44 protein-coding genes (1 of these 44 running past the window's edge) are annotated in these 57,671 nt (G+C 46.8%); 33 read left to right on the forward strand and 11 right to left on the reverse strand.

Annotation, left to right across the window (positions count from 1 at the left end; all coding sequences use genetic code 11):
• The first annotated feature begins 517 nt into the window (after window positions 1-517).
• Window positions 518-1,318, forward strand: a complete 801-nt coding sequence (locus DMN77_RS22185) for a response regulator transcription factor (RefSeq protein WP_068778504.1) — start codon at window positions 518-520, stop codon at window positions 1,316-1,318.
• A 99-nt stretch (window positions 1,319-1,417) separates the two neighbouring features.
• On the opposite strand, the gene DMN77_RS24060 is transcribed toward DMN77_RS22185, so the two are convergent.
• A complete protein-coding gene (locus tag DMN77_RS24060; RefSeq protein WP_256872537.1) occupies window positions 1,418-1,735 on the reverse strand; it encodes a hypothetical protein in 318 nt (105 codons plus the stop codon).
• 73 nt (window positions 1,736-1,808) lie between these two features.
• On the opposite strand from DMN77_RS24060, the gene DMN77_RS22190 reads away from it, so the two are divergent.
• The 11 genes from DMN77_RS22190 (at window position 1,809) to DMN77_RS22240 (ending at window position 14,128) form a co-directional block, all read left to right on the forward strand.
• A complete protein-coding gene (locus DMN77_RS22190) occupies window positions 1,809-3,005 on the forward strand; it encodes an ABC transporter substrate-binding protein (protein WP_229520784.1) in 1,197 nt (398 codons plus the stop codon).
• A gap of 64 nt (window positions 3,006-3,069) precedes the next feature.
• A complete protein-coding gene (locus tag DMN77_RS22195; RefSeq protein ID WP_068778485.1) occupies window positions 3,070-4,041 on the forward strand; it encodes a carbohydrate ABC transporter permease in 972 nt (323 codons plus the stop codon).
• A 3-nt stretch (window positions 4,042-4,044) separates the two neighbouring features.
• The gene (locus tag DMN77_RS22200) at window positions 4,045-4,899 is read left to right on the forward strand and encodes a carbohydrate ABC transporter permease (protein WP_068778484.1); all 855 of its coding nucleotides are present in this window, start codon (window positions 4,045-4,047) and stop codon (window positions 4,897-4,899) included.
• 361 nt (window positions 4,900-5,260) lie between these two features.
• Window positions 5,261-6,829, forward strand: coding sequence for a Vga family ABC-F type ribosomal protection protein (locus DMN77_RS22205; RefSeq protein ID WP_179016325.1), 1,569 nt, complete (start codon window positions 5,261-5,263; stop codon window positions 6,827-6,829).
• Window positions 6,830-7,191: 362 nt separating this feature from the next.
• Window positions 7,192-8,256: an ABC transporter ATP-binding protein gene (locus DMN77_RS22210; protein ID WP_068778503.1), complete on the forward strand. Its 1,065-nt coding sequence runs from the start codon at window positions 7,192-7,194 to the stop codon at window positions 8,254-8,256.
• A 65-nt stretch (window positions 8,257-8,321) separates the two neighbouring features.
• The gene (locus tag DMN77_RS22215) at window positions 8,322-8,780 is read left to right on the forward strand and encodes a flavodoxin (protein ID WP_179016326.1); all 459 of its coding nucleotides are present in this window, start codon (window positions 8,322-8,324) and stop codon (window positions 8,778-8,780) included.
• Window positions 8,777-9,481 (forward strand): hypothetical protein, encoded by a 705-nt coding sequence (locus DMN77_RS22220; protein WP_068778482.1) that lies wholly within the window; start codon window positions 8,777-8,779, stop codon window positions 9,479-9,481. Before DMN77_RS22215 ends, DMN77_RS22220 begins: the two co-directional genes overlap by 4 nt.
• 180 nt (window positions 9,482-9,661) lie before the next feature.
• A complete protein-coding gene (locus DMN77_RS22225; RefSeq protein ID WP_068778481.1) occupies window positions 9,662-10,354 on the forward strand; it encodes a response regulator transcription factor in 693 nt (230 codons plus the stop codon).
• Window positions 10,351-11,334: a sensor histidine kinase gene (locus tag DMN77_RS22230; RefSeq protein ID WP_069188278.1), complete on the forward strand. Its 984-nt coding sequence runs from the start codon at window positions 10,351-10,353 to the stop codon at window positions 11,332-11,334. Before DMN77_RS22225 ends, DMN77_RS22230 begins: the two co-directional genes overlap by 4 nt.
• Window positions 11,335-11,469: 135 nt before the next feature.
• A complete protein-coding gene (locus DMN77_RS22235; RefSeq protein ID WP_068778480.1) occupies window positions 11,470-12,234 on the forward strand; it encodes an ABC transporter ATP-binding protein in 765 nt (254 codons plus the stop codon).
• Window positions 12,221-14,128 (forward strand): ABC transporter permease, encoded by a 1,908-nt coding sequence (locus tag DMN77_RS22240; protein WP_068778479.1) that lies wholly within the window; start codon window positions 12,221-12,223, stop codon window positions 14,126-14,128. Before DMN77_RS22235 ends, DMN77_RS22240 begins: the two co-directional genes overlap by 14 nt.
• A gap of 112 nt (window positions 14,129-14,240) precedes the next feature.
• Here DMN77_RS22240 and DMN77_RS22245 read toward each other — a convergent pair whose 3' ends face one another.
• Window positions 14,241-15,545: a Gfo/Idh/MocA family protein gene (locus DMN77_RS22245; RefSeq protein WP_068778478.1), complete on the reverse strand. Its 1,305-nt coding sequence runs from the start codon at window positions 15,543-15,545 to the stop codon at window positions 14,241-14,243.
• A 160-nt stretch (window positions 15,546-15,705) separates the two neighbouring features.
• On the opposite strand from DMN77_RS22245, the gene DMN77_RS22250 reads away from it, so the two are divergent.
• Window positions 15,706-16,530: a helix-turn-helix transcriptional regulator gene (locus tag DMN77_RS22250; protein WP_148466502.1), complete on the forward strand. Its 825-nt coding sequence runs from the start codon at window positions 15,706-15,708 to the stop codon at window positions 16,528-16,530.
• A 1,405-nt stretch (window positions 16,531-17,935) separates the two neighbouring features.
• On the opposite strand, the gene DMN77_RS22255 is transcribed toward DMN77_RS22250, so the two are convergent.
• The gene (locus tag DMN77_RS22255) at window positions 17,936-19,696 is read right to left on the reverse strand and encodes a sensor histidine kinase (RefSeq protein WP_179016327.1); all 1,761 of its coding nucleotides are present in this window, start codon (window positions 19,694-19,696) and stop codon (window positions 17,936-17,938) included.
• Window positions 19,693-20,457: a response regulator transcription factor gene (locus tag DMN77_RS22260; RefSeq protein ID WP_256872538.1), complete on the reverse strand. Its 765-nt coding sequence runs from the start codon at window positions 20,455-20,457 to the stop codon at window positions 19,693-19,695. Before DMN77_RS22260 ends, DMN77_RS22255 begins: the two co-directional genes overlap by 4 nt.
• Window positions 20,458-20,786: 329 nt before the next feature.
• Here DMN77_RS22260 and DMN77_RS22265 point away from each other — a divergent pair, with 329 nt between their 5' ends.
• From DMN77_RS22265 to DMN77_RS22275, 3 genes are read left to right on the forward strand one after another with little or no spacing between them, the layout of a single operon-like run.
• A complete protein-coding gene (locus DMN77_RS22265) occupies window positions 20,787-22,127 on the forward strand; it encodes an ABC transporter substrate-binding protein (RefSeq protein ID WP_256872539.1) in 1,341 nt (446 codons plus the stop codon).
• A gap of 59 nt (window positions 22,128-22,186) precedes the next feature.
• On the forward strand, window positions 22,187-23,122 hold the full coding sequence (locus DMN77_RS22270; protein WP_179016342.1) for a carbohydrate ABC transporter permease: 936 nt from the start codon (window positions 22,187-22,189) through the stop codon (window positions 23,120-23,122).
• Window positions 23,123-23,971 carry a carbohydrate ABC transporter permease gene (locus tag DMN77_RS22275; RefSeq protein WP_229520782.1) on the forward strand — a complete coding sequence of 283 codons (849 nt, stop codon included), beginning with the start codon at window positions 23,123-23,125 and terminating at the stop codon, window positions 23,969-23,971.
• 31 nt (window positions 23,972-24,002) lie between these two features.
• Here DMN77_RS22275 and DMN77_RS22280 read toward each other — a convergent pair whose 3' ends face one another.
• Entirely contained in the window at window positions 24,003-24,437 is a 435-nt protein-coding gene (locus DMN77_RS22280) for a GNAT family N-acetyltransferase (RefSeq protein ID WP_179016328.1), read from the reverse strand.
• 90 nt (window positions 24,438-24,527) lie between these two features.
• Complete coding sequence (locus tag DMN77_RS22285) at window positions 24,528-25,394, reverse strand: LysR family transcriptional regulator (protein WP_068778472.1); 867 nt, start codon at window positions 25,392-25,394, stop codon at window positions 24,528-24,530.
• 196 nt (window positions 25,395-25,590) lie between these two features.
• Between DMN77_RS22285 and DMN77_RS22290 the strand changes: the two genes are divergently transcribed.
• From DMN77_RS22290 to DMN77_RS22305, 4 genes are read left to right on the forward strand one after another with little or no spacing between them, the layout of a single operon-like run.
• On the forward strand, window positions 25,591-26,607 hold the full coding sequence (locus DMN77_RS22290) for a mannonate dehydratase (RefSeq protein WP_068778471.1): 1,017 nt from the start codon (window positions 25,591-25,593) through the stop codon (window positions 26,605-26,607).
• 47 nt (window positions 26,608-26,654) lie between these two features.
• The gene (locus DMN77_RS22295; RefSeq protein WP_483874240.1) at window positions 26,655-27,992 is read left to right on the forward strand and encodes an MFS transporter; all 1,338 of its coding nucleotides are present in this window, start codon (window positions 26,655-26,657) and stop codon (window positions 27,990-27,992) included.
• Window positions 27,928-28,911, forward strand: a complete 984-nt coding sequence (gene garR / locus DMN77_RS22300; protein ID WP_372776429.1) for a 2-hydroxy-3-oxopropionate reductase — start codon at window positions 27,928-27,930, stop codon at window positions 28,909-28,911. Before DMN77_RS22295 ends, garR begins: the two co-directional genes overlap by 65 nt.
• A 43-nt stretch (window positions 28,912-28,954) precedes the next feature.
• Complete coding sequence (locus DMN77_RS22305) at window positions 28,955-29,857, forward strand: dihydrodipicolinate synthase family protein (RefSeq protein WP_068778469.1); 903 nt, start codon at window positions 28,955-28,957, stop codon at window positions 29,855-29,857.
• A 58-nt stretch (window positions 29,858-29,915) separates the two neighbouring features.
• On the opposite strand, the gene DMN77_RS22310 is transcribed toward DMN77_RS22305, so the two are convergent.
• A complete protein-coding gene (locus tag DMN77_RS22310; RefSeq protein ID WP_179016330.1) occupies window positions 29,916-30,848 on the reverse strand; it encodes an AraC family transcriptional regulator in 933 nt (310 codons plus the stop codon).
• A 199-nt stretch (window positions 30,849-31,047) separates the two neighbouring features.
• Between DMN77_RS22310 and DMN77_RS22315 the strand changes: the two genes are divergently transcribed.
• A complete protein-coding gene (locus DMN77_RS22315; protein WP_306294286.1) occupies window positions 31,048-33,357 on the forward strand; it encodes a glycoside hydrolase family 95 protein in 2,310 nt (769 codons plus the stop codon).
• A gap of 2,060 nt (window positions 33,358-35,417) precedes the next feature.
• Here the strand turns inward: DMN77_RS22315 and DMN77_RS22320 are convergent.
• Window positions 35,418-36,311: a carbohydrate ABC transporter permease gene (locus tag DMN77_RS22320; protein ID WP_068778468.1), complete on the reverse strand. Its 894-nt coding sequence runs from the start codon at window positions 36,309-36,311 to the stop codon at window positions 35,418-35,420.
• Window positions 36,312-36,330: 19 nt separating this feature from the next.
• Window positions 36,331-37,308 carry an ABC transporter permease gene (locus DMN77_RS22325; RefSeq protein ID WP_179016331.1) on the reverse strand — a complete coding sequence of 326 codons (978 nt, stop codon included), beginning with the start codon at window positions 37,306-37,308 and terminating at the stop codon, window positions 36,331-36,333.
• A 178-nt stretch (window positions 37,309-37,486) separates the two neighbouring features.
• Between DMN77_RS22325 and DMN77_RS22330 the strand changes: the two genes are divergently transcribed.
• From DMN77_RS22330 to DMN77_RS22345, 4 genes are all read left to right on the forward strand, one after another.
• Window positions 37,487-39,040: a response regulator transcription factor gene (locus DMN77_RS22330; protein WP_179016332.1), complete on the forward strand. Its 1,554-nt coding sequence runs from the start codon at window positions 37,487-37,489 to the stop codon at window positions 39,038-39,040.
• Window positions 39,018-40,778 (forward strand): cache domain-containing sensor histidine kinase, encoded by a 1,761-nt coding sequence (locus DMN77_RS22335; protein ID WP_179016333.1) that lies wholly within the window; start codon window positions 39,018-39,020, stop codon window positions 40,776-40,778. The genes DMN77_RS22330 and DMN77_RS22335 overlap by 23 nt, the downstream gene beginning before the upstream one ends.
• Window positions 40,779-40,964: 186 nt before the next feature.
• On the forward strand, window positions 40,965-42,581 hold the full coding sequence (locus DMN77_RS22340) for an ABC transporter substrate-binding protein (protein WP_068778464.1): 1,617 nt from the start codon (window positions 40,965-40,967) through the stop codon (window positions 42,579-42,581).
• 4 nt (window positions 42,582-42,585) lie between these two features.
• Window positions 42,586-44,712 (forward strand): alpha-galactosidase, encoded by a 2,127-nt coding sequence (locus tag DMN77_RS22345; RefSeq protein ID WP_256872541.1) that lies wholly within the window; start codon window positions 42,586-42,588, stop codon window positions 44,710-44,712.
• 18 nt (window positions 44,713-44,730) lie between these two features.
• Here the strand turns inward: DMN77_RS22345 and DMN77_RS22350 are convergent, their stop codons facing one another.
• Window positions 44,731-45,624 (reverse strand): AraC family transcriptional regulator, encoded by an 894-nt coding sequence (locus DMN77_RS22350; RefSeq protein WP_179016334.1) that lies wholly within the window; start codon window positions 45,622-45,624, stop codon window positions 44,731-44,733.
• Window positions 45,625-45,789: 165 nt separating this feature from the next.
• Here DMN77_RS22350 and DMN77_RS22355 point away from each other — a divergent pair, with 165 nt between their 5' ends.
• The 4 genes from DMN77_RS22355 (at window position 45,790) to DMN77_RS22370 (ending at window position 54,995) form a co-directional block, all read left to right on the forward strand.
• Complete coding sequence (locus DMN77_RS22355) at window positions 45,790-49,131, forward strand: DUF5107 domain-containing protein (RefSeq protein ID WP_179016346.1); 3,342 nt, start codon at window positions 45,790-45,792, stop codon at window positions 49,129-49,131.
• Window positions 49,132-49,217: 86 nt separating this feature from the next.
• Window positions 49,218-50,171, forward strand: a complete 954-nt coding sequence (locus DMN77_RS22360; protein ID WP_179016335.1) for an aldose epimerase family protein — start codon at window positions 49,218-49,220, stop codon at window positions 50,169-50,171.
• A 163-nt stretch (window positions 50,172-50,334) separates the two neighbouring features.
• Window positions 50,335-52,383: an alpha-galactosidase gene (locus tag DMN77_RS22365; RefSeq protein ID WP_179016336.1), complete on the forward strand. Its 2,049-nt coding sequence runs from the start codon at window positions 50,335-50,337 to the stop codon at window positions 52,381-52,383.
• A 14-nt stretch (window positions 52,384-52,397) separates the two neighbouring features.
• The gene (locus DMN77_RS22370; protein ID WP_179016337.1) at window positions 52,398-54,995 is read left to right on the forward strand and encodes a carbohydrate-binding protein; all 2,598 of its coding nucleotides are present in this window, start codon (window positions 52,398-52,400) and stop codon (window positions 54,993-54,995) included.
• 119 nt (window positions 54,996-55,114) lie between these two features.
• On the opposite strand, the gene DMN77_RS22375 is transcribed toward DMN77_RS22370, so the two are convergent.
• Window positions 55,115-55,726 (reverse strand): flavin reductase family protein, encoded by a 612-nt coding sequence (locus DMN77_RS22375; protein ID WP_179016338.1) that lies wholly within the window; start codon window positions 55,724-55,726, stop codon window positions 55,115-55,117.
• A gap of 560 nt (window positions 55,727-56,286) precedes the next feature.
• On the opposite strand from DMN77_RS22375, the gene DMN77_RS24065 reads away from it, so the two are divergent.
• The 4 genes from DMN77_RS24065 to DMN77_RS22390 form a co-directional block, all read left to right on the forward strand.
• Window positions 56,287-56,418, forward strand: a complete 132-nt coding sequence (locus tag DMN77_RS24065; RefSeq protein WP_256872542.1) for a hypothetical protein — start codon at window positions 56,287-56,289, stop codon at window positions 56,416-56,418.
• 309 nt (window positions 56,419-56,727) lie between these two features.
• Window positions 56,728-57,099 (forward strand): MmcQ/YjbR family DNA-binding protein, encoded by a 372-nt coding sequence (locus DMN77_RS22380; RefSeq protein WP_068778494.1) that lies wholly within the window; start codon window positions 56,728-56,730, stop codon window positions 57,097-57,099.
• Between the two features lie 201 nt (window positions 57,100-57,300).
• On the forward strand, window positions 57,301-57,579 hold the full coding sequence (locus DMN77_RS22385) for a CD3324 family protein (RefSeq protein WP_068778457.1): 279 nt from the start codon (window positions 57,301-57,303) through the stop codon (window positions 57,577-57,579).
• Window positions 57,580-57,661: 82 nt separating this feature from the next.
• On the forward strand, window positions 57,662-57,671 hold the 5' end (the start) of the coding sequence (locus DMN77_RS22390) for an MBL fold metallo-hydrolase (RefSeq protein WP_179016339.1). 728 nt of this gene lie beyond the right edge of the window; only the first 10 of its 738 coding nucleotides appear in the window; the start codon lies at window positions 57,662-57,664; the stop codon falls past the right edge of the window.

The raw sequence follows: 57,671 nt of genomic DNA on the forward strand, positions 1-57,671 counted from the left end.
TAGCTTGAGCGAAGTGAAAGCTAGCGCCTTTAGACGCGAGCCGGTAATAAAGGCTTATAGCCTTAGAGCAAACCACCCGTTAGACGGGTGGTCATGATTTTATCCAGAAGAGCAATGAATTAAGAAAGCAAGAAGGATAGGAGGGGAAGGATTAACGCAAATTTTCAGAAGATTTCCGCACAGGAAATAGTAAAAATTTAAACTTGATCTTGTTTTTGTTCAATGATAAAAAGGAAGTACTTAGTGCAAAAGATACACAATAATGATAGCAACTGGGGGGTGGTCCTAATGGTAAATATCAATAGGCTATCCCTGTTTCTATTTGGAGGCAGGATGTCTGGGATGCCGGGATTAGAGCAGGCAAATATTTATGGGAAGGGGGACCCGGGAGGGATGAGCACAGTTGTCTATCGTAAATTACATATTACCCTTCATAAATAATCGATGCTGCATCGTAAGAATTTTTCAAAGGCAATCAGGGCAAGAGAAATAATTTGTATCCGAGGGGGCGAATGCCATGAGGAGCCGAACGATTCTTATCGTCGATGATGAACCGAGATCTAGAGAGGGAATGAAGAAGATACTCGGGGTATGGGCAGCCGGTCAATATGAAATCCTCACGGCGAGCAATGGGGGAGCCGCACTGCAAATTCTTGAGGAGACTCCGATAGAACTAATGATTACGGATATCCGTATGCCGGAAATCAGCGGTCTTGCACTAGTGAGTCAAATGAGGGCCAAAAGGATTCAACGTCAGCCTTCCGTTATTTTTGTATCAGGTCATGCTCAGTTCGAGTATGCCCAGGAAGCGCTTCGTTTGTCCGTGGTAGACTACTTGCTGAAGCCGGTAGGCCGGGAGAAGCTGATCGCATCCGTAGAGGGCGCTCTGAAAGCAGGGGAGGAGAAGGAACATCTCGTCTTCATGCGAAAGACGGCGGATCCGCAGCTTATGGCTATCAGGGATGAAGAGGCCGTATTAAGCGAAGCTGTCCGTCAGGCGATGCACTATATAGAGACACATATAGATGAAGCGATAAGTCTGCAGGAAGTTGCCGGACATGTGCATCTGAACGGAAGTTATTTCAGTGCACTATTCAAGGAGCAATGCCAGATCAATTTTAGCGAATATGTCACCCGCAGGAAATTGCAAAAAGCGAAGGAATTGCTGCTGAAGACGAATCTGACTATCGCAGAGATCGCTTGCCGCAGCGGTTATCAGAGAGTCAATTATTTTAATAAACTGTTCAAAGAATATGAAGGAATGAGTCCGGGGCGATATCGGTCGATGAGGAACGGAATGGAGGCCCAAATTCAATAGGGACTCAATTAAATATAGAGAATTGTAAAGATGCCATGGGAGAGGCCCATGGTGTTTTTTTTGAATATAAGCGGAGGGGGTTTTGAAAAAAAAGTGAAGTTAAAGGGCCAGTTTTAATGCCAAAACCGGACTTTGTGAACGCGCTTTTATGCAATTGGCCCAAAATCCAAAAATAGTGGAACTTTCCCCAAACACAGGCTCCTTATGCATAGAGAGTATAGGATTTATAATTATGTATGCGGTTACAACAAAACCGAATAATGAGATAAAAAAGGGGAGGCAAAGTATGAAAAAAATGAAACGTGTTTTAGTAGGACTTTCTTTACTGCTCGTAATGTCGTCTGTACTTGCAGCATGTGGCGGAAAATCAAATTCATCGAGCGAGCCGAACTCAAGTCCAGCTCCAACCACTAACAATTCTAGCACTCCACCACCGTCAAATGAGAAGGTTACAGTCAATCTCTGGAGCTTTACTGACGAGATTCCCAACATGACGGAAAAGTATCTTGCAACTCATCCTGACGCCAATGTGGAATTCAAAACTACGATTATTGCAACTACCGATGGCGCTTATCAGCCGGCTCTTGACCAAGCTCTGGCTGCTGGCGGTAAAGATGCTCCAGACATTTATGCAGCTGAAGCAGCTTTCGTGCTTAAGTATACACAAGGCGATGCATCCGATTATGCAGCTAACTATGCTGACTTGGGTCTTGACGACCAAAAGGTTAAGGATGCAGGCATCGCTCAATATTCCGTTGATATCGGCAGTAAAGATGGTGAGCTGAAAGGTCTTGGTTATCAAGCAACTGGCGGGGCCTTCATCTATCGTCGTTCCCTTGCAAAAGACGTATTCGGCACGGATGATCCAGCTACGATCAAGAATGAAATTGGACCGGGCTGGGATAAGTTCTTCGACGCAGCTGCGAAGCTGAAAGCTAAAGGATACGGCATTGTATCTGGTGACGGTGACATCTGGCACCCGATCGAGAACAGTTCTGACAAGGGCTGGATTGTAGATGGAAAGCTTCATATCGATCCGAAGCGTGAAGAGTTCCTTGATCTTTCCAAGAAGCTGAAAGACAACGGTTATCATAACGATACACAAGACTGGACTGAAGCATGGTATGCAGATATGTCCGGAAGTGGCACTCAACCAATCTTCGGGTTCTTTGGTCCAGCATGGCTGATCAACTACGTTATGAATGGTCAAGTCAAAGATACGAATGGCGACTGGGCTGTTACTGAGCCGCCAACCGGCTTCTTCTGGGGCGGTACATGGCTGCTTGCTAACAAGGATGTAACCAAGGACGAAGCTAAGAAGAAAGCAGTAGCTGACTTTATTAACTGGGTTACGCTCGATACTTCGGACACAAGCCTTCAATATTATTGGGCTAACGGTACGATGAAGGATGGCGAGCAAGGTACGAAGGACAGCGTAGCATCCTCTGTGGTTATGTCGAAATCCAACGGCGAAATCGAATTACTTGGCGGACAAAACATGTTCGACGTGTTCGTTCCAGCTAACGCTAACGCTTCCGGTAAGAACTTGACTCAGTTCGACGAGACGATAAACTCACTCTGGCGCGATCAAGTACGCGAATACACCGCAGGCAACAAGGATCGTGATAGTGCGATCGCAACCTTCAAACAGCAAGTCAAAGACCAGCTTGGTATTGATAGCGAATAAGAAGGAGCTGGAGGGGCGGGGGAGTTCCCCCGCCTCTTCCATATCAACTTAGTGAGGTGATAGCATGCGCCGCAAGGTTGTCAACTATTCGAAATACGGTTATTTTTTTACCTTTCCATTCGTACTGGCATTTCTGATCTTCTCGTTGTATCCCATTTTATACACCGCAGTTATCGGATTCACCGATATGAAGGGATTAATACCTAAACCAATCCATATCATGGATAACCCATTTCAGAATTTTAAAGATCTACTCTTTGATAATCCTTCGTTCAGAAAGTCTCTGACCAACACAGCGTTGCTCTGGATTGTCAACTTTATTCCTCAGATCGCTCTTGCGCTATTGCTTACTGCATGGTTCACGAACCGGCGCCTTAACATAAAGGGACAGGGAGCTTTCAAGGTTCTGCTCTATATGCCGAATATTATTACGGCGAGTACGATTGCCGTTCTTTTCAGTTCCATGTTCGCTTACCCGATGGGTCCGATTAATAGTCTGTTTCAGATGCTAGGATGGTCCGACGCTCCGATCTTCTTCCTCCAGGATAAGACGACAGCGCGCGGAATTGTGTCGTTCATTCAGTTCTGGATGTGGTACGGCAACACGATGATTATCCTGATCGCAGGCGTTATGGGCATAAATCCAGCGCTTTTCGAGTCTGCGGCAATTGACGGGGCCAATGGGTTTCAAACCTTCTTCCGTATTACGCTGCCGAGTCTTCGTACGATCTTGCTGTTCACGTTGATTACATCGATGGTCGGCGGTCTGACAATGTTTGATATTCCACAATTGTTCCTTGCCGGTGGGCCAGATGACTCCACGCTTACCGCAACCATGTTCATTTATGGGCAAGCGTTCAAGGGCAGCTATATGTATAATCGCGCTGCCGCGGCGAGTATGATCCTGTTCGTGATTGCAGCGGTGCTGTCTGGATTGCTATTCTATCTCATGCGTGATCGGGATGCGGCCAAATTGAGAAAAGCGGAAAAGCAATATAGAAAATCTGCTTATGCAGCAACTGAGAAGGAGGTGTAACACATGGAAAAGACTCAAAGAAGCGGGGCCTTTGGTCTGAAGCTAAGCAAAACGATTATCTATGTCGTCTGTATCCTGCTGGCGATTCTCAGCATCTTTCCGTTCTGGATCATGTTTGTCAACGCCACGCGCTCTACGGCTGAAATCCAAAGCGGACTTTCGTTGCTTCCTTCTACACACTTTATGGATAACTTACGAGTGCTGCTGGATAAGAGCTTCGATCCGATTCAAGGGTTCCTGAATTCATTCATTATTTCCAGCTCGGCGACAATCTTAACGGTCTACTTCTCGTCTTTGGCGGCCTATGGGCTGGTGACTTATAGCTGGAAACTGCGGAATGCATTCTTTACCTTCATTCTGTGTGTAATGATGATTCCTTCTCAAGCAAGCGCGATCGGTTTCTATCAGTTCATGTATAAGCTGCATTGGACGAATAGCTTCTTTCCGCTGATTCTGCCTGCGATTGCGGCGCCAGCGGTCGTATTCTTCATGCGCCAATATCTGCTGGCAACATTATCGGTTGAAATTGTGGAAGCAGCGCGTGTAGACGGATCGGGCGAATTTAAAACATTTAACCGAATCATTCTGCCGCTGATGATTCCGGCAGTGGCGACGCAAGCCATCTTTGCCTTCGTAGGCAACTGGAACAACCTGTTCATGCCATTGATCCTGTTGACGCAGAAGGAGAAGTATACGATGCCGATCATGGTGAGCTTGCTGCGCGGTGATATCTACAAGACAGAGTTTGGCTCGATCTATATGGGGTTGGCTCTGACCGCATTACCGCTGTTCATCGTGTACTTCCTGTTATCCCGTTATATCATTGCGGGTGTAGCCCTCGGAGGCGTTAAGGAATAACCTGTATAGTTGACATGGCGTGTGAATTGCTATAATCTTGAAGTGCATGTTCTTAAGAGAACCTTTTGAACTGCTTCTATGAAGAACGAAAGGGTGACCCAACTAAAATGAAGTACTAATCCTATTTGTTGAAGAGAACAATTGATGGTGGCTTTAAGCAGATTTATGCTGCTTAATTTTTGGTGCCTTCAATTGTTAATTTTCAGAATAGGATTGGATTTTTATAGTTGGACCTGAAGGAGTAATCCCATAAGCCATAGGGGAATCTCTTTAGGCACACCTATATATATTTATGCCTCCTATTCTGAATGGACATAGGGGGCATTTTTTGTCTCCTGCACAAATGAAGGGAGATGGTTGTATGTTCTTAATGGAAGCACAACATATTAAGTATTACGTACAGGATCGCTTATTGCTGGATATCGATCAGCTACAAGTTTACAAAGATGCCCGGATTGGCTTGGTCGGTCGCAATGGCTGTGGAAAGACAACGCTGCTGCAAATTTTAGCAAATAAGATTGTTCCGGAAGAGGGACATGTGGTTAGGCATGTTCATTGTGAACTGCTGCCGCAGCTCAAACATACCGATACAACGAAAAGCGGCGGGGAAGTTACACAGGAGTACATCCAAAAGGTACTGGTCAGAGACCCAATGCTGTTATTTGCGGATGAGCCAACGACAAATCTGGATACACAGCATATCGAATGGATCGAGAAGAAGCTGCGGGATTGGCAAGGGGCATTTATTGTGGTCTCCCACGACCGGGCGTTTCTTGATGCGCTTTGCACAACGATCTGGGAAATCCACGAAGGCAAGCTGAAGGAGTACATTGGGAATTACAGCGATTACCTCGAGCAGAAGGAAATAGAGCATGACCAGCAACAAGCGGCTTATGAGAAATATGAGAAGAAGAAGGCGCAGCTGGAGGAAGCCTTGAGGCTGAAAGAAAGAAAGGCGGAGAGAGCAACTAAGACGCCCAAGAAGGTAAGTAATTCAGAGGCGCGGATTACAGGAGCGAAGCCTTATTTTGCTAAGAAGCAAAAGAAGCTGCAGCAGACGGCCTCTGCGATTGAAACAAGACTGGAAAAGCTTGAAAAGGTCGAGAAATTCCGGGAGCTGCCGCCTCTAAAAATGAATTTGCCGAATGTAGATACGTTTATAAATCGGATCATTATCCGTATAGAAGATCTCGCTGGCAGGATTGGCAAGCGCATATTATGGAACCGGGCCAGCTTTCAGCTTCGGGGCGGTGATAAATTAGCGATTACAGGCCCTAATGGCTGTGGGAAGACGACGCTAGTGAAGAAGATTATGGGGCAAGAGCCGGGCGTGACCCTCTCTCCCTCGGTGAAGATAGGTTACTTCAGCCAAAACTTAAATATTCTTGATCTGGATAAAACGACTTTGGACAATGTGCAATCGTCTTCGAAGCAGACGGAGACCGTAATACGAACGGTCCTGGCCAGGATGCATTTTTTTAGGGAGGATGTATATAAGCCTGTCTCTGTGTTAAGCGGCGGGGAGCGGGTAAAGGTGGCGCTAACCAAGTTGTTCCTGAGCGATATCAATACGTTAATTCTTGATGAACCGACGAATTTTCTGGATATGGAAGCTGTGGAAGCGTTGGAGTCGCTTCTGAAGGAGTATGAAGGCAGTGTCATCTTCGTCTCTCATGATCGCCGCTTTATTGATCACGTGGCTACACGAATTTTGACGATTCAGGATCAAAAGCTTGAACTATTCGAAGGGACGTACCAGCAGATGAAGCAAGCCCCACCTAAGAGCAGTCGTGATACGCAGAAAGATCAATATCTCTTGCTCGAGACAAAAATTTCAGCGGTGCTGAGCCGTCTAAGCATTGAGCCGTCCCAGGAATTAGAGATGGAGTTCCAGCGTCTGCTCAAAGAAAAAAGAGACATGAATCGATAAAAATCAGCAGGATAGAGTCACGTGACTCTATCCTGTTTTTTAATGCAAAAAAATAGCGGATCAAAGGGGGAAAAGATCGAATAGGTTGCACTGGAAAGGAATGCTCAAGGCAATAAGCAATTGATGTATGGCGACTTTGGAACTTGGAAGTAGATTCCCGATTGAGTCAGGAGACGGCCCATGATATAATCAATAATGATAATCATTATCAATTAAAGGAATTTGGTTATGAATTATCAAATTTTATCTGTTTGAATTTGTCTTTGCAGTTATCATTTACAGGATTTCGAACTACCCGCTGCTGTTTCGCGACGTTTTGCGGACGGTGGCTTTTTATTTTAGTAAGGTGGGGAGCAGATATGATGGACAATTTATTGGAGGTAAAGGACCTGGCGATTTCTTTTAAGACCAGGGAAGGAGAAGTGCAGGCCATTCGCGGCGTCAACTTCCATGTAAAGAAGGGGGAGACACTGGCTATCGTTGGCGAATCAGGCTCGGGCAAAAGTGTGACATCCCAGGCTATAATGCAGCTCGTACCCCAGCCGCATGGAATATATAAGCGGGGGGAGATCTGGTTCGACGGCCAGCAATTGATTGGCAAGACGGAGAAGCAAATGCAGCGGATTCGCGGCAAAGAGATCGGAATGATCTTCCAGGATCCAATGACATCGCTGAATCCGACGATGAAGGTGGGCAAGCAGATCACGGAGGTGCTTCATACCCATGCGAAAATGTCCAGACAAGCAGCGTACCAAAGAGCGGTGGAGCTGTTGGATTTGGTAGGGATTCCGGCACCGGAGCGTCGGTTTCAGCAGTATCCGCATGAGTTTAGCGGCGGAATGCGGCAGCGGGTGGTCATCGCCATTGCACTGGCAGCCAATCCCAAGCTTTTAATTGCCGATGAACCAACCACGGCGCTGGACGTTACGATTCAGGCGCAAATTCTGGAGCTAATGAAGGATTTGCAGCGGAAGATCGGGACGGCGATTATTTTCATCACGCATGACCTGGGCGTAGTGGCTAAAATGGCCGACCGTGTCGCGGTGATGTACGCTGGGCAGATCGTGGAAACCGGGACGGCGGAGGAAATCTTCTATGATCCGCGGCACCCTTATACATGGGGGCTTCTGGCTTCAATGCCAAGCCTTGATGGGCAGGGAGGGAAGCTGGCCTCGATTCCTGGTACGCCACCGGATTTGATTCGTCTGCCGAAGGGGGATGCCTTTGCACTGCGCAGCCAATATGCGATGAAGATCGATTACGAGCAGGAGCCCCCTTTATACCGGGTATCGGAAACCCATTTTGTGAAATCATGGCTGATGCATCCTTATGCTCCGACGGTTACCCCGCCTGAAGCGATAGTCCGTAAACAGCGAACTTTGGAAGGGGTTTATGATCAGCCGGTCTTAGTTGCAGAACCTAATTGACAATGATAATCATTATCAATTATACTCCAATATATCAAGTCACTCTGACGGAGGAGTTGAAGAGATTGAGTAAAATTGTCATTGTCTATGCCAGCTTGACTGGCAATACGGAGGAAATGGCCGAACTAATCGCCGAGGGTATTCGTAGTACCGGGGCGGTCGTGGAATTAAAAATGGTGGAGGACAGCAATGCTGTCCATCTGTTGGAATATGATGCTTACCTGCTGGGAGCCTATACCTGGGGGGACGGGGAGATTCCTGATGAATTCGAGGACTTCTTGGACGAAATGAAGGAACTGGATTTGCAGGGTACACGCAGCGCTGTCTTCGGAAGCGGAGACACCACTTATCGGCTGTACTGCGGAGCTGTCGATGAATTGGAGGAGCGGATTAAGGACTTTGGCGTACAGGTCGTACAGGACGGCTTAAAGGTAGAATACGGGCCAAGCGCGGAAGAGAAGGTGTTATGCCGGGAATTCGGGGCGAATTTCGCCAAAAGCCTGGAGGGATTGCATCAAGTATGATGAGACGAATTGTGGACTATGAGTTGGAAGGGTGGATCCATTCGTACTCAGCGGCGGAGGTAAGCCAGGGAAGCGGAGAACGGAAGGTAACGTGGCGGCAGCGTGTGCAATACGCTGTAGGGCATGCGATTAACGATTACTACACGCTGATGCCTGCGGTACGTCTGCAGACACCGATACAGGTGCTGCTTAACCGGCGTTGGCCGCGCAATCAGGATGAATTTCCCGATCCCCTATTTTATTGGCAGGTATATAATCAGGTCGTGGCTCAGCTGACTTTGATCACGGGAATGCTGATTTATGACTATCCTGTGGCCTTGTATGAGAACTGGTCGATGAAATCAGACGTATTGGGCATGCAGATTTCTATTATTTTTCAGGCGTTATGGCAGGACAGGAGAGATCCGACGCGAATAACTGTGCAGAAGTTTCTTTTGGAGGATAATGTAGAGCTGGTCAAGGCGTTTTCGCATTTAACCAATGTGTTTTGGCATGGTGCTTTTGGCTGCCCTCCCGGCATTATTGAAGTCTACACCTTACTGGACGATCGGAAGCATGACATAATCGGGGAGTCACTGGAATTACAGGCCTCGCTGGATTATGTGAGACTGCTGACCGATGCTTGGGAAACCGAAATACAAGGGACTGGCGGGAAGGATCGGGAGGCAACGATAACATCATCAAGCGCCTGGGCCATATAAGCTTTGAGCATTCAGGAATGGGCCGTCCTTTAAACCGTCCTAATATTACACAAATGTAATTGGTCTGTATGGAGTTTGTATGTTTTACTCTATACAGGCTTTTTATTTGCTCCAAAATATGTAGATAATAGTAAGACAGACAACTTATTAATGACGTGAATTATAGGCTGGGTGATGACTATGTATCGAATATTGCTGGTGGAAGATGATCAATCGCTTGCGGAATTACTGTCCGGACATTTGCACAAATACGATTATGAATGCAAGGTTTGCTCTGATTTTAATGATATCTCAGGGGAGGTTGAGCAGTTTGATCCCCATCTGGTTCTGCTGGATATTAATTTGCCAAAGTATGATGGCTTCTATTGGTGCCGGAAAATCAGACAGTTCTCAACTTGTCCGATTATCATTATCTCGGCACGCAGCAGTGAGATGGAGCAGATCTACGGTATCGAGAATGGGGCAGATGACTATATTACCAAACCCTTCTCGCTAGAAGTGGTGGTTGCTAAGGTGAACGGGCAGATCCGCAGAAATTACGGGGATTATGCCGCCAATCCATCCGAGCGGACTGTGGTTTGCGGCGAGCTGAAGCTGTATCTGGAGAGCTTGATCCTGGAACACCAGGAACAGCAAGTGTTGTTGACCAAGAAGGAAGCGATGCTGGCGGGTATGCTGCTGGAGAATGCTCCAAAGGTGCTGAGCCGGGAGACCCTGCTCTCCAAGCTATGGGATGATGAGAGCTTCGTAGAGGAGAACACGCTCAATGTGAATATCGCTCGGCTCCGCAAGAAGCTGCAAGATGTTGGGGCCGATGCTGCAATTGAAGCCGTACGCGGTGTAGGGTACCGGTTGCTAGAGGAACCGATATGAAGCTGTTTATTAAGGACCATTTGTCCATTGGAATACTATATCTGGTTACTTTTTTCGGCTTATTCCTTCTGTATGACTGGCTGGATGGGTTTGAGGTCGGTGGAAAAGTTTATTTTGTGTTTGTAAGTTTGGTTCTTTTGTTGATCTTTCTTCTTTATCGGTATATCACGCGTCGAAAGGTGTATGAGCAGTTATCCGCAATACCAACCAAGCCAGAGGATATGCTCATTCATAATCCGCATTCGGTTCTGGAGGAAGCTTATGCCCAGAGTATGCGTGCCAATCTACAGCTATATCATTCTCAAATGAACCATTTGAAGAACCGGCAACAAGAGTATCAGACGATGTTGGGTCATTGGGTGCATCAGATTAAAACTCCGGTGTCAGTCATCAGCATGCTCACGCAAATAAACGAAGGTAATGAAGATTTCGCCAAGGTTCAAGCGTCTATTAACAAGATTAATTATAATTTATCACAGCTCCTGACTTATCTTCGCACAGAGGATTTTGCCGCGGATCTTAAAATTGAGCAGGTTCCATTAAGAAACGCCGTGTCCGAAGTAATTAACGATTTGAAGGATTTCTTCATCTCGGGCTCTGTCTATCCAAGCGTCTCTATCGAAGGTAATTTATCGGTCTATACAGATCGAAAGTGGCTAAAAACCATGTTATATCAGGTCATGAATAACGCTATTAAGTACAGCAAGCCAGGCAAGAACGTGCAGATAGCAGCAAAAATAGCAGAGAGTACCGTTGTCCTCAGTATTACGAATGAAGGGGGCGGGATCGAGCCGAGTGATCTGAACCGGGTGTTTGATTTGTTCTTTACCGGTGAGAACGGACGAAGGTTCGGCGAATCTACAGGGATGGGATTGTACCTGGTGAAGAGAATAGCTGATATGCTGCAGCATCAATATAAGCTGGAATCGATGGTTGACGGGGCAACCACATTTTATTTTTATTTTAGAAATCATGATTAGGGTCATGATTTTTTTATTACGAACTTGTAAGGGAACTGAAATGAAGGGGAATTGTCGACGGGTCGTACATCACTTATGATGAAGATGCTTCGGAGGGCAGAAGCTTAGTATACGACAATGAAGTAAGGAGATTTTATGAGTATAAAAATATTACAAGTGCATCAGCTTGAGAAAACATATGTGGGTAAAGTGAACTATACGGCGCTGAATGATGTCTCCTTTGATCTGGAGCAAGGGGATTTTGCGGCGATTATGGGACCTTCCGGAAGCGGCAAGACGACGCTGCTGAATTGTATTTCCACGATTGATATTCCCAGCGGTGGGGAGATTACTGTGAACGGACAGCAGCCCCACTCTTTAAATGATGAAAAGTTGGCCAAGTTCAGGCGGAATGAGCTGGGCTTTGTGTTTCAGGATTTCAACCTTGTTCATACGTTGACGGTTCGGGAGAACATTCTTCTGCCGCTTACTTTGGATAGCGTTTCTGTACCTGAGATGGAGCGACGCTTGGAGCAAGCCTCCTCATTGCTAGGCATCGAGTCGTTACTGCCTAAGCGCACCTTCGAGATCTCCGGAGGACAAGCGCAGCGGGTGGCCGTGGCCAGAGCAATCATCCATCAGCCTTCGCTGCTGCTTGCGGATGAGCCTACAGGAAATCTGGATACGAAATCGGCCAAGGATGTGATGGAGCTGTTCAAGTCTATAAACCGAACCTTGCAGACGACGATTCTTATGGTTACTCATGATCCCTATGTGGCGAGCTTCTGTAACCGTGTGATTTTCATTAAGGACGGCAAGTTGTATAACGAGATCCATCGCGGCAACCTTCAGGGGAACTTCTATCAAAATATTATGGACACCTTGACTTTCCTTGGAGGTGGGCGAAGTGACATTCAATAATATTGTTCTGAACAATATTTTACGGGATAAATGGACGTATATCGCTTATTTCCTAAGCAGTGTATTTTCAATTTTTATCTTTTTCTCGTTCTCAGTGTCGATGTTCCATCCCGATCTATCGGTTATTGCAAATGGTTCATCCCTATCCTTCGCGATGATGGTAGGCACGGTACTGGTGTATTTATTCTCATTTGTGTTCATCTCCTATTCGGTCATGTCATTTATGAGGGTAAGGCAGAGGACGCTGGGGCTATTCGTCATGATGGGGGCTTCCAAGCGCCAGATTAAAAAGATGGTCTTCCGAGAAAATATGTTTATCGGTATCGCGGCGATCATCATGGCGCTTGTATTAGGACTCGTCTTTGCCCCATTGTTTCTGATGGTGACGCGGAAGGTGATGCAGGTGGAAGGCTTTGTGATGTATTTTCCAAGCAGGGCTATCGCTTTGACCTTGGTGATGTTCTTTATGTTGTTCTTGCTCGTCTCCTTCTTCTCTCCGCTATTCATCCGAAAGCAAAAAATCATTCAGTTGCTCAAGTCGGATAAGAGGATGGAAGCAGAGGTCCGCTTCTCTCCTATCGGGTTGACCTTTGCGTTGCTTGCAACGGGAGGAACCCTGTCTATGATAACGATTGGGCATAACGTTGCGTTTGTGCATCAGGTATCGAATAACATTCTGGGGGTATTTTTCTTATTCATTGTCTTTGTGATTGGTTTGTATTTCTTATATTTACAGTTGTGCGTGCTCGTGTTGGAGCTTGTTCAGAAGCAGAAGCGTTATCTTCAGAAGACGAATATGCTCACCCTCTCCGGAATGAAGTCGCATTTACGAAGCAATGTGAAGATGATGTATCTTGTCTCATTGCTCCTTATGGGAACGTTCTTCGCTATTGTTGGATTGTATAGTGCGAATGTGAATGTGGAGCAGAATACGAAGGCGAATTATCCTTATGACTATATGTATGTATCTCAAGCGGATAACCCGCGTCAATCAGAGCATGTGGAGCTGCTGCAACAAAGCCTGCAAAATCAGGCCGGCTATGCTCCTTATAAATATGATGTTCTCTATATTGCTGAGCATCGGAGGCAGGCCATCGTCTCTCTGAGTAGCTACAATGAAGCGATTCAAGGGCTTGGTGGGGAACCCCTATCCTTAGATCAGAATGAGATTTATGCGGTTAACTTCCTGCCTAAGGAGAAGACGGATCTAAATATCTCTGATCCTATGCAGCAGGTCTTTCAACAGACGAATATGAATCCTCAAATGGTCGGAGGGAGCAGTCAGAATATTATGCCTGCCGGTTACTTCAATCGTCTCCTGGTGGTATCGAATCAGGACTATGTGAATATTGAGCGGAGGCAAGGCTTGAATCTGCTGCATGTGTTTGCTTATAACGTTGATAACTGGAAAGAGGACATAGCTACGACACAGGCTCTAATAGATCGCATCGGGTACAGTGATCATGGTGAATTTGGCTTTTTCAGCGCGGGGGATCTGTTTTATGTAGAGAAAAGCTCGAAAAATCTAATGCTCTATGTAGGCTTTATGCTCAGCTTGATATTTATGATCGCAGCGCTCAGCATGATCTATTTCCGACTGATTACGGATTTGGACAAGGAACGCGAGAAATATAAGGGCATTCTGAAGATCGGGCTGTCTCAAAAGGAGCTGTTCTCAATTGTGTCAAAGCAGCTTGCTGTGTTAATATTTGCGCCTTTTGTCGTGGCAAGCTTGTTCTTCTTAATTGGTGTTGCCTACCTGCGCGAGGTCATCGGTGGTTCACTAGGCAGTGTTACAGCAGCCAGCTTTGTTATCTTCCTGGTCATTCAATGCTTGGGTTACCTGGCAGTGAACCACAGATATAGAAGAGCATTAATTAAGAATTTGGTATAAAAAATGGCGCTGGAAACCCATATCGAGTTAGAGCGCTGATAAGCAACAGCCTCCTGGTGATTCCAGGAGGCTGTTGCTGTATATGGAAATTGGGGTCCCTAATTTAACGGTCTTACTTCAAGCTTCCGGCAGGGAACTTGAACAGGTCGTCGACCTTGACCGGTTGGCCGGTCCGAATGGAGCGGTTAGCTGCGATGCCAGTCATGATCGACATAGCTCCGTCGATATGGGAAGCGGCACGGTTGAAGCGATCCTCCTGCTTCTTATCGAAGATATCGCGCAGCATAACGGGGTCGCCACCGCCATGGCCGCCTACCCCTTGCTCAATTTCAACGCGATATGGCGCTGCAAAGTGAGGGTAGATCATGATATCCATGCCTTGCAAAGCGCCTTCATCCGCCTTATCGCCACCGGAATTGACGTAGGATTGCTCGGTGATTCGTACTTCCATACGGCCCTGTGTACCATTAAAAACAATAATGAAGCCTTCCCATGGCAGATAAGCATTTAGCGAATAGTTCATCACGGTCTTGTTCTTGTATTTAACCATCACGCTCATCGTATCTTCTATACTGATATTGTCTCCGAATACGCTCTGATCGCGTTGATATCCATCCTCCTGCTCGGCATCAAGATACATGCTCTTCAAATGCTCATTCTGGTCGAGATGGAGCGCGAACGGATCGTTCTGCGCCGTTTCGCTGCCGTAAGCGCGTTGGTAAAATTCAGTAACGCCGCGCTTCTCAGCGTTCTCCCTGCCATAGAAGCGCAGGTCGCCCATGGCAAATACGGTGTCGGGTTTGGAACCCAGCCAGAAATTCATCAGGTCGAAATGGTGCGTAGATTTGTGTACGAGCAATCCGCCGCTGTTTCTTTTATCGCGATGCCATCTGCGGAAGTAGTCGGCGCCATGCTGCGTGTTGAGCAGCCATTCGAAGTTGACGGACAGTATTTCGCCGATGGTTCCATCCATAATTAATTCACGAATCTTCGTGTTATGCGGCGCATAGCGGTAATTGAACGTTACGCGAAGGTTTCGTCCAGTGCGTTCGATGGCATCGTAGATCTCCTGACATTTCTCTTCGTCTATGGTCATCGGCTTCTCGGAGATGACGTCACAGCCGAGTTCCATCGCGCGGACGATATATTTATGATGCGTGCGATCAATCGAGCATACAAGCACAAAATCCGGCTTGGTATCCTCGATCATTTGATCGAATTTCTCCGATTTGTAAGTAGGGACCTCATGATAATGGTATTTCTCTTGTAACAGTCTATTCGCATAATTCATTCTGGTCTGATTGACATCGCAAATTGCAACCAGCTCTGAAGTTTCCTTGAAAGTAGTTACCAACTCGCTATAGAAAAACTCTGCCCGACCTCCGGTACCTACGATGACGTATTTCTTCTTGGACAAGATGATCACTCCATTTACATTGGTATAAATCTATTTTATAGTATATGAAATGCAAGAATCTAAGCGTTTATTAGTCGTTTTAATAAAAACTATGCATATTTTATCTAAAATGTCATGTTCAAAAAGTTCAGATATCAGGATCGAGAAAGGAAGGAGTTTTGTGAGCACAACACCATATTTTGCCGTGGAGCAGATCAAGCGAACTAAACATTTTAGTATGGATTCTGATCATTTTCATGAAAGTTATGAAATCTATTATTTACTGTCGGGTGAACGGTACTACTATATTAATGATCGGGTTTATGCTCTGCAGGTTGGCGACCTGCTGTTTATTAACAAGAACCATTTACATCGAACGACGAGCAAGGGAAGGTTCTCTCATGAGCGGATATTGGTTAATTTTGATGATCTGTTCATTGAGCCGTTGCTGGGTCTGGGAGTGGGGGAGCTGCCTTTGTATCACGGGGAGAGCTTCTTGCTTCGTCCAGATGTGCATGAGCAGGGACGGTTTGAAGATCTGTTCCACAACATGCTGCGCGAGCAGAAGGAAGCAGGAAGCAGTTCTACAGAATATTTGCTGGCTTTGCTTCTACAGATGCTCATTCTTATTGCCCGTATCCGCGAAGCCAAGCCGGAGCCGATTCCGCCTGAATCGAGCGAGAAGCAGCGCAGGGTATACCGCATCATCGAATATTTAAATATGGAATACAGACAGAAGCTGACTTTGCCGGGGATTGCAGAGCAATTCTATATCAGCGAGACCTATCTCTGCCGTATTTTCAAGCAGACCACAGGTTTTACGGTCATTGAATATTTGAATTATATTCGAATTCGGGAAGCGCAGACCTTGCTGCGAGAGACGGATGATAGGATTACGAGAATCGCTGAGGAGACGGGCTTTGATAGCATTGCTCATTTCGGCCGAGTATTCAAGCAGATTGCGAAGCGTTCCCCGCTGCAATATCGCAAGCAAAATCAGGAGTGAGTCAAACAAGAGGGGGAGAACGCACCAGCGGACCGGCGGACTAACGCAGTGGACTAGTGGACCAATGAACTATCGGATTAACAAACCAGTGAGCTAACGAAAATAAAAAATTAACGGAGTGACTAGCGCACCACCAGACCAGTGAATTAACGATCCAACGAAACGCAACGAATCAGTGAGCAACGTGCCAGCGCACCAGTGGATCGAAGAATTAACAAACGAGTGGTCCAGCAGGCTAGTGAACCAATAAATCACACCGGGCCAGCGAATTAACGAGATAATGAAATTTAACGAATCAGTGAGCAACGTGCCAGCGAACCAGTGGATCGAAGAATTGACAAACGGGTGGTCTATCAGGCTAGCGCAACGAATCAACGACCAACCGTCCCTACGGACCAGTGAACTAGCAAACCGATGAACCATCGGGCCAAAGAGCCACCGAGCAACGAACCAAAGATCGGCGAGCAGCAGGCCAGCAAACTAGCGAACTAGCAAATCAACGAGCCACCGAACCTGCGAATCCAGTAATCCAATAGGCCATCAGATTATCGAACTATGAGCCAGTGAACCAACAAACCGATGAGCCAACTGGCCAGCAAACTTACGAGCCAACGGACCAACGAGTCACCGAACCGACGAACCGAGGAAAACAATAAGCCAGCGAACTACCAAACTATGAGTTAGTGAACTAACGATCCGACATGCCAGCAAATAGCGAACCACCGAGCCAACGACCGACGAATCGAGGAACCAAAGAACTCAGCGACCAACAAATCACCGAATCAACGAACCAGCGACTATTGACCACCAAACCACCAAACCATAAGCGATCCTTCTAACGAAACTCCATAACGCTATTTCCCCGAAAACAAGGGTAATTTAGAACTAACGAAACTACAGATCGTTATTGGCGGGAAATGCGAGCTTTAGAGGGGGAAATAGCCGGAATAGCGATTGTCAGTTTCGTTAAAATATCCGAAGGCCGTTTTTGCCCCCAATAACGCTTCCCAGTTTCGTTAGAACTGTAAAGGCCAAAAAAGTTCGACGGGATTTTCCATGGCCGGTCTTCTTCGATAGGGATGGGAAATCTCTAGCATCGTCCCAAAGCCTTGCTTGCCGCGGATACGCAGGGGGTAGAGCTCGTTATACCTGAGCTTCAACGTTTGTTCCCCTGAGCCACCGATCCTTCTAACGAAACTCCATAACGCTATTTCCCCGAAAACAAGGGTAATTTAGAACTAACGAAACTACAGATCGTTATTGGCGGGAAATGCGAGCTTTAGAGGGGGAAATAGCCGGAATAGCGATTGTCAGTTTCGTTAAAATATCCGAAGGCCGTTTTTGCCCCCAATAACGCTTCCCAGTTTCGTTAGAACTACTGTAAAGGCAAAGAAGATCGACAGGATTAACCATGCCGGTCTTCTTCGATAGGGATGGTGATCTCTACCATCGTCCCAAAGCCTTGCTTGCTGCGGATACGCAGGTGGTATAGCTCATTATACCTGAGCTTCAGGCGTTTGTTCGTATTAAATAGCCCCACATGCTTGGTGCGCTCCTCATCGATATCGAGCCGCCGCATCACTTCGGTCAACGAATGGGGCGGCATACCGATTCCATTATCCGTTACTGTGATACGCAGCCGCTCGAACCTCCTCGCAAGCTTCACCTTAATCAGGCCAGGCCCGTCCTTCTCCTTAATGCCGTGATAGATGCTGTTCTCCAACAGTGGCTGTAGAATCAGCTTCATCGTCGATAATTCGGTAATCTCCTCATCGTACTCATAGATCACATCGAACTTGTCCTTATACCTTTTCTTCTGAATATTGATGTAACTGATCGCATTGGCGATCTCCTCGCCCCAAGTCACTGTCCGGGTTGGATTACTGAAGGAGTAGGAGAGAATATCGGACAGGTCCTCAATCATCTCGCTTGCCTTGTTTGGCTGGCCTGTCAGTGCGACCGACTCCCAATACACGGAATGCAAGGTGTTATAGAGGAAGTGGGGGTTAATCTGCGACTGTAGGGCAAGCAACTCCATAACCTGGAGTCTGTACTTTTTCTCCAGCAGCTGGGTATGGATATAGCGGTGCTCAATAAAATGCGTCATCATATCATGGATAATATATGAATATTGATCTTTGATCTTCGCCGGCGGCTTCAGTGGAACATGGCGATCCTCAGCCGATTTGATCAGCAGCCGGATCATCTTGAGCTGGTTAAAGTTGCGGCGCACAACATAGTAGGTCAGAATGAATCCGCATATGATAGCGATCACGGCAAACAGCAGCGTGTATTTAAAAATTCGCGTCGGCGTCTTATACAGATCCGAATGCGGTATGGCCGAGACATACTTCCACTTATAGCGCTCCGACTCCACTTTGGTCACATTAACCAATCCCTGTGAGGTATTCAGATCGAAGACCGATGCCGGCTGATTCGCAATCCAGTAAATGTCTTTAGCCTGAAGCAACTCGCCCGAATGATTGGAGAAGATCACCTTATTCTCTTCATTTAATACAAATAATTGCTGTCCGTCATAGGTTGTAATGTCGTCGAGCAGATTCTCAATATACTTGGGCCGGATGTTAAGAATAATACCAATTTTCTGCGGTACCAGTACATTATAGAAGGTGACAATAGCCGTTGGGTCATTCTCGAAATCATAGAAGCGGATATTTCTGCGTTCCGTCCACTTTGTTGCTGGTCCGGAGTATTCCATGAACTCGCTATACCAAGCCGTATCATAGAAATGATCCAAGGTCACCAGCCCATCAACAGAGGACAGGAATCGATGATATGGATTGTCTACATACAGATAGAAGGATTGAATATAGGGCTTGGAGCTCGTAAAAGCATTCAGAAAGCTGGAAATAATCGAATTGGCTGTCGAACTCTCATAGGTGTAAGAGGGATTTTTGAGCACAGAAGACAACTCATTGAAAATATTCGTATTATCATACAGAGCCAGATACAACGTATCCAACTCATTCAGAATCATTTCCAGTTGGGTCTGCGATTGCAGCAGCAGGAAGCTGCTGTTCTGATTAATATCTGCCTTAATATCATGCTGTACCGAAATGGTAGAGAGCGAGCCGAGAATAATGATAGGGATGAGCAATGGGATCAGAAAAGTCATCAGCTGCTTAATAAAATATTTCTCTCTCATATAGAGGCTTGTCCACTCCGGTATTCACTAGGCGTTTTCCCATAATAACTTTTAAAAGTCCGAGTGAAATTTTTGGCGTTGCTGTAGCCGACCATCTCGCTGATCTCATAGGTTTTATAATTGAAATCCTGCAGCAGGTGGAGAGCCATCTCCATCTTGGTCTGAATCAGGTAGTCAGAGAAGTTCTGTCCCGTCTTCTGTTTAAAGAAAAAGCTGAGATAGTTGGCGTTCATATAAACCTGCCGAGCCACTTCCTCAAGCGTAGCCTCCTTGTAGTTCTGCTTCACGTATTCCTTCACTTTCTTGATGACCAGGCTCTCGTCACCCTTGCTATAGCTATAATCCGGTGCGGTATCCTCCGATTCTAAAGAAGTTCCTCCCGCCTCCATTTCGTTACGAAGCTTAACGAATACATCCATCAGCACATGATATTTGGCCGGCTTGAGCACATAATTCATGACCCGGTAATGCAGCGCCTGCCTGGCATATTCGAAATCCCGATATCCGCTAAGAAATACAATCTTAATATTTTGCTTATGGTTATATAAATTCTCCGCTAATTCGATTCCGGACATAACGGGCATTTTAATATCAGTAAAAACAATATCTACGCGTTCCTCTCCGTCTATGAATTGGAGGGCTTCCAGTCCGTTATTGACCTGGCCAACAATTTGGAAGCCAATATCATTCCAGGGAAAATAAATGGCTAAGGCTTCACGCGTCTCCGCCTCGTCATCGACAATTAGAAGATTATACATCATTTCACCTCATGTATTTTAAGGAACTCTTTAGCAACTTACAGTAATTATATCAGAGTCACTGTATTTGTAATGTAAGCGATTTTAAAAGATTGCGGAATGCTGTAAAAATGATTCTTTTTACAACAATAAGATACCTGGAACCGATATACAGTGTATAAATGATACCTTTTTCTAAGATGGGCTACCTTAAAAAAAAGGGGAATCGGCCGCATAATTAATGAAACGCTTACAAATAATCAGCGATCCAGATCAACTCTAGCGTTTCACTCTATAGAGACTTACACGGTCTCATCCCAATGGAAAGAAAATGTGGACAAAGGAGACATGAGATGATGAGAGGAAAAAAAGTAGGACTGGCATTTATTGCCACGGTGATGGTTCTTGTCCTTCTTAGTGGTTGTTCCGGGGGGAATAGCAAATCAGAAGATGGAAAAGCGAATGCTGGCCCAGCGGAAGGAGATAAGAAAGTTACCCTGCGTTTCAGCTGGTGGGGGGGAGAGGATAGACACGCGGCTACAATTGCCGCAATCGAGGCTTACAAACAAATAGCCCCGAATGTGACCATCGAAGCAGAATATCAAGGCTTTGACGGGTATGAGCAGAAGATCAAGACCCAGCTGTCCGGTGAGACCTCTGCTGACATCATGCAGCTTGACTTGCCATGGCTGCAGGAGTTGACCAGCAAGGGAGACTTCTTCGTTGATTTGAAGGACTTTTCGAGCTTTGACTTAAGTGGGTTCGATTCGAACTTCCTGAACAACTTTGGTCAATACGACGGTAAGCTGGTAGCTGTGCCTACCGGTGTGAATGCCTATTGCATGATTATTAACAAGACGCTGGCGGACAAGCTGGGCATCGCAGTCGATACGCAATGGGACTGGGATTCTATCTATGAAGCCGGGAAGAAGCTGCATGCGGAGGACAGCTCCAAATATTTGCTGCTCGCCGACCATGCGGCATTGCGCCAGGATATGATCACGATGTTGAAGCAGCGAACGGGCAATCAATGGGTGAACGAGGACTACACCGTAGGCTTCAGTAAAGAGGATGCTACGGCAAGCTTTGAGTGGCTTCATAAGGCGATGGAAGCTGGCGTATACCAGCCGATCGGAGAGAGCGATCTGTTCTTCGGCAAAATCGATCAGAATCCGAAGTGGATTAATCAGGAGATCCCGATGGCTCCGTCCATGAGCAGTACGATGCTGTCGCTCAAGACCGTCCTGCCGGATGATGTAGAGATCGTTACCAGCCTTCCGGTAATCGCCAAAGAAGCCAAAGACTCGGGCGTTCTGGTCAGACCTTCCCAATTGTTCGCCATTAGCAACAAGAGCGAGCATCAGGAGGAAGCGGTTAAATTTTTGAACTGGTTCATGAATGATCCGGATGCGGCTGCGATCCTGGGGGATGTACGATCTGTTCCACCGGTGAAATCGGCTCAAGCGGCAGCAGTTGCGGCAGGCAAGATCGATCCGGCGATTACGAATGCAGTTGAATTAGGCCTTAGCCATGCGGGGATCGTTGACAATAGCATCGCGAACAACTCGGAAGTGCAGAAAGTACTTGAAGATATTATTCAGAAGGTTAGCTATGGAAAATCAACACCGGAACAGGCTGCGGATGAATTGATATCCAGTCTGACATCCAAGCTTGAGGAGATCAAGAACAGATAGTTAAGCAGCGAATCATGTGAGAGCTCGTAGGGTAGGAAGGGAGAGAGTCCGTTATGTCTATGTCTCCAACTGCATGGACCAAGCCACAGAGTCAGACGGGACACAAGATAAAGGCCAAGAAAAACTACCAGTACATCGGACTGTTATACATCGCACCTTGGATTATAGGCTTGCTAATCTTTCAATTTTATCCGTTTCTATCATCCTTTTACTATTCGTTCACGGATTACAATATGGTCAGCACTCCTAAATTTATCGGCCTGGACAACTATATTAAGATCTTTACAGCGGATCCAGAGTTCTATCAATCATTAAAGGTGACAGGGATATATGTGTTGCTCGCTGTTCCCGTGAAGCTGGCTTTTGCGCTGTTCATCGCCGTGCTGCTTAGCGCGAAGCTAAAGGGGATTAACATCTTCAGAACGGTGTACTATTTGCCTTCCATTCTGGGCGGGAGCGTCGCAATCTCTGTATTATGGCGCTTCTTGTTCATGAAGGAAGGGGTTATCAACAATCTGCTGAGCTATTTGCATATCGGTCCGGTTGATTGGCTTGGCAGTCCGGATGTGGCTCTGTATACACTCGGCTTGCTTACCGTATGGCAATTCGGTTCATCCATGGTGTTATTTCTGGCCGGTCTGCAGCAGATCCCTAAGGATTTATATGAAGCCGGGGCGATCGATGGTGCTTCCAAGCCGGGCATGTTCTTTAAGATTACGGTGCCGCTGCTTACGCCTATCGTATTATTCAATCTGGTCATGCAGATGGTTAACGCCTTTCAGGAATTCACCGGAGCGTTTGTCATCACAAACGGCGGACCGATGAAGTCAACCTTCCTTTATGCGTTGAAGCTGTATGAAGAGGCCTTTAGCTTCTTTAAAATGGGTTATGCTTCGGCTCTTTCCTGGATTTTGTTCATGATTATTATGGTCGTTACGGCGATTATCTTCAAGACATCCAACAGCTGGGTATATTATGAGGACGGGAGAGGATAAATGATGAAAGATTCCAGCAGCAGGTCCAGCACGATACTCAATTATTCTTTTCTAATTATTCTTGGCTTCGTAATGGTATACCCGCTCATCTGGCTGTTCGCGTCATCCTTCAAGACGAATGCTGAAATATTTGGCTCCAGCAAGCTGATGCCAACGACCTTGGTGTGGGATTCCTACACATTGGGTTGGCAGGGCACCGGACAATACGGATTTAATGATTTCTTCATTAATACATTGCTCCTGGTTGTGCCAACGGTGCTGTTCACGATTATTTCCAGCGTGATCGTTGCCTACGGCTTCGCCAGATTTGAGTTCCCTATGAAAACAGCGCTGTTCTCAATCATGATCGCTACGCTTATGCTGCCGAATGCTTCTATTATGATTCCACGCTACATTTTGTTTAACAAGATGAAATGGCTGGATACCTACTTGCCATTTATTGTTCCGGCGGCTTTCGCAACGGGGGCCTTCTTCGTATACATGATGATTCAGTTCCTGCGCGGTCTTCCACGTGATTTGGACGAAGCCGCGACGATTGATGGCTGCAACTCCTTTACAGTATTGACGCGGGTGTTGATGCCGCTTTGTAAACCGGCGATCTTCTCCGTGGGCATCTTCCAGTTTATGTGGACATGGAATGACTTCTTTAACTCGATTATCTATATCAGCAGTGTGAAGAGATTTACCGTATCGCTGGGTTTGCGTCTATCCCTGGACGCATCCTCGGCCGTATCCTGGAACCAGGTGCTGGCGATGTCTGTAGTCAGTATTGTTCCTTGCATTCTGCTCTTCTTCTTCGCCCAGAAATACTTCGTGGAAGGCATATCGACAACGGGGTTGAAGGGGTAGGAGATATAGTAAAATCCCGATGATTATGTGATCATCGGGATTTTAATTTTAAATTCAGGATTGGATAGGGGCGGCCCTCGCCATCGGTCGGTTTCTCGCTAACCACGGTAAAGCTGCTTTTTAAATAGAATCGTGTGGCGTTTTCATTGTCTTTATTCACATCCACACTCGTTACTCCATAATCTTCGATCAAAGAGCGGATCATTTGTGTCCCATATCCTTTTCCGGTCAGATCGGGATCTAGAAATAACATTTCGAGATGGGATTGATGAACCCCCGAGAATCCGATCAATTGATCTTCAATATACCACAGCCGGACATCAAGATTGGGAAAATATGAAGGAATCTCTTCCTTTAGCTTAAGCCTATCATCGACCGCCAAAAAATGATGGGTAGCTATAACCGACCTCTCCCATAGCTCCAAAATAAGCTCGTAGTCGTTCTTCGCAGCTTTTCTATTATGCATTTTATACTCCTTTCATAATAACTCTCCACCGAGAAGAGATTCAGAACCAGAATATACGCCAGTTCATGAACGGCAATGCCCAGCTTAAAGTTAATTAGCCTTATTATCCGCAATCATAAAGTTTACGAATTCTTTGACGACGGATAATTCCAGGGAAGACTCCTTGTAGTTGATCCAGCTTTCTGTGTAAAATTCTTCATCCATATCTTCCGTTTGAATTTCTTCGATAAATAAGGGATCATTCTCTTCCAGGCAGAAGGAAGGGACAAATGCCGTGCCTAGCCCGTTCATAACCATATGTTTGCAGGTCTCGACATAATCTGTTCTGATTACGATCTGCGGAACGGAGTGGAATCTGCGCGGCCACCATACATTAAAGACCCTCTCAACAGAGGGAGTTCCAACATAGATCAAAGGCTGCTGCGGCAAATCTTCCAGACGGAATTTATTTTTTGATATCATACATATTTTACTGCGGTCAATCAGGGTTTTCTGCCCGACCCACCGGTGCCCTCCGCTTTCAATCCCAATATATATATCGCCGTTCTCAAGCTCTTTCAGAATCTCTCTTCCTAATCCGGTTTTAAGCATTATTTTTACTTTGGGGAACTTTCGGCTGAATCTTCGAATAATAGGAGGCAGTTTATAGAGAGCAAAATTATTGGACACTCCAATTTTTAGTGTTCCTTGGACTTCATCGCCCATGTTTTGGATATGTTCGATAATGCGATCCCGTTCGGCCAACAGCTCCCTGCTGTGTTCAACCAAATATTCCCCGGCAAGTGTGAATTGAACTCCCTTTTTCTCTCTGATCAGAATATCGGTATTTAATTCCTTCTCTAATTGATGAATTCGATAGGTAATGGCGGGCTGTGAGAGAAAAAGAAGGTCTGCTGTCTTTTTTATGTTTTTTTCTTTATAAAGCTGCTGCAGAATGGCGATATCCCTGAAATCCATAAACTGATCCCCCCATCTAAAGTGATTTGCTATAAAATTTTTTTTCGATTCTCGATAAAAAACCAATATTTTATAGGAAAGCGGATTCAACTTATGATTATACCATAAACAAACGGTTTGTTAGTTTTTTCACAAAAGACGTCTTTTGTAAATGATCAGGAATATTTAGTAGGCCACGGAAGGGAAGAAGACCAGGATGATGAGAATTTCAATTACTTCTTACAAGACGGATTTTACGGACCAGGAATTAAAACAATTAAGCCAGCTTGGGGTGGATTGCATTGATTTTGGCGGCGGCAACGCCTTTCCGGGTGTAAAGGAGCAGGGGTATCCGGATCTCGACGCCATACTGGCCTTAAGAAAAAGGCTCCGTTCATTTGGCTTGGATGTTAATCGAGTGACCTTGCCCGACATTACCAAGAAATTTATGAATAATGAACCAGGCAGTGAAAGGGAAGTCGAAAATTCAATCCAGGCGATAAAAGCATTTGGCGAGGCGGGAATTACCTTAGCGAGGCAAAGGTTTGAAGGCGACACTTTTCCGAACTCAACAATAAAGTATCGCGCTCTGCAAAGAGGGGGAGCTATTGCCCGCGGAGAGAGTATTTCTTTTACAGAAGAAAAGCTTCCATACACTACGCTGGAGAACTATGAGAAAATGCTGGACCGTTTCTGTGACGCCTACAAGCAACTGGTTCCTGCAGCCGAGGCCAGCAACGTCTTGCTGGGCATGCATCCTTCCGATGTTCCGCACCCGGGAACACTTTTTGGCGGGCTTGGCTATCACAGAATTATTGACCTGTTCCCAAGCAAAAATGTCGGTTATGTCTACTGCGTAGGGACTAGGGCAGAGGAAGGCGGCAGCTCGCTAGTGCTGGATGAAGTTAGTAACTACGGAAGGAAAGGCAAGATATTTCTTGTGCATTTAAGAAATGTAAGAGGAAGTCTGGCAACCACGCGAGCCTTTGAAGAAACCTTATTGGACGACGGGGATATCAATATATTCAAGCTGTTGCTCGAACTGGACAAAGTGGGATACGACGGCTGCCTGAATCCTGACCATGTCCCGATTCTCGAAGGCGCTGAGCCAGATATTCATCCCAGCTGGCCTAATACTTGTATCAAATGGAACTACAACAATGTCGGCTACGCCTATTCGATAGGTTATATCAGGGCTCTGCTGAACGCATTGACAGAATACCGGGGCAAATAGATCGCCTTGACAGGCCAAATCCATCGATTTAAGAGGAGGTATTGCAATTGAGTTCTGAAAGCGTCGAATACGCCAATCAAAATGGCCCCGCTCCGAATGTGCCTGCACCGCGCAGAAGCAATGTCCGCTATTTGATCCTGGCGATGCTGTTTATTGTAACGGTCGTGAACTATATAGACCGCTCGGCGTTAGGGGTTGCGGCCCCGCTGCTGCAGGAGAGTCTGCTTATCGACTCCGTGAAGTTGGGTCTGGTCTTCTCTGCCTTTAACTGGGCCTATACCATATTTAATATTCCCGGTGGCTGGCTTCTCGACAGATTTGGTGCCAAGAGAGTCTACGGGATAGGTCTGCTGCTGTGGTCCGCATTTACGATGTACCAGGGCTTCGTCAGCACGATCGTGGCGTTGTTTATATTACGGTTTTTGGTTGGGCTCTGCGAAGCCCCGTCATTTCCCGGCAACAGCCGATTGACCACGATGTGGTTCCCGCAGGATGAGCGCGGCAGAGCGGTATCTATCTACAACTCGGCGCAATATTTCGGTTTGGCCCTTTTTACGCCGGTAATGGCCTGGATCTCGGAACGCTTCGGTTACGAATATGTTTTCTATTTAGCCGGTGGACTTGGCATTATTATAGCGATTCTCTGGTTTATATTTATCCATGAACCTTCCAAGCATCCCTATGTCAATCAGGCGGAGATCGACTATATTAATGCCGGCGGCGGGTTGACGGACGCGGATTCCAAGAAGGTAAAGGTGAAGTGGAGTCATATCAAACTGCTGCTGACAAACCGCCAGTTGATTGGAATTTACATTGGTCAATATGCCTTAAATACTATCGTCTGGTTCTTCCTGACCTGGTTCCCGTCCTATCTGGTCAAAGAGAAGGGAATGTCCTTGATCCAGACCGGATTTGCCGCCTCAGTGCCTTATTTGGGAGCTTTTGTTGGCGGAATTCTCGGCGGAATTCTTTCCGATCTGCTTCTGAAAAGAGGGAAATCGCTTGCTGTGGCCCGTAAGGTCCCGATCGTTATCGGCTTCCTGTTGTCCAGCACGATCGTCTTAGCCAATTTTACGCAAAATCACTTCCTGGTCATTATGGTTATGGGCATCGCGTTTTTTGCCAAGGGCATGGCCGGTCTTACCTGGTCCCTCGTTGGGGATATGGCTCCCAAAGAGCTTATCGGCCTGAGCGCGGGTATCTTTAATACCATCGGGAATACGGCGGGGATTGTGACTCCGATCGTGGTCGGCTATATTATCGCCCAGACGAATTCTTACAGCGGGGCATTAACCTTTGTTGGCGCCGTCCTGTTAGTTGGTGCATTGTCTTATATCTTTATTGTTAATAACCCGCAGCGGATCGAGCTGCCCAAAGAAAGATAGAAGTACAACAAATTCAATTTGGAAGGGGAGTAAAGGAATGAAAGTTGGTTTTATTGGATTGGGAATTATGGGCAAGCCGATGGCAAAAAACATCCTGAAGGCAGGTTATGAGCTCACGGTATTTGATATCCATGAGAAGAACTTGGAGGAACTGGTGAAGTTGGGGGCGAAAAAAGCGTCGGACGGCAAGAAGACAGCGGAACAGTCGGACGTAATTATTACGATGTTGCCCAATTCGCCCAATGTTGAAAATGCTTTATTTTCTAAAAACGGCATAGCAGAAGGTTTGTCTAAGGATAAAGCTGTCATTGATATGAGTTCCATATCTCCCGTTGCAAGTCGGGAATTTTCACAGCAATTAGCAGAGCTGGGCGTTCAGTTTTTGGATGCGCCTGTTTCCGGAGGAGAACCCAAGGCCATTGACGGAACAATAGCTGTTATGGTTGGCGGCAAAAAAGAGGTTTTCGATAAATATTATGATTTATTGATGTCTATGGCCGGATCGGTAACCTATGTCGGTGATGTAGGCGCAGGCAATATTACAAAGCTGGCCAATCAGATTATCGTTGCTTTGAATATCGCAGCAGTCAGTGAAGCGATGGCTTTGTCCAAGAAAGCTGGGGTAGATCCACAACTGGTCTTTGAGGCGATCCGGGGAGGACTCGCCGGAAGTACGGTAATGAATGCGAAGGTCCCTATGATTTTATCGAGAAATTTCAACCCTGGATTTAGAATTGAGCTGCATATTAAAGATTTGCAAAACGCTCTGGATACCTCTCATTCCATCCATGCATCTCTTCCGTTAACCTCGCAAATTATGGAGATTCTACAGGCTCTTAAGGTGGATGGACATGAAAAGGACGACCATGCCAGCATCGCCAAGTATTACGAGAAAATAAACAATTTGACGATTGAATAAAGGTCTGTGCCCTGACTTCCTTATAAACGGATAGGAGAATAAAATGCTTAATACTGACCCGATCAAAGGAATCATTGTTCCGATTGTCACCCCGGTAGACAAAGACGAGAGACTGGATGAAACCAGGCTGCGTTTTATGGTGGACCATGTCATAGAAGGAGGTGTCCACGGTATCCTTGCTTTTGGGAGCAACGGGGAGTTTTATATGTTTGAGGAGAATGAACTTCAGCGGGGATTGGAAGTGATCCTGGAGCAGTCACATGAGCTTGTCCCGGTATTTTTCGGAATCGGAGCGATCCGTACCCGAAATGCAGTGCGCCTGGCCAAAATGGCTGAAGCTACGGGAGCCGATGGAGTCTCCATTCTGCCGCCGATGTTTATCAAACCTAGCTCCGAAGAACTGTTTATTCATTTTAAGACCGTCGCGGAGGCAATCCCCGATACGCCGGTACTGCTCTATAATAATCCCGGAAGAATCGGCTACTCCATGTCCGCTGATCTGGTAGAGAGTTTAGCGCGTAATGTGGAGAACATTGTGGGAATCAAAGATTCAAGCGGTGATTTTACCCTATTAAGCGAGTATATCAGGCGGACCCGAGATATCGGCTTTAAAGTTCTGGCAGGCAAGGATACGTTAGTATATGCCGGGTTATGTACGGGAACCGTAGGAAGTGTCTGTTCGACGGCGAATATGTTTGCTCCGCTTGTAACGTCGATATATACCAAATTCGTTGCAGGGGACTTGGAGGGCGCCTTGGAGGCGCAATTCAGGTTAAATCCGGTAAGGATATCCCAGGACAAAGCGGGCTTCCCGGCTGCGACCAAGGACATGGCGAATATACTTGGGCTGGATGTCGGCAATCCAGTCAAACCGAGTCTGCGAAGTGAGGACGGATTGCTGGATTATATGAAGAAATACATGCAGGAAGCAGAACTGCTTGATTAATCATGCTTCCTCAGACTAAATTTATGCATGATCAAAACCCAAAGAGATGGCCTCTGTTTTATGAGAAGCCATCTCTGTTTTGCGTTTCAGGCTGGTCTGGTAAAGCAGGAAGTGGATGAGGAAAATCCTGCCCATGTTTCTCAGGTTTCACCCTGTAGCGTTTTGGGCTCGTACCGTAGTATGCACTGAAATGTCTTGTAAACGGATGGATAGACACATATCCTAGCCTTTCAGCAATGGAGGTTATGCTCAATTCGCTCTCAATGAGCAGCTGGGATGCTCGCTGCATACGCAGTTTATGGTGATAAGCTCTTGGTGTCATCCCGGTCTCACGGAGAAACAACTCATGGAAATAGGTGCGTTTGAGTCCGCAGAACAAGGCCCAGGCTTCCACCGATCCTCTCTGATCCGGATGCTTATTCAAATGTGATAGCAGACGGATAATCCGATAATCAGAGAGTTGATAGGAATGAAGCGCACTATACCAGTTCAATATCCAGGCATAGAGCAGGCTGTTTGCCGCTTCATTTGAATAGTAACGGGATTCGCTGAAGGTGTTCACAACCGTGGTGAACAGGTCAAGAAGCATAGGATAGGACTGCAATGAGAACACGCTAGGCAGTTGATCCAGTTCGCTGCACGGGAGAACTGACGAGAGAAGGCTCTCATGCAGCCGTTCAGGCGCATAAGCAAACGAGCGGTTTAAAGAACGCGGCTGAGTTGTATCCCACAGATCAAAATAAATATTGTAGGAAGATAAGGGATGATCCGAGGAAATATGAAAGGCATGTTTTTGACCTGGACGGAGAAACACCAGGGTCTGCTTATCTATCGGATAAATCAGCCCGTCGACTTCCATCTTTCCCGGCCCGTCTGTGAACAAATGAAAGGCGAATACGCTGCAGGAGCGAAGCCGTTCATTGGAACTGCCATCATATAAATAAGTCATCACATCGCCTACATAAGGAGTCAGCTCTTTTAATGATTTCAATGGTAATATCCCCTTTGATCCTATTACGAAGATTAGCGGATAATTTATCAAATTAATGAATGGTTGTGCAAATACAATAGATCATACCAATGATACTCTATAAATAATATTTGCAACAAGAACAAGGCTTGGAATAGCGGATGAAATATCAAATAAAACAGATTTTCGATAAAAAATGGATTCAGGAGAGTTAAAAGCGATGATGAATGAATGTAAGTTATGGTACGATCATCCGGCGGCCCATTGGTCGCAAGGATTACCGATAGGCAATGGAAGAATCGGAGCGGTTATTTGTGGCGGAATTGAGCGGGAAAGCTGGAGCATGACCGAGGTTACATACTGGTCAGGTCGCCCGGAGCGGGTTGTATCTGCTTTTAAAGGGAAGGCCGATTTAGAGAGAATACGGCAGCATTTCTTCTCCGGAAATTTTGCCGAAGGAGATCGGCTGGCGAAGGAGCTGCTGCAGCCGCAGAAACCTAACTTTGGAACGAATTTGCCGCTGTGTGAATTGAAATTTGCTTATAAGGCTACCGGAACGGTGACCGACTTTATCCGGGAACTGCTGCTTGATCAAGCCATTTCAAGAGTCTCTTATCAGCTCGATGGGGCAGTAGTGAATCGTGAAGTATTCGCGACGCAAGCTGGCGATATTGTTGCATCTCGAATATGGGCGGATCGTCCAGGCATGGTATCCTTCACACTTGGTATAGAAGGCAGTACAGAAGCTTTTGAGATAGAAACTGCCAGTCAGACCCTCCATTTTAAGAGTTGTGCGCTGGAGAAGGTGCATAGTGACGGAACCTGTGGGGTACGCAGTCAAGGTCTTGTGCATGTCCAGGCTTCCGGTGGCGCAGTGTTCAGTCATGCGGATAAGCTTGTTGTTTCCGATGCGGATGAAGCCTGGATTTATTTTGCTGTGGGTACGGATTATCAAGCGGGGGATCGCTGGCATGAGATTCCTGAGCAGCGGTTGGAAACCGCACTTGTCAAAGGATATGACCAGCTCCGGGAGGAGCATGTTGCAGATTATCGAGGCCAGTACGACAAAGTAAATATTCAATTGGGTTTATCGGAACAGGCGACTCTTCCCACGGATGAACGAATTCGTATGTTCAGAGAGGGGCAAGACCGAGATCCACAACTGTTTGCTTTATTTCTGCAATATGGACGTTATTTAACCATTTCGGGATCGCGTGCAAGTTCACCGCTGCCGATGCATTTGCAAGGCATTTGGAATGATGGTGAAGCTTGCCGTATGGGCTGGAGCTGTGATTACCATCTTGATATTAATACAGAGATGAATTATTTCCCGACGGAAGTAACGAATCTGGCCGAAAGCCATCTCCCTTTAATGCGGTATATCCAGAGCCTTGCACAGGCTGGGCGGACAACGGCAGAGGATTTTTACGGCTGCGAGGGCTGGGTGGCTCATGTATTCTCAAATGCTTGGGGGTTTACGGCTCCGGGTTGGGAGACATCCTGGGGGTTAAATGTAACGGGCGGGCTTTGGATTGCCCGGCAAATGATCGAGCATTATGAATTTAATCAGGACATTCAATTTCTGAGGCAAGCGGCTTATCCTGTACTCAAGGATGCGGCAGCTTTCTTTCTGGAATACATGACAGTACATCCTGATTACGGTTGGCTGGTGACAGGGCCGTCGAATTCGCCGGAGAATCATTTCTATGGGGTGGACCGAAGCCAGGGAGTTCAGCAATTATCCATGGGCCCCACATTAGATCAGGCACTGGTCAGGGATTTGTTTACCTTCTGTCTGCAAGCGGCCGGATTGCTACAGATAGATGATATGCTGCAGCAGCGTTGGAAGGAAGCTATAGCCAAGCTGCCGCCACTTCAGGTCGGCGGAAAGGGGCAGCTTCAGGAATGGCTTGAGGATTATGAAGAAGCCCAGCCTGAGCACCGCCATCTGTCACATCTGTATGCATTGTATCCAAGCAGCCAGATCACGCCGGAAGGAACGCCGGAATGGTCAAAAGCAGCCAGAGTCAGTTTAGAGAACCGAATGCTGCAGGATGAATTGGAGGATATTGAATTTACGGCAGCATTATTCGGTTTGAACTTCGCTCGTCTTCACGATGGAGAGAGGGCATACCATCATATCTCTCAATTAGTTGGAGAGTTATGCTTCGATAATCTGCTTACGTACTCCAAGCCAGGAATCGCTGGCGCAGAGTCCAATATTTTCGTCATTGACGGGAACTTTGGCGGTACGGCCGCTATTGCCGAGATGCTGCTGCAGAGTCATACGGGTGTTATTCACTTGCTTCCGGCTTTGCCACAGGCTTGGCAGACCGGCTCCGTACAGGGATTTCGCGCCATAGGAAATGTGGAGATCGATATGGCCTGGGAGAAGGGGCTGTTAACGGAAGCTGTGGTACGTACTTTTTCCACATCTCCCGTAGTTATCCGGTTCGGAGAATACCAAGTCAGACTTGACGCTGAGCCGGGTGGTTTGTACCGCCTGGATAGCCGTTTGAACCTGCAATAACTTAACGAATTAATAGTAGAGGACAACGTACAGTCGGGGAATTGGGCTGGGGTTGTTTTTTTTGAAGATATAGTAGAATCTTCTCAAATAATCCCTTGTTTTGGGGATGAAGTCTGGGAAATTTACTGTGATGCTAGAGAGCCGGAAGCTAAGATCATGGTTTATGGAGTATGGACGATGATGTGTGATGATTAGCAAACTAAGCTGGATACTTCGAAGTGGTTAAAAAAAGCTTCATGTAATTGCAAGGTATTTGCAATCACGCATTAATAAGTAAGGAGCCTTACGCTAACGCGCCTTTTAGCGGGATAGTCGCTTTTAAGGGATGGTGGTCGGCCGAAAGGCTAGCTCTACGTGTTCTACGTACTCTACGTACGAAGAGCTAAGTTGGGAGATCTAAGTTCGGAGATCTAACGGAAATGTATGCCGTTATAGGGCAGAAATCAATGGATAGCAGATTCTAACGGAACTGAGGTGCGTTATTTAGGCAAAAACCAAGGAAAACCTTGTTTTGGATCAAATAACGTCTCCTAGTTCCGTTAGAAATTCAAATAGCCTTATTTCATTGAAATAAGGACTGTGATTTCCGTTAGCATCATTTGGAGTTCAGCAAGTTATGCGCAGAATCTTGAGTGGAAGTTGAGGAGCAGAGGTTAGAGTAGAAGTGAAGTGCGGAAGCTGGGGGGAGAGGTTAGAGTAGAAGTGGAGTGTGGAGGCCGGGGCGCAACGGCTAGAGTAGAAGTGGAGTGTGGAAGCTGAGTGAAGTGCGAAAGCAGATGTGCAACGGTTAGAGTAGAAGTGAAGTGCGGCTGGGTGCAAAGGCAAAATGTTGAAACTGCGCATTAGCTAAGTTTAGAGATCTAACGGAAATGTAGTCCGTTATAGGGCTAAAATCAATAGGATGCAGATTCTAACGGAACTGAGGTGCGTTATTCAGGCAAGATCCAAGGGAAAACCCTTGGTTTGGACCAAATAACGTCCCCTAGTTCCGTTAGAAATTCAAATAACCTTATTTCATCGAAATAAGGGCTGTGATTTCCGTTAGCAGTATTTGGAGCTCAGCAAATTATGCGCAGAATCTTGGAAGGCGCAAAGGTTAGTGAAGTGCGGAAGCTGGGGCGCAAATGCAAAGTGTTGAAACTGCGCATTAGCTAAATTTGGAGATCTAACGGAAATGTAGTCTGTTATAGGGCTAAAATCAATAGGATGCAGATTCTAACGGAACTGAGGTGCGTTATTCAGGCAAGATCCAAGGAAAAACCCTTGTTTTGGATCAAATAACGTCCCCTAGTTCCGTTAGAAATTCAAATAACCTTATTTCATCGAAATAAGGGCTGTGATTTCCGTTAGCATCATTTGGAGTTCAGCAAGTTAATGTGCAGAATCTTGGAAGGCGCAAAGGTTAGTGAAGTGCGGAAGCTGGGGCGCAACGGCTAGAGTAAAAGTGGAGTGTGGAAGCAGATGTGCAACGATTAGAGTAGAAGTGAAGTGTGGAAGCAGAGGTGCAAAGGTTAGAGTAGAAGTGAAGTGCGGAAGCTGGGGCGTAAAGGTTAGAGTAGAAGTGGAGTGTGGAAGCTGAGGTGGAGAAGTTAGAGTATAAGTGAAGTGCGAAAGCAGATGTGCAACGGTTAGAGTAGAAGTGAAGTGCGGAAGTTGAGGAGCAGAGGTTAGAGTAAAAGTGAAGTGTGGAAGCAGAGGCACAACGGCAAAGAAGTTGGAAACAGAGCACTAAGAGCTAAGCCGGAGAGCTAACGGAAGTGTAGGCCGCTATAGAGCCGAAAATAATAGGTTGCAAATGCTAACGGCTGGGTCAGTCAAAAGTTCTTAGGTTCTGAGGTCTAAGAAGCCAGCGAATCCGCTGCCCTCCTTATGGGGAGAACCTAAGGTTACAGGTCATAGCCTAATTGGGCTGTCATTTTTCTGGGCTATGATTTTTCGAGATGAACTTTTGACTGACTAATATCTAACGTACCTGGCCGTCATAAATATAAAGTTGGTTGAAAGACTACGCCCTGCCGAATAACACACTATTCGCTTAATCCGTTCTAAATTTGATGCGACTAACTCTTAATGGCCCCCATCATGATCCCTTTAACAAAATATTTTTGAACGAACGGGTAGACGAGTATGATTGGCAGGGTAGCTACCATAGTTACAGCCATCCGGATGCTTTCGCTGGATACCGGCATTCGGGTATTGCTCTTAGCAAGCTGCTGTGCGTCTGACATCATACTTGCTGTCTGGAATTGATTCAGTATTTTAACCATAACCGCCTGCAATGTTTTAAGCTCCGGCTTATAGGTGTAGATATATGAATCATACCAGGAATTCCAATGGCCGATGGCCAGAAACAAGCCAATGGTAGCCAGCACAGGGACACAGAGAGGCATAATAATCCGGAAGAAGATATGAAGATCGTTCGCACCGTCTATTTTGGCAGACTCTTCAATTTCACCGGGAAGCTGCTCTATGAAAGTTCTTACCAGAATCATCAAAAATACGCCGATTAGGCCCGGAAAGATGAACACCCAGAACGAGTCGATCAGTCCAAGCGATTTGATAATCATATAGGTTGGAATCAACCCTCCGCCAAAGTACATGGTAAAGACAAAAAATAAAGAGAAGAACCTCCAGCCTAGCAACTGCCGTTTGCTTAGAACATAAGCCAGCATGGAAATGCAAAAGATGGATATCGCCGTCCCTATGACAGTACGCAGTGCGGTAACCTTAATGGCACTCCATATTTCAGGATTTCGGAAAATAGTACGATAGCTGTCAAATGTGATCTCTCGCGGCCAGAAGTAAAGCCCACCTCGCAGGGTGTCGGTTGCATCGTTCAATGAGATAACGAGTATATTCCAGAACGGGTAAAAGGTCACGATAAAAATACCTGTCAGAAATAAGTATAAGGATGCATCAAAGATATATTCGGTTATGTTTTTTTTGCTCTTCACTTGGGGACCTCCTCGCTGACTAGAATAATGATTGACCATTCAACTTTTTGGCGGTGAAATTCACAATGCAGACGATGATAAAGGCCACGACTGAACTGAACATTCCAACTGCTGAGGCATAGGAGAACATGCCATTCTGAATCCCGTACCTGAACGAATAGGTTGACAGGACATCGGAATAATCGCGGGGAAGCTCATTCCCCAACAGGAAATGCTGGTCAAATCCTGCATTTAAAATACCGCCCAAAGCCAAAATCAGGAGGATCACGATCGTCGGCTTTAAGTGAGGAAAGGTGATATAACGAATTTGCTGGAAGCGGTTGGCTCCATCCACCTTGGACGCCTCATACAGCTCGGGGTTAATGGATGAAATAGCTGCCAAGTACATAATGGAACTATAGCCCATATCCTTCCAGGTGTTGCCAATAGCTACAATCCACCAGAAATATTTGCCGTTTTGTAAGAACAGGATACTTTCATTGGTAATATGAAGAAATTTAAGAATCGCATTGATGGCTCCATCGGATGACAGCAGGGTGACGATAATATTCGCTGCAATAACCCAGGAGATGAAATAGGGTAAGTAAGAAGCGGTTTGAACGGTTTTCTTAAAGGCGACATTTTTGATTTCATTAATGGCTATTGCAATAATAATCGGCATCGGAAATGAGAAGCACAGGGTAATTAAAGTAGAGGCCAGCGTGTTGCGCATAACCTTGAGAAAGTCCCCGTTCGTGAAGAAATACCGGAACCATTCGAAGCCGACGAATTCACTATGGAACAGGGTCGTCCAGAAGCTCCCCAGATTAGGCTTGTAATTGACGAATGACATATAAAGGCCCGCCATAGGTGCATAGGCGAACAATATGGCCCAGATCAGCGCGGGAAGCATCATAAGGAACAAATATTTCTGTTCTTTGAAAATCGGCCAAAGCTTGGGCTTGCGCCTAGGAATCTCTATCCCAATTCCATCTCGTGTATTTATGTTTGATTGCATGTGTTACACCTCGCTGTTCATGTTATACCCAAATTATAAGTGGCCCAAAAAATGAATGTCGATATGACAATGTTCCGAATGATGCTTGAAAATAACTTTCATTCTGAAAGGGGATTCAGAAATTTCCCGATACCACGTTATAATGCAATTGAAGAATACTAGGTGAGGGGTGGGCATCATGTATAGCATTTTTCTAGTAGATGATGAAGAAATCGAATTAGAAATGATGCGTGATATCATAGGTTGGGAAGATATGGGGATCTATGTTGCGGGGACTGCCATCAATGGCAAGGATGCGATGGAGAAGATTGAAGTCATTCAACCTGATATTGTACTTACAGATGTTCAAATGCCTATCATGAACGGGATTGATCTGGCCAAACAAATTATCAAGCAGTTTGATTGGATGACGATCGTATTTTTGACGGGACATGATGAATTTAATTATGTGAAGTCTGCTTTGAATGTGGGAGCCGTAGGTTATTTGCTGAAACCGCTTGATCTTGAAGAGATCGCCGATGTTATGGATCGCGTGAAGGAAAAGTGCGAAGAAGTTCGATTTAAGAATAAGTCCATTCAGGTAACCAAATCGAATATTTTAAAAGAATTGATCTATGAGAAGCAGCCGCAGCGCAAGCAGAAGCTGGTTGATAGCTTTCAGCATCTGGACCGCAGGAAGGATGTGCTTGGATATACGGTAGTACTGGCTCAGTTTGATAATCATGCTTGGGAGCAGGAGAGCTCTGCGGAGGATGCTTTAAGTCAGCTGCGAGCATATACGGACGAGTTTTGCAGAGAGCATCAGGTTCATTGGAATGATACCTCTCTTCGCGAAGGCGAAATGTGTATATTGGTGGATACAAGCCAGCCGGAAATCAACAGGAGCTTCTGGACCGAACTCGCCTGGGGCCTCCGGCAAAGCTTGCCTTTTACGGTGACACTGGCCGTATGTGAGAAAAAGGATGCCCTCATGAATATCCAAAGCTTGTATAATCACGCCAAAAAAGTAATGGATGAGTTGTTCTACTGCGGATATGGCAAAGTGATCTTTGCATCGGATATCGAGGTGAATTTCGATAGCAATCAGATGCCTCCTTTTCCGGAGCATGAAGTGTTTGAAGCTGTGCAGGCACTGGAGGAGGAGAAGGCTGTTGCGAAGCTGCGGGAGTATTTCTCCAGGCTGAAGCTGCTGCGAATCCGCAAGGAGTATATTTTTGATTGGGTGCTTGAATTGATTGATAAGCTGCAGCATGAAATTCGCAGCAGACATTCGGAGTCGCAAGGCTCGGCAGGACAACGCGCGGAACTGTTCCATTCCATCTACGACTGCCTGACGATCTATGAGGTCGAGGAGGTCGTTGTGCAGATCATAAAGCATACGATCGACATGATGAAAGATCGATTTACCGATAAAAATTTAAAATTGGTTCATCAGGTAAGCAGTATTATTCAGCAAAAATACTATGAGCCGCTTACGATTTCCAGCTTATCGGGGCAAGTCTATCTTTCGCCGAATTATTTGCGTTCTATCTTCAAGGAGAAAACCGGTGTAACCATTCATGAGTATTTAACAGGAATTCGCTTGGAGAAGGCAAAGGAAATGCTGAATGATCCATCGTTAAAGGTTCAGGATATTGCTATGAAAGTTGGCTACGAGAGTACTTCTTATTTTATTTCTTTATTTCTGAAAAGCCAGGGAGTCACGCCAAATGAATATCGAAAAAAACTATAGCAATCTGTCATTTATACAGCTGCTGGGGCGATTATCGAATGGAATCAAAAATCTGAGATTACGCTCGAAGTTCATTTTGATTTTTCTAATCTCGATCGTTCCTTTTTTCGGATTGATTTATTACTCGTACACCACTACCAGGGACCAGATTACCGAGCAGACCTATGCCAGCCTGAGCGGGACCCTGAATCAGATTAACAATAATATCGAGAATCGCCTCGACTACTACCATCAGTTATCCAACATATTGTATATGGACTCTCAATTGCGCAACTTTTTGTCCAATAATTACGAGAAAGCCTTCTATTATCTAGATGCCTTTGAATATATCAATCGTACCTTTTCTTCCATGCTGGCTAGGAACACAAATGTGAAGGGCATTACGGTGTATACGAACAACAAAACGTTGTACTCGGATGGAGAGTATATCCGTTACATGGAGGAGCTTCCCGAAGAGGTTAAGAACCTGGCGCTTCAGGAAACCGGGGATACGATATATACCAGGACGGAGGCCAACACAATTACGCTGGCCCGTTCGCTCAGTTATTTCAGCCTGATGCATCCTTACGGAGTGCTGGTGATCCAGATTCATGATGTCGAGCTGTTCTCGCTTATTGAGAAGGAGAATATGAACAAAAGCGTCTATATCATTGATGAAAAAGGGGATGTTGTAACCTCGGTGGATCAGGATATGAAGTATAGCCGCCTCTATGATACTTTTCCGATCGAAGAAGAGCTGCAATCGAATTTTGGAAAGTTTGATAAGATGGTGAATGGCGAGGAACGTTTTTTTACATACAAGCAGCTAAGCAATGGCTGGAAGACGGTGATTACGGTCCCCTATCACGAGCTTCTAGAAAATACAAACCGGGCTACGACGCGGATTATTTGGATCTCAGCCATCGCTTTTATAGCTTCGATGCTCTTGATCTATTTAACGACGAAAGTTATTACGAAACGGATAGAGAGACTGCTGAGCCAAATTCGCAAGGTGGAACGCGGTGATTTTCAGGTATCGGTGAAGCCGATGGGACATGATGAAATCGGACAGCTCTCCTTTGCCTTCAATAAAATGGCCTCAAAAATCGAGAATTTAATCGAAGATGTCTATGTCAAGGAAATTTCCATGAAAGAGGCAGAGCTTAATACGCTTCAAGCGCAGATTAATCCCCATTTTTTGTACAATACTTTGGCCTCGATTTCTTCATTGGCGTTGAAGGAGGGGGGGACCCAGGTCTACAAAATGGTGAGCTATCTGGCGAAATATTATCGGGTGTCGTTGAATAAAGGCAAACGAATTATACTTATTCATCAAGAAATCGAGCTTGTGAAAAACTATATTTCGATTCAGGAGATACGTTTTCGGGGAATGCTGCATATGCATTATGACCTGGATGAACAACTCTTTAAATATAAGACAATCAAACTGATCCTTCAGCCATTTATCGAGAATTGCATTCATCATGCAATATGTGACGAGTCGGGGATTAATATCATTGTTAAGGTCTATTCCGATGGGAATGACATTGTATTTCAAATTATCGATGATGGTGCAGGGATGAGCTCAAGGCATGTGGAGGAAGCCTTCCAAAAAGCAAATAATCTTTCCGGTTATGGCATTAAAAATGTAAATGACCGTCTTCAGCTAACCTATGGAGAACGTTACGGGGTCAGCATATTTAGCCGTATCGGGATTGGGACGACCGTGACGCTGCGGATTCCCAAAAGTCATTGCTAACGAGACTATAAAAGATAAAGCCTATTTTCTTCACGAGTAAGAGAATAGGCCATTTTTATGGCAGAATATGAAAGACATTTTCCACTATGAATTATAACATTGCGTTATAGATTCTCATACTGGACCTTCTTACAATTAACTTGACAATAGATATTCGTCCAATCAACTCATGAGAGGGGTTAAGGTATGAAGAAGTTAAAGGTAGTTCTGGCTGCAACAATAGTGTTGGGCCTGCTGGCCGGCTGCGGTGCCAAACCGGCTTCAAATGGAACCTCAACAGGAAGTAACGCAAATGCAGTAGACGATACTTCACCGATTAAGCTAACGTGGTTTGATAAAAACACAGGGGATGCCTTCGACAATCCGGTTGCGAAAGCGATTATAGAGAAAACGGGAGTAACGGTGGAGATACAACAGCCCACAGGAAATCCTCTTGAAAAGCTAAACTTAATGCTGGCAAGCAATGATCTGCCGGATGTGCTGCTCATAGACCGCGGCAGTGACATCATGAATAAGTATATAGCTTCCGGAGCGGTTATTCCGCTGAATGATCTGATCGATCAATATGCTCCGAATATAACGAAGATGTACGGTGATACCTTGAAGAAGACCAGAAGCGAGGACGGGAAAAATTATTACCTTGCCAACTGGTACGGACTGGAGCAGTATCCGGTATTCGGTTTCCTTATGCGCATGGATATTCTGAAAGAGCTGGGAGTAGGGGACAAAGTGAACAACGGTGAGCCCTTCACTGCGCAGGAGTTCGAGGATTTGCTTGTGAAGTTTAAGGAGAATTATCCTACGATCGACGGCAAGCCTTCTATCCCGATGACCTTGAACGGCGAGGACATAGGCAGTGTACAGTGGACGTTCAAGGGAATGTTCGGCTTAAAGCCATTTTATGAAGTTGACGGCGAGTTGAAAAAAGATATACGCGATCCTCGCTATCTTGAGATGATGCAGTTCATCAATTCCTTATACAATAAAGGATTGATTGATAAAGAGTGGGCTACGCTCAAGACGAAGCAATACGAACAGAAAATTGCGGCCGGAAATGTATTTGCTACTGCAAACGCTTCCTGGAACGTAGGATCACCAAATACTTTGCTGAAGGCGGATGCGCCTGAAGGGGCAAATGCTGAAGAACGACAATTGTACCAGTATAAAGTGCTTGGCCCTGGAGTCTCCGCGGATCAGACCACATACGGACCCAAGAGTTCTCTGGGCTGGGATGGCGTCATGATCTCGAAGACCAATAAAGACCCGGTACGTACAATTAAAATGCTGGATTTCCTGGCCAGTGAAGAAGGCCAATATTTGCTAATGTGGGGAGTGGAAGGCGAGCATTGGGATATGAAGGACGGTAAACATGTGCCGCGTCAAGAGGTATTGGATGCATTCACGAAGGACTGGGATGAAGCCTCCAAGTCGACAGGCATTCGCAAGTGGACCTGGGTGATTAAGAACGGTCCGGGATCGGATGGCACGCCTTATGATCTGATTGGTCGCTATAAGTCCGATCCCACGACAGATTTAGCCATTAAGAACCTTGCCGATACATCGTATGATACCGCGCCTTATGATAACCTGGGTCCTGCCGGAGGGACACCTGAAGCGATTATGGATCAAAAGGTCAATGAGACGATTAATAAATACTACTTAAAAATGGCCCTGGCCCCGTCCGAAGATCAGGTTGTTGAATTATACAACACGATGATGAAGGAAGTTGAAGCCGCAGGTCTCAGCAAGCTGGAGAAAGTATATAACGAGAACTATCAGTCCCGTTTGGAATTGTGGAAATAAGCGGATGAAGCAGGTGAAGACATTGGCTATTAAATATCATGAACAACATCGCATCTTTGCGATTCAGACGCTGCAAAGCTCCTATGTATTTGCGTTGAACGATCGGGGAAGGCTCCAGCACCTTTACTGGGGCTCTCCCGTAGATCTTGCAGATTGTATCCCTTTGCTGGGAACCTGGTCGCATAGCTCTTTTGATGCAGAAGTTGAGAGAGAACGGGAAGAGTATAGCTTCTGGGGGAACCTGGTGTATACCGAGCCGTCGCTTAAGGCGACGATGCCGGACGGCGTACGCGATCTTGTAATGAAATACAGTGAGCATCGGATAACCTTGCAGGAAGGGCAAGAGAAACTGGTCATTATATTGCGGGATGAATACTACCCGCTCGAGACGCAGTTATCATACACAGTAATTCCGGAACTGGATCTGATCGAACGTTCAGCCCAAATTGTAAATACCGGCGCCGAGAAAATGGTGTTGGAAAACGTCCAGTCGGCAGCCTGGTCGATACCCTATCTGCAGGATTATCGGATGACACATGTTACCGGCAAATGGTCCGGTGAATTCCAATTACGGGATACGGTGCTGTCGGAGGGAAAAAAAGTGCTTGAATCCCGCAGGGGATTTACGGATAGCCACGCCAATCCCTGGTTCGCAATCGATAATGGTCAAGCAACAGAAGCAACCGGGGAGGTATGGTTCGGCGCACTAGCATGGAGCGGCAACTGGAGGATTACAGCGGAGAAGACGGCGTTCAATCTGGTAAAAGTGACCGGCGGGATCAATGATTTTGACAGTGAATGGGTTCTCGGTGCAGGGGAGTCTTTCGAGACGCCAGTTTTTGTAGGAGGCTACACGGCGGATGGATTCGGAGAGATGAGCCGGCACTTGCATCAATACCAATACGATTATGTCATTCCTAGCCAGGTGCCGCGCAGGGTGCTCTACAATTCATGGGAAGCGACCTATTTCGATGTGAATGTGCAGGATCAGATGGCGCTCGCAGAGCGAGCCGCCCGCATGGGCGTAGAGCTGTTCGTTGTTGATGATGGTTGGTTTGGCGGACGAAATCATGACCGTGCAGGTCTGGGAGACTGGTTCGTGAATCCGGAGAAGTTCCCGAACGGCTTGAGCGAGCTGATTCGCAAAGTACAGGATCTGGGGATGGAGTTCGGCATCTGGGTTGAACCGGAAGCGGTGAATCCGGACAGCGACTTGTATCGTGAACACCCGGATTGGGTCTATCATTTCCCGACACGAGGACGAACAGAACTGCGGAATCAATTGCTGCTTAATATCTCCAAACCCGAAGTAAAGCGCTACATCCTAGATTTTATGGCTCAGCTTCTCACTAACCATAATATTTCGTTTTTGAAATGGGATATGAATCGGACGATTACAGAACCGGGCATGAAGGATCATCCGCTGAATCAGCAGAAGGAAGTATGGATTCGGCACGTGCGCACGCTCTATGAGATTTGGGCAGAGCTTCGCGAGCGATTCCCGCAGGTGGCCTTTGAGACCTGCGCGGGCGGGGGCTCACGCATCGACTTAGGCATTCTTCGTTATGCGGACCAGGCCTGGCCAAGCGACAATACCGATGCTTTTGATCGCTTAAGTATTCAAGAGGGCTTCTCCTATGCTTATGCACCTAAGCTGATGACTTGTTGGGTAACTGAAGAGGTCAGCGGCATGAACAAGCGCATCACTTCTTTGAAGTATCGGTTCCACAGCGCGATGATGGGAACGCTTGGCATCGGTTCGAATCTGAACAGATGGAGCGACGGATTGATAGAGGAGTCCGCTGGCTACATTAAGCAATATAAGGAAATTCGTCCGTTGGTGCAATACGGCAAGCAGTATCGGCTCGATGAATGGAAGCGCCAAGGTGTTATGGCAGTACAATATATCGGCCAAGATGCAGCTGAGTCGGTCGTGTTCGCCTTCCTTCATTCACAGCATCTGGGCGAGCCGCTTCCGCGCCTGCGGCTGCAAGGCTTGAATCCGCTCAAGACATATGTCATCGAGGGGCAGGATGGAGAATGGAGCGGCCGTGCGCTTATGAATATCGGGATAGACCTCCCATTGCGCGGAGATTTTGATAGTCTCTTATACCGGATTCGGGAACAATAAAATAACCCAAAGGGGAAGTTACCCCTTTCGCGTATTTCGATAAGCGGAAGGGGACTTCCCCATTATTTTTTTGAAGAGGCGGGAGAAATAGTAAGGGTCCTGAAATCCGAGCTGGATGCTGATCTCCTTCATGCTCTGCTCTGTCAGATCAAGATACTGGCAGGCCCGCTGAATCTTGAGCCGCAAATAGTAATCAATGGGCGAGTAGCCTGTCGTTTTTTTAAATACATGTGTATAGTGCGGGACGGACAACTTGGCTTGATCCGCTAATTCCTGCAAGGTAACATTCTTATCCAGATGCTCGGTCATGTACTGGAGCGATTCCTCCACATCGTGTTTTTTCTGCCGGTTCAAGGCCAGATGCGGATGTTGCAGATTGAAACGAATAAAAGCGGCAAGATGGCCTGCCAGTTGCGAGACATATATGATGCGGTCCAGTGAATATCCCTTCTGCAGCAGATTGTAACTATCCTGAAAAAGCTTAATGATTTGAGAGGAATGCTCCACTGATACGGGGGTCGGCGATGTATGCTCATCGATGCCTTCGAAATAATCCCCAACCTGCTCCCCCTTCATATGAAACCAATAAATAGTCCATGGGTGATCTTCAGAGGAGGCGTACTCATGAGGCGTATGGGCCGGGATGACGATCAGCGCCCCTTTTTGCATCGTTTGCTGTTTCTGTCCGGCCAGGCGAATCCATCCTTCCCCCTCGATACAATACAAGATGATATAAGACTCGCTTCCTGTCGGCCGCTCTCGATAGTGGTGCTGCGCATGCGGAAAGTACCCGATATCGGTGATATACAAAGGCCGAATCAGAGGGTGAGCCGCGTAGGCCTCAAGGATATGGTCCGGAAGAACAATGAGCAGTTGCGACATAAAACCGTCTTGTTTTTTGATTTTATCCATATGTTCAATATGCCGTTTCCGCAGGAGGTTGTCAAATAAAAGTAGGTAGGTAATTCATAAGATAGTCCATCAAATTCATTGGATCGTGAATGGTGTTTGCGGGTATTCCACCGTAAGATGAGGGTAACAACAGCTACCCTAATGGAGAAAGGATGAATCCTGTTGATGGAGCAGGCGGAAGTAAAAGTGTGGGAGGAAACATTAGATATTCCAACCTATGAAGTAGGAGAGCCGGACAAGAACCCGATGTTTCTGGAGAAGAGGGTCTATCAAGGCAGCTCCGGACGAGTCTATCCGCATCCGGTGATCGATAAAATCTATGATGAGAAGGTCATGAAGCCGTATCAGGTTATATTTCTGGAGAATGAATATTTGCAGATTCAAATCATGCCGCAAATCGGGGGACGGATATACCGTGCGGTCGATAAGACGAACAACTATGACTTTGTATACTATAACCAAGTGATTAAACCCGCGTTGGTTGGCCTCATAGGGCCTTGGATTTCCGGCGGAATCGAGTTTAATTGGCCGCAGCATCACCGCCCGAACACATTTGGTCCTGTCGAGTATCATATCGCCGCGAATGCGGACGGGAGCAAGACGGTGTGGGTAGGAGAAATCGACCGGATGTACGGCACAAAAGTGACGACGGGGTTCACTCTATATCCGGGCAAAGCTTATCTGGAGATCCACGCCCAGATGTATAACCGCACTTCTGAACCGCAGACCTTTCTGTGGTGGGCGAACCCGGCCGTCGCCGTGCACGATCAGACGCAATCTGTATTTCCTCCGGATGTGCATGCTGTATTTGACCATGGAAAAAGGGATGTATCCAAATTCCCGATCGCAACCGGGACCTACTATAAGATGGATTACTCGGAGGGCGTTGATATTTCGAGGTACCGCAATATTCCTGTGCCGACTTCCTATATGGCCTATCATTCGGATTTCAACTTTGTAGGCGGTTATGACCATGCCAAGCAGGCGGGCATCCTCCATATTGCCAATAAGCATATCTCGCCCGGGAAGAAGCAGTGGACCTGGGGGGACGGAGAGTTCGGACGAGCATGGGATCGCAATCTGACAGACGAAGATGGTCCGTACATTGAATTGATGACAGGGGTTTACACCGATAATCAGCCGGATTTCACCTGGCTGCAGCCTTACGAGGAGAAGAGCTTCAAGCAGTATTTTATGCCATATAAGCAGGTCGGCATGGTGAAGAACGCTTCTGTTGATGCTGCCGTAAACCTCGAAGTGAGCGGAAGACAAGCGACGATTCATGTCTATGCGACATCTGTCTTTGAGAATGCCCGGGTCATTCTAAAGGGTGCCCGTGACACCTATCTTGATAAGCGGCTCACCCTGTCCCCGACAGATACGTATACGGCAACCCTTCAGCTCGCCAGTACGGATCAGGCAGCAGACCTGACAGTTACGGTACTGACTGCGGATGGCAGAGAGTTAATCTCGTATCAGCCTCAGTCGAAGAAGCTGGAGCGGATACCGGATCCTGCGAAGGCCATTAGCGCGCCGGAAGAATTAAAGAATACCGAAGCGCTTTATTTGGCAGGGCTCCATCTTGAACAATACCGTCATGCCACTTCTGAGCCTGATCCCTATTATTTAGAAGGATTGAAGCGCGACCCTCGGGATATCCGTCTGAACAATGCATATGGCCAGCTCTTATTGCGCAGAGGAATGCTGGAACAGAGCGAAGTGTATTTCAGAAGAGCGATTGAATCATTGACGCGTCATAATGCTCGTCCTTATGATGGCGAACCATTTTATAATTTGGGGAAAAGCTTGAAATGGCAAGGCAGATTGGACGAGGCTTATGCGATGTTCTACAAATCGGTCTGGTCTGCGGCCTGGCAGTCTAACGGATATTATTCGCTGGCTCAAATTGCGTGTGAGAAGCAGGAATATGAAGAAGCGCTTGGACTGATCGAGCGATCGTTGGATATGCAGCAGCGGAACTATAAAGCCCGCAATCTGAGAACAGCCATCCTGCGCAAGCTGGGCCGTGTGCCGGAAGCTATGCAGCTAGCCGGGGATACAATAAAGCTGGATCCGGTAGAATTCGGTTCCCGCAATGAGGTGATCCTCCTCTATGAGCTTTCGGGTGAACACGAAGAAGCAGCCCAGGCGAAGCAGCGATTGACGCGACTGATGCGCGACGATGTCCATAACTATCTGGCGCTCGCTCAGGATTATGCCGAGGCGGGAATGTATGCCGAAGCCTTGGAGGTATTAAGCCGTATTGAAGCGATCACAGCCGGGCGAGTGTACCCGATGGTTCATTATTATCAGGGTTATTATAGCAACAAAGGCAATGATACAGCTGCGCGTGATTCCTACTATCGCTTAGGCGCGCTTGCAAATCCGGCCTACTGCTTCCCGAATTCCCTGCAGGATGAGCTTGTCTTGCGGCAGGTATGTGCGACCCATCCTCTTGATTCGAGAGCACCTTATTATTTGGGGAATCTGCTGTATGACAAGAAACGCCATGGCGAAGCGATCGCTTGCTGGGAGACAGCGGTGAAGCTGGATGAATCGTTCGCGACTGCGCATCGCAATCTGGCTTTGGCTTACTACAATAAGAAGCATGATCCGGAAGCGGCGCTGCAAGAGCTTGAGAAGGCATTTGCCTTAAATCCTTCGGATGCCCGCGTCTTCTATGAGCTTGATCAGTTGTACAAGAAGCTTGCGTATTCATCTGAACAACGCTTGGCGAATTTGGAGCAGCACCAGGAACTTGTCCTGCTCCGCGATGACCTGTACCTGGAATATATTACGCTGCATAACTCTTTGCACCGCCATGAGGAAGCCATCTCACTTATCTTGAACCGGCATTTTCATCCGTGGGAAGGCGGCGAAGGCAAAGTGCCGGCGCAGTATGTGCTGGCGCATGTTGAATGCGCGAAGAAGCGGCTTCAGGAGGGCCAGGCCGAGGAAGCTATCGAGCATCTTCTGGCAGCAAAGCGGTATCCGCAGAACATTGGCGAAGGTAAGCTGGATGGGGCGCAGGAGAACAATATCCATTATTACTTAGGCCTTGCTTATCGTATGTTGGGGCTGCAAGAGCTGGCGGCGGAATACTTGACCGAGGCTTCGCAGGGTCTCGCCGAGCCGACTAGCGCAATGTACTATAATGACCAGCCGCCGCACATGATATTCTATCAGGGCGCTGCTCTGCGCGAGTTAGGGAATGAGAAGGCGGCGCGAGGCCGGTTCAATAAACTTGTAGACTATGGTGAGCAGCATATTTTTATCGATCAAAAAATTGATTATTTTGCTGTATCTCTACCGGACTTTCTCGTCTTCGATGAGGATTTGAATAAGAGGAACCGCATCCATTGCTTCTATATGATGGGGCTTGGCCATCTGGGTCTGGGTCAACAGGGCGAAGCTGTGCGGAATTTCCGGCAGGCGCTTGAGCTGGATCCTCATCATCAAGGCGTGGCCATTCATTTGCAGCTGGCTTTGGGAAGCTGTAATCCATAGATACCTTACAAGAACGCAGCCGTGAATGATACCGCGGCGCGTTCTTTGTTTTTTGCAGAAAGTTTAAGGGAAAAGGGGAGGATCGCATGTTCGATTGGAAGCGGCAGCGGATAGAGGGATATGAGCGATGGACAGGGTTGAATTCCATGATGCAGATTACAATTGCCCCTGAGCTGGGAAGCAAAGTCATTTCGCTGAAGAATGTTAGGACCGGAAGGGAGTGGCTGGCCCAGCCTGATCAAGGTTATGGAAATGGCGGTTACGCCAGCTCCTTCGCAGCTAGTGACGGCAGCGGCTGGGACGAGATATTCCCTACCGTGAATGGCTGTAATTATCCGACGTTCCCTTGGCAGGGGGTAGAGCTGCCGGATCATGGTGAAGTGTGGTCGCTGCCTTGGCAGACTAGCGCACAGGATGGGAAGCTGAGGTGCGAGGTCCATGGAATAAGATTCCCTTATCATCTAAGCAAAACCTATTCTTTTACGGAAGAGGAACGCCTGCGGATCGATTATCGGGTTAGGAATCTCAGCCCATTTCCGTTCTCGTTCCTATGGGCGGCGCATCCGTTGTTTCGTGTCAAGGAAGGGATGGAGATGATTGTACCAAGTGAGTTAAATAAGATCGTGGTTTCCTATTCCCAAAATCGGCGTTTGGGGGAGATGGGGGATGCTCACTTTTGGCCCAATCCTTGTATGGATGCGGGGGAGATCAGATTGGATCGGATTGAATCAGAAGCGGCGAGAACAGCCGAGAAGTTTTATTTTCAGGGGGAGCTGCCGGAAGGGAGAGCAGCGCTGTACGACCCGGGAACAAAAGAGCGGCTGACGCTCCTGTTTCCAAAAGAGAAGGTTCCATATTTGTCGATCTGGGCGAACTATGGCGGCTACCGCAATCAGTATCATGTGGCGCTTGAGCCGGCAACCGGGTTCCTGGATGATCTGTCTTATGCAATGGAACACGGACAGGCTGCGATTATTAAAGAGCATGGCACTTACCACTGGTTTTTGGAAATCGAGATGTCTCTTGCAGACCAAGCGTAGAAATCGAGCGGATAAGATTAGTCATTTCCCGTTATAGATCGGAACATTGTTGTATAGAAGGCGCTTAATTATGTCTTTTATAATGATAGCAAGTTGCGACTTAGCATCAAGGAGAGGGAGTATTTGCATTCTGTTTGTAAAGACAAGGAGGCATAACACTGGAATGGACCATGGAAATAACGTGAACGTTAGTGTGGAGTCGGAGTCGCTGGTTCGCATGGATAATGGATGGGTACGCGTCGAGATCCATTTGGACAACGGGGAGTATTCGGCTGTCGGGCAAGGCTTATTTTTATTGCAGGGTGTGCGCAGTGCGTTTCGTTGGAAGGGCCGGGAGTATCATACAGGTCTGTATGAGCGCCATAAATGGAGGGAGGAAGACGCGCTTGAGAACGGCTTTGGCAGCGGAAAGCATATTGTGGTGCAGCATGAAGATCCACGTCTTCCCCGGATAGAACAGCATTTTTATTTATATGAGGATGCATCCTTTTTTCTCACAAAGGTGGTTGTTCAGCATGAAGAAGAGATTCGAACCAATCGGATCTCGGTCATAAATACCAATGAAGATCTGTTTGACCGCAATGCTGATCTTGGGGATGAGCTGTATGCGCTTCGGGTGCCCTATGATAATGACAAGTGGGTCCGCTATTTGGCGCAGCCTTTTCCGCTTGAGAGGGAAAGTTATGAGGTTGCTGCCTTGTTTCTGCCGGACAGCCGCCAGGGTCTGATTCTGGGGTCCATCACTCATGATCAGTGGAAGACAGGGGTCCGGATAAAGGGAGAGCAAGCAGGCAAGCTGGATGAGCTTGATCTGTATGGCGGGGCCACGGGGATGATGACCCGAGATTCACAACCGCATGGTTACTTGAAGGGGACGCGGGTCGAATCACCGCTAGTATTTGCAGGATTTTTCGCGGATTATCGGGACGGACTTGAAAAATACGGCTGGGCTAACACATGTGCAGCGCCTCCTTTGCCCTGGAAGCTGGGTGCTCCGTTCGGCTGGAATAGCTGGTCGGCTGCGATGAGCAATCTGGATTATGAGTTGTATACCTCCACGAGCGATTTCCTGCATCAAGAAGTACAGCCGTTAGGGTTCCAGAATGAAAATACGCTTTATATCAATTTTGATGCCTTTTGGGATCGATTAACGAAATCGGAAATGGAGGATGCGCTGAACAGAGTCCGCAGGAACGGACACAAGCCAGGGACCTACTGGACGCCCTTTGCTTTTTGGGGAAGTCCTGATCAGATGGTCAGCCCGGTCGAAGGAACAGATGGCCAATATACGTACAGTGATATTTTGCTGCGTGATGCGGACGGAGAGATTCTCCCGGATATTGCCGGCGGTCTGGCTATTGATCCAACACATCCCGGAGCGCTTCAGCGTATCGATTGGTTCACCAATAAGATGCTCTCGGAAGGGTTCGAATATATCAAGCTCGATTTCATGGCGCATGGTGCTTTGGAAGGCAGACATGATAACCCGGACATCACGACAGGAATTGCCGCCTACAATTATGGCTTGTCCTATTTAGCAAGCAAGTTGTCGCCGGAAGCGACCGGCAAATCGATATTTATCAACCTGTCTATCGCGCCGTTATTCCCCTATGCCTATGCGCATAGCCGACGGATTTCATGCGACGTATTCGGGACGATTGCGGATACGGAATATTTGCTGAATTCTTTGACGCATGGATGGTGGATGAACAATACGTTGTACCGGTTTAATGATCCCGACCATTCTGTGATCTATAGGAGCTGCAATCAGGAGGCGACGACTCGTCATGAGGGGCGTAGCCGGCTGACAGCCTCGGTTATTGCCGGAACGGTATTGCTGCTAGGCGATGATTTCCGCCATGAGGAGGCTGCCTGGCGCGCCAAGGCCTGGCTCAAAAATCGGGAGATCCTGGAGGTTGCCCGATTAGGTAAAACATTCAGGCCGTTGGAAGGAAATTGGCAAGACAGGGCGTCAGATACTTTTATGCTGTTAAATCATGATCAATCGGTCTATATTGCCGTATTTAATTTTGAAGGACAACAGTCCGTCCGCAAATCCGTTCCTTTGCATCGTGCTGGACTTGCTCCGGGGGGAATATATGATGCCTTTGATTTATGGGAGGGAACGGCGAGTGAGGTTCAGGAAGAACTGGCTGTAAGCTTGGAGCCTGCGGAATCTAAACTATTCAAGTTGACCCTGAAGAACAAGTAAAAGGAGGAAGCACTATGCATATCCAGCGATTTGGCTTCATTTCAAAAGTCATGATCCTATGTTTATGTTTGGTTCTTATGTGGCCTATTTCAGTTCATCAGGCGATAGCAGATGGAAATACCGGGGTGGCATCCGGCTCACGTGCCTACGAGGCAGAAGCTGCGGTAAATAGCTTATCGGGCAAGGCTGAAATAACCGATTGTCCGGTGTGTTCAGGCGGACGCAAGGTAGGTAATTTATACGGCGGTTCTTCGCTTCAATTTAATAATATAACCGCAGAAGTTGAAGGGGTGTATAACCTGAGAATCTCTTATATCTCCGGAGATTCCAGGCCAGCTGCTATATCGGTGAACGGGGCGGAGCCGGAACGGGTTGATTTCCCCAAGACAGCCGATTGGAACACCGTAGGAACCTATGATTTTCAGGTTTACCTATCCCAAGGAAACAATACGATTCTGTTCGATGATCAAGGGGGATATTCTCCGGATATAGATAAAATCGTATTAAGCTACGTATCCGATGATGGAGCCGGATCCGGAAATGACGGAGATATCGGAGAGCTTGGAGAGCAGGTCAGGGTTTCAAAATACGGGAATATTACCCTGACAGAATATAAGCAAGGCTTCAAGGCTTCAAACCCGTCCTATGATTTGCTCTACAATACAAGGACTGGCTTATCCCAATATAATTGGCACGGAAGGTCCGTCGCCAAGGGGTTGTATAGCGAAGTGAAGCTCGATCGGATTGTGGCCAGCATTGATTATGAGCAACATATTTTTGAAAAGGCAGACATTAAGTCCTTTCAGGATGCAACCGGTTCCGGTATTAAATTAACCGTCAGCAATGAGCAGCAGGACTTGCCTAAGCTTCAGCAAATCTATTATATCTACAATGAAGGTAATTATTTGCTTACAGAGATAAATGTATCCCGTTCCAAGGCGTTAGGGATCGCGGAGATTGCGCCGGTAGTTCTCCATTCCAAAGGCGGCATCGACCTTGGCAGTGATAACGACAACCGGGTGCTGGTCGTTCCGTTCGATAACGATAACTGGTCCAGATATCAGGCGAAGACGATCAATACGTTTTTGAATACGGACAATTACACGAGCTCGGAGCTTACAGCGATATATGACAACACAAGCCGCATCGGTCTGGTATTAGGTTCGGTGACGCATGATATCTGGAAGACAGGCATTGCCTGGAGCGGGACTAATGACAAGTTGAACAAGCTGCGTGTGTATGGAGGATTCACATCCTCCGCCTCAACGCATGACAGTCTTCCACACGGTGTGGTCACAGGGCAGCAGATCAGCTCGCCGAAGGTTCTTATCGGGTATTACAGCGATTATCGCGACGGATTGGAGGAATACGGCCGGATCAATGCGGCCATTGCTCCCCCGCTGGCCTTCGGGCAAAAGGTGCCGACAGGGGTCCCGGTGGGATGGAATAGCTGGGGTGCATATGACAGTGGGCTAAGCTATGAGAAAGCAGTAGCCGTCTCAAATTATTTTAAGGCGAATCTGCAAAACGCCTCCTTCGAAAATGAGGGCAACCTTTATATTAATCTGGATTCCTATTGGGATAACATGACGGATCAACAGTTGTCAGACCTCGTGAAGCTTATTCATAATAACGGGCAGAGAGCAGGAATTTATTACTCGCCATTCGTCTATTGGGGAGACAATATGAATCAGGAGGTTGAAGGCACTAACGGCAAGTACACCTATGGGGATATCGTTCTACGAGATCCGGCAGGCAATATTTTGCCAAAGCTGGACGGAGCTTATGCTGTAGACCCTACACACCCGGGAACCAAGCAGCGCATTGATTACTATATGAATCGCTTTAAGCAGCAGGGCTTTGAATATATGAAGATTGATTTTCTAAGCCATGGAGCGCTTGAAGCCAAGCATTATGACCCGCAGATTGAGACAGGCATTCAAGCGTATAATCAGGGGATGGCTTATGTAAATAAAGCGTTGGACGGTACCATGTTCATCAGCGCTTCGATAGCCCCTTTGTTCCCAAGCCAGTATGCGCACAGCCGCCGCATTTCCTGCGATGTTGACGGCAGTCTTGGCAGCACGGAATACCAGCTGAACAATTTAACTTATGGATGGTGGCAGAACGGGACCATTTATCATTACACAGATCCCGATTATATGCACCTTACCAAAGGGGGCTCGCTTGAGGGAGCGCAGTCCCGCGTCAATGCCGCTGTTATTTCGGGAACGGTCTATCTCAATTCCGATGACGTATTGGATGGGACGGCACAGCAGTATATGAAGCGTCTCCTAACCAATCCTCGCGTAAATGAGCTTGCTGTCAAAGGGAAGGCCTTCAAGGCTGTGGAAGGAAATACGGGAACCCAGGCTGCTGATATGTTCGTCTTGGCCGAGGGTCAGGACACTTATTATCTTGCTGTATTTAACTATACTCAAGATTCGGTCGGGCGCCAGATTGATCTGGCGAGGGCCGGCGTAACAGGGAACAGCAATGACGCCTATATGCTGACGGATATTTGGACAGGGGAGAACGGGAAGGTGAATGGAGTGTTCGACATATCTTTAAAACCGGCTGAATCTAAACTGTATAAGCTTCAAAGAAAATAACAGGTACTGGCTTCTGTTCTGGTATTACACATTGGATGGAAATTCAGCCTAAAGAGACGATTCCCACATATCGGGAATCGTCTTTTTTTAGAATGAGCGTGGCGGATGGGCAGGTTTCTTTACTCCGGTCGTGCAATAGCGAAGATCTCGCCCAACTTCGAATAGTTGTTGCCGGCGAGACGACTGACTGGCTTCAGCTTTTCGGCATCAATCCGGCCGTTCTCGTACAGATCGTCTTCGATATGGAAGCAGATGACCCTGCCGATAATAAGGTCGCAGGTAGGGGATGAAGGAGTTCCACCCAGTTCAATTGCTCTCTCCAGTACGCATTCCATGCGGATTTTGGCCTCGGCAATGCCGGGGACTTTGAGCTTTACGCTAGGAACAGTGGTAAGCCTGGCTAAGTCTACTTCACTCTGATTAGCAGGCAGATTGGCGGCCGTCTGATTGATCGCTTCAATATAATCCTCATCGGAGATATGAACGACAAACTCTCCCGTCTCTATGATATTTCTTGAAGTATCCTTATAGTCGCCTTGCTTCCGTTGAATCGATACAGAGATCATTGGCGGATCAGCGGTGACGACATTGAAGTAGCTGAACGGAGCGGCATTTACTACACCGGCATGGGATTGTGTTGTAATAAAGGCTGTAGGACGCGGGATGATGCTGCCGATCAGCAGCTTATAATTGTCTCTTTCCGCCTGATTTTCCGGGTAAATCGTTAGCATAGGTCACCTCTGTTTGTGTAGTATTTTAGTGTGCCCTGGGGTTCGGATTCAATGAGAAGGCGGGGTCCAGGGGAAGGCCGCTAATTCAGACTGTCGAGCTAGCTCTTGCAACTGCATCAATATTAGCCTGTTAGCTAATCAGCCAATCGGCTATCCGTTTGAAGCTCTAACGAAACTGCAGATCGCTATTTCTCTATAAACAGCGGTGAAAACAACCTAACGAATCTCCATATCGCTATTCAGGGGAAATCCCCGCTTCAGACCGCATATTTGCTTCAATAGCGATCCCCAGTTTCGTTACAATTTACAGCAGTCCTTTTTGGCCTCAATAGCAATCCCCAGTTTCGTTAGAGAAGTCAACGCTTGTGGAAATTCTGGAATACGGCACTCTACGGTTAATAAATCAACGAGTAAATTAAGTAACTTTATAAAAGTAAGTATAACACGACATTTTACAAAGATAAAGTTATGCGCGGAATGAGCTGTTAATAGGAGGGAAGAGAGTTCTTTCAGCACCATTTACGAGTCATCGCTTGCGGATCAGAGGAGCGAGGTGCAAAGTGTATAATACCGCCGAAATAGAGCCAATTGTGGTTGGAATGCAGGCGAAGGGGCCGCTTAGTAAAGAGGAGGCGGAACGGGCCAACAATCATCTCCTCGGGCTTCAGTCCGACGAAGCTGCCGACGAATAGATGGTCGGATTCATAGATGAGAATAGACGAGAGCAGTGGCGAGAATATAGTACTAACTGTATAAGATGGCCTTGCTTGGGAACGGCACAACGGCGGGCAACAAACCTAGCAAGGTTAGAATGAACGGCAATGGCAGCGGTCGAAGCATTTTTTCATATTACCCCTCACTTGCAGGAATGGGATAGATTACATGTCTATGAAGTGCAATCGCTATAATAGGGAAGGATGGACTTACAGATGATACGATATTTTCAGCAAACATGGTATATTAGCAACAGCATTATTTTTTCAAATAAAGGAGAGATTCCTGTGTATAGCAAGCTGAGTGCCTATTGTACCTCCAAAAAAGGAGCGGTTCAGGATTATCCGTTTGGTCCGGAGCCACTCGTCATGAAGGTGGGGGGAAAAATGTTTGCCCTACTGAGCGAGCAAGGACAGCAAGACACGGTGAACATCTCATTGAAATGCGATCCGATCATTGCCGAGAACCTGCGGGAGCAGCATCAATGCGTAATAGCAGGGTACCATTTGAACAAAAAGCATTGGAATACAGTCATTGTGGACGGCAGTCTTCCGCTTGCGGATCTGAAAGCGATGATCGATCATTCTTATGATCTTGTATTCCGCAGTCTGACAAAGAACGAGCGCGAATCTATCACGAAGAACCTGAGAGTCAAATAGAAGGCAGTACGGACATATTCGTCATTACACATTGCTAAAAGACAGGAGTTGATTGCATGATAAACTTGCTAGTACGTATCTATGGATATGGCTCTGAGCAGAGGGTTCCAACTGATCTTTGCTTAGGGCCGATCTCATACTGAGCTGGAGCTCTCTGCTCCTCTATATATCGCAATAAGTTATATAGATGGGAGTAGAAAGATGAAATATCAGAATGCACAATCGATATTGCCAGAGGAACTGCTGAGCAGTATCCAACAATATATCCAGGGCGACTATTTATATATTCCGATCCGGCAAGAGCAGAAGCGGCAATGGGGAGAGTGTTCCGGCTACAGGCGGATGCTTGAAGAGCGGAACGCCGAGATCCTGCAAAGCTTCTGTTCAGGTATATCCGTGAAGGAACTTGCGCATCATTATTATTTAAGTGAGCACAGCATACGAAGAATTATTCGCGAGCAGCGAAGCGGACGACTTTGATGCTGGGTTATGCTTGCCCTTTTCCCTAGCTATGTTATCGGCTAAGCTTAGTCTTGAACAACATAGATACAAGGAGGCAGCTATGAATAATT

Source organism: Paenibacillus sp. 79R4 (assembly GCF_013393165.1).
GTDB lineage: Bacteria > Bacillota > Bacilli > Paenibacillales > Paenibacillaceae > Fontibacillus.

What these genes read in the sequence shown, in the direction of transcription:
- DMN77_RS22185 (WP_068778504.1), top strand. Translation starts at nt 518, where the DNA reads ATGAGGAGCCGAACGATTCTTATCGTCGATGATGAACCGAGATCTAGA.
- DMN77_RS22190 (WP_229520784.1), top strand. Translation starts at nt 1,809, where the DNA reads ATGACGGAAAAGTATCTTGCAACTCATCCTGACGCCAATGTGGAATTC.
- DMN77_RS22195 (WP_068778485.1), top strand. Translation starts at nt 3,070, where the DNA reads ATGCGCCGCAAGGTTGTCAACTATTCGAAATACGGTTATTTTTTTACC.
- DMN77_RS22200 (WP_068778484.1), top strand. Translation starts at nt 4,045, where the DNA reads ATGGAAAAGACTCAAAGAAGCGGGGCCTTTGGTCTGAAGCTAAGCAAA.
- DMN77_RS22205 (WP_179016325.1), top strand. Translation starts at nt 5,261, where the DNA reads ATGTTCTTAATGGAAGCACAACATATTAAGTATTACGTACAGGATCGC.
- DMN77_RS22210 (WP_068778503.1), top strand. Translation starts at nt 7,192, where the DNA reads ATGGACAATTTATTGGAGGTAAAGGACCTGGCGATTTCTTTTAAGACC.
- DMN77_RS22220 (WP_068778482.1), top strand. Translation starts at nt 8,777, where the DNA reads ATGATGAGACGAATTGTGGACTATGAGTTGGAAGGGTGGATCCATTCG.
- DMN77_RS22225 (WP_068778481.1), top strand. Translation starts at nt 9,662, where the DNA reads ATGTATCGAATATTGCTGGTGGAAGATGATCAATCGCTTGCGGAATTA.
- DMN77_RS22230 (WP_069188278.1), top strand. Translation starts at nt 10,351, where the DNA reads ATGAAGCTGTTTATTAAGGACCATTTGTCCATTGGAATACTATATCTG.
- DMN77_RS22235 (WP_068778480.1), top strand. Translation starts at nt 11,470, where the DNA reads ATGAGTATAAAAATATTACAAGTGCATCAGCTTGAGAAAACATATGTG.
- DMN77_RS22255 (WP_179016327.1), bottom strand. Translation starts at nt 19,696, where the DNA reads ATGAGAGAGAAATATTTTATTAAGCAGCTGATGACTTTTCTGATCCCA.
- DMN77_RS22260 (WP_256872538.1), bottom strand. Translation starts at nt 20,457, where the DNA reads ATGATGTATAATCTTCTAATTGTCGATGACGAGGCGGAGACGCGTGAA.
- DMN77_RS22265 (WP_256872539.1), top strand. Translation starts at nt 20,787, where the DNA reads ATGATGAGAGGAAAAAAAGTAGGACTGGCATTTATTGCCACGGTGATG.
- DMN77_RS22270 (WP_179016342.1), top strand. Translation starts at nt 22,187, where the DNA reads ATGTCTCCAACTGCATGGACCAAGCCACAGAGTCAGACGGGACACAAG.
- DMN77_RS22275 (WP_229520782.1), top strand. Translation starts at nt 23,123, where the DNA reads ATGATGAAAGATTCCAGCAGCAGGTCCAGCACGATACTCAATTATTCT.
- DMN77_RS22280 (WP_179016328.1), bottom strand. Translation starts at nt 24,437, where the DNA reads ATGCATAATAGAAAAGCTGCGAAGAACGACTACGAGCTTATTTTGGAG.
- DMN77_RS22285 (WP_068778472.1), bottom strand. Translation starts at nt 25,394, where the DNA reads ATGGATTTCAGGGATATCGCCATTCTGCAGCAGCTTTATAAAGAAAAA.
- DMN77_RS22290 (WP_068778471.1), top strand. Translation starts at nt 25,591, where the DNA reads ATGATGAGAATTTCAATTACTTCTTACAAGACGGATTTTACGGACCAG.
- DMN77_RS22305 (WP_068778469.1), top strand. Translation starts at nt 28,955, where the DNA reads ATGCTTAATACTGACCCGATCAAAGGAATCATTGTTCCGATTGTCACC.
- DMN77_RS22315 (WP_306294286.1), top strand. Translation starts at nt 31,048, where the DNA reads ATGATGAATGAATGTAAGTTATGGTACGATCATCCGGCGGCCCATTGG.
- DMN77_RS22325 (WP_179016331.1), bottom strand. Translation starts at nt 37,308, where the DNA reads ATGCAATCAAACATAAATACACGAGATGGAATTGGGATAGAGATTCCT.
- DMN77_RS22330 (WP_179016332.1), top strand. Translation starts at nt 37,487, where the DNA reads ATGTATAGCATTTTTCTAGTAGATGATGAAGAAATCGAATTAGAAATG.
- DMN77_RS22335 (WP_179016333.1), top strand. Translation starts at nt 39,018, where the DNA reads ATGAATATCGAAAAAAACTATAGCAATCTGTCATTTATACAGCTGCTG.
- DMN77_RS22340 (WP_068778464.1), top strand. Translation starts at nt 40,965, where the DNA reads ATGAAGAAGTTAAAGGTAGTTCTGGCTGCAACAATAGTGTTGGGCCTG.
- DMN77_RS22345 (WP_256872541.1), top strand. Translation starts at nt 42,586, where the DNA reads ATGAAGCAGGTGAAGACATTGGCTATTAAATATCATGAACAACATCGC.
- DMN77_RS22350 (WP_179016334.1), bottom strand. Translation starts at nt 45,624, where the DNA reads ATGGATAAAATCAAAAAACAAGACGGTTTTATGTCGCAACTGCTCATT.
- DMN77_RS22355 (WP_179016346.1), top strand. Translation starts at nt 45,790, where the DNA reads ATGGAGCAGGCGGAAGTAAAAGTGTGGGAGGAAACATTAGATATTCCA.
- DMN77_RS22360 (WP_179016335.1), top strand. Translation starts at nt 49,218, where the DNA reads ATGTTCGATTGGAAGCGGCAGCGGATAGAGGGATATGAGCGATGGACA.
- DMN77_RS22365 (WP_179016336.1), top strand. Translation starts at nt 50,335, where the DNA reads ATGGACCATGGAAATAACGTGAACGTTAGTGTGGAGTCGGAGTCGCTG.
- DMN77_RS22370 (WP_179016337.1), top strand. Translation starts at nt 52,398, where the DNA reads ATGCATATCCAGCGATTTGGCTTCATTTCAAAAGTCATGATCCTATGT.
- DMN77_RS22375 (WP_179016338.1), bottom strand. Translation starts at nt 55,726, where the DNA reads ATGCTAACGATTTACCCGGAAAATCAGGCGGAAAGAGACAATTATAAG.
- DMN77_RS22385 (WP_068778457.1), top strand. Translation starts at nt 57,301, where the DNA reads ATGAAATATCAGAATGCACAATCGATATTGCCAGAGGAACTGCTGAGC.